Annotated in this window: 44 protein-coding genes (2 of these 44 cut by a window edge); 23 read left to right on the forward strand and 21 right to left on the reverse strand. The window is 64.1% G+C overall.

Annotated elements, in window-relative coordinates; translation table 11 throughout:
* Positions 1-1,537 carry the 3' portion of a tetratricopeptide repeat-containing sulfotransferase family protein gene (locus HDE78_RS13810; protein ID WP_179480466.1) on the forward strand. 494 nt of this gene lie to the left of the window's left edge, so the window shows 1,537 of its 2,031 coding nt (coding positions 495-2,031); its start codon lies off the left edge, out of view; its stop codon occupies positions 1,535-1,537.
* 123 nt (positions 1,538-1,660) lie between these two features.
* On the opposite strand, the gene HDE78_RS13815 is transcribed toward HDE78_RS13810, so the two are convergent.
* Complete coding sequence (locus HDE78_RS13815; protein WP_179480468.1) at positions 1,661-4,096, reverse strand: protease pro-enzyme activation domain-containing protein; 2,436 nt, start codon at positions 4,094-4,096, stop codon at positions 1,661-1,663.
* Positions 4,097-4,952: 856 nt separating this feature from the next.
* On the opposite strand from HDE78_RS13815, the gene HDE78_RS13820 reads away from it, so the two are divergent.
* Complete coding sequence (locus tag HDE78_RS13820; protein WP_179480470.1) at positions 4,953-6,230, forward strand: TIGR03862 family flavoprotein; 1,278 nt, start codon at positions 4,953-4,955, stop codon at positions 6,228-6,230.
* 117 nt (positions 6,231-6,347) lie between these two features.
* On the opposite strand, the gene HDE78_RS13825 is transcribed toward HDE78_RS13820, so the two are convergent.
* Both HDE78_RS13825 and dbpA read right to left on the reverse strand, forming a co-directional pair.
* Positions 6,348-7,124 (reverse strand): glutaminyl-peptide cyclotransferase, encoded by a 777-nt coding sequence (locus tag HDE78_RS13825; protein WP_179480472.1) that lies wholly within the window; start codon positions 7,122-7,124, stop codon positions 6,348-6,350.
* 43 nt (positions 7,125-7,167) lie between these two features.
* On the reverse strand, positions 7,168-8,562 hold the full coding sequence (gene dbpA, locus HDE78_RS13830; protein WP_179480474.1) for an ATP-dependent RNA helicase DbpA: 1,395 nt from the start codon (positions 8,560-8,562) through the stop codon (positions 7,168-7,170).
* A 99-nt stretch (positions 8,563-8,661) separates the two neighbouring features.
* Between dbpA and folB the strand changes: the two genes are divergently transcribed.
* The 3 genes from folB to HDE78_RS13845 all read left to right on the forward strand — a co-directional run bounded on the left by folB (position 8,662) and on the right by HDE78_RS13845 (position 10,747).
* A complete protein-coding gene (gene folB, locus HDE78_RS13835; protein WP_179480476.1) occupies positions 8,662-9,021 on the forward strand; it encodes a dihydroneopterin aldolase in 360 nt (119 codons plus the stop codon).
* Positions 9,021-9,521 carry a 2-amino-4-hydroxy-6-hydroxymethyldihydropteridine diphosphokinase gene (gene folK / locus HDE78_RS13840; protein ID WP_179480478.1) on the forward strand — a complete coding sequence of 167 codons (501 nt, stop codon included), beginning with the start codon at positions 9,021-9,023 and terminating at the stop codon, positions 9,519-9,521. The genes folB and folK overlap by 1 nt, the downstream gene beginning before the upstream one ends.
* Before the next feature lie 368 nt (positions 9,522-9,889).
* On the forward strand, positions 9,890-10,747 hold the full coding sequence (locus tag HDE78_RS13845) for a DUF6159 family protein (protein WP_179480480.1): 858 nt from the start codon (positions 9,890-9,892) through the stop codon (positions 10,745-10,747).
* Between the two features lie 68 nt (positions 10,748-10,815).
* Here the strand turns inward: HDE78_RS13845 and HDE78_RS13850 are convergent, their stop codons facing one another.
* Both HDE78_RS13850 and HDE78_RS13855 read right to left on the reverse strand, forming a co-directional pair.
* Positions 10,816-11,562, reverse strand: a complete 747-nt coding sequence (locus HDE78_RS13850; RefSeq protein WP_179480482.1) for a pteridine reductase — start codon at positions 11,560-11,562, stop codon at positions 10,816-10,818.
* Between the two features lie 37 nt (positions 11,563-11,599).
* Positions 11,600-12,451 carry an EcsC family protein gene (locus tag HDE78_RS13855; RefSeq protein WP_255457813.1) on the reverse strand — a complete coding sequence of 284 codons (852 nt, stop codon included), beginning with the start codon at positions 12,449-12,451 and terminating at the stop codon, positions 11,600-11,602.
* Positions 12,452-12,854: 403 nt separating this feature from the next.
* On the opposite strand from HDE78_RS13855, the gene HDE78_RS13860 reads away from it, so the two are divergent.
* Both HDE78_RS13860 and HDE78_RS13865 read left to right on the forward strand, forming a co-directional pair.
* On the forward strand, positions 12,855-15,065 hold the full coding sequence (locus tag HDE78_RS13860) for a TonB-dependent receptor (protein ID WP_179480484.1): 2,211 nt from the start codon (positions 12,855-12,857) through the stop codon (positions 15,063-15,065).
* Positions 15,066-15,192: 127 nt separating this feature from the next.
* Positions 15,193-16,386 carry an SAM-dependent methyltransferase gene (locus tag HDE78_RS13865; protein ID WP_179480485.1) on the forward strand — a complete coding sequence of 398 codons (1,194 nt, stop codon included), beginning with the start codon at positions 15,193-15,195 and terminating at the stop codon, positions 16,384-16,386.
* A 16-nt stretch (positions 16,387-16,402) separates the two neighbouring features.
* Here the strand turns inward: HDE78_RS13865 and HDE78_RS13870 are convergent, their stop codons facing one another.
* From HDE78_RS13870 to HDE78_RS13890, 5 genes are all read right to left on the reverse strand, one after another.
* The gene (locus HDE78_RS13870) at positions 16,403-18,649 is read right to left on the reverse strand and encodes a YfhO family protein (RefSeq protein WP_179480487.1); all 2,247 of its coding nucleotides are present in this window, start codon (positions 18,647-18,649) and stop codon (positions 16,403-16,405) included.
* A gap of 128 nt (positions 18,650-18,777) precedes the next feature.
* Positions 18,778-20,955 (reverse strand): LTA synthase family protein, encoded by a 2,178-nt coding sequence (locus HDE78_RS13875; protein WP_179480489.1) that lies wholly within the window; start codon positions 20,953-20,955, stop codon positions 18,778-18,780.
* A 112-nt stretch (positions 20,956-21,067) separates the two neighbouring features.
* Positions 21,068-22,297, reverse strand: coding sequence for a multifunctional CCA addition/repair protein (locus HDE78_RS13880; protein WP_179480491.1), 1,230 nt, complete (start codon positions 22,295-22,297; stop codon positions 21,068-21,070).
* A 139-nt stretch (positions 22,298-22,436) separates the two neighbouring features.
* Positions 22,437-23,375 (reverse strand): complex I NDUFA9 subunit family protein, encoded by a 939-nt coding sequence (locus tag HDE78_RS13885; protein ID WP_179480493.1) that lies wholly within the window; start codon positions 23,373-23,375, stop codon positions 22,437-22,439.
* Positions 23,376-23,432: 57 nt separating this feature from the next.
* Positions 23,433-25,529, reverse strand: coding sequence for a transglycosylase SLT domain-containing protein (locus HDE78_RS13890; protein WP_179480495.1), 2,097 nt, complete (start codon positions 25,527-25,529; stop codon positions 23,433-23,435).
* A gap of 153 nt (positions 25,530-25,682) precedes the next feature.
* Between HDE78_RS13890 and HDE78_RS13895 the strand changes: the two genes are divergently transcribed.
* Positions 25,683-27,290: a glycoside hydrolase family 17 gene (locus tag HDE78_RS13895; RefSeq protein ID WP_179480497.1), complete on the forward strand. Its 1,608-nt coding sequence runs from the start codon at positions 25,683-25,685 to the stop codon at positions 27,288-27,290.
* Here the strand turns inward: HDE78_RS13895 and HDE78_RS13900 are convergent.
* The 5 genes from HDE78_RS13900 to HDE78_RS13920 form a co-directional block, all read right to left on the reverse strand.
* On the reverse strand, positions 27,234-27,635 hold the full coding sequence (locus HDE78_RS13900; RefSeq protein WP_179480499.1) for a hypothetical protein: 402 nt from the start codon (positions 27,633-27,635) through the stop codon (positions 27,234-27,236). The genes HDE78_RS13895 and HDE78_RS13900 overlap by 57 nt on opposite strands.
* A gap of 52 nt (positions 27,636-27,687) precedes the next feature.
* Complete coding sequence (locus tag HDE78_RS13905; protein ID WP_179480501.1) at positions 27,688-28,497, reverse strand: endonuclease/exonuclease/phosphatase family protein; 810 nt, start codon at positions 28,495-28,497, stop codon at positions 27,688-27,690.
* Positions 28,498-28,646: 149 nt separating this feature from the next.
* Complete coding sequence (locus HDE78_RS13910; protein WP_179480503.1) at positions 28,647-29,309, reverse strand: thiol:disulfide interchange protein DsbA/DsbL; 663 nt, start codon at positions 29,307-29,309, stop codon at positions 28,647-28,649.
* 70 nt (positions 29,310-29,379) lie between these two features.
* Complete coding sequence (locus tag HDE78_RS13915; RefSeq protein WP_179480505.1) at positions 29,380-30,252, reverse strand: thiol:disulfide interchange protein DsbA/DsbL; 873 nt, start codon at positions 30,250-30,252, stop codon at positions 29,380-29,382.
* A 128-nt stretch (positions 30,253-30,380) separates the two neighbouring features.
* Positions 30,381-31,223: a c-type cytochrome gene (locus HDE78_RS13920; RefSeq protein ID WP_179480507.1), complete on the reverse strand. Its 843-nt coding sequence runs from the start codon at positions 31,221-31,223 to the stop codon at positions 30,381-30,383.
* Between the two features lie 116 nt (positions 31,224-31,339).
* Between HDE78_RS13920 and yihA the strand changes: the two genes are divergently transcribed.
* Entirely contained in the window at positions 31,340-32,062 is a 723-nt protein-coding gene (gene yihA, locus HDE78_RS13925; protein ID WP_179480509.1) for a ribosome biogenesis GTP-binding protein YihA/YsxC, read from the forward strand.
* Between the two features lie 25 nt (positions 32,063-32,087).
* Here the strand turns inward: yihA and HDE78_RS13930 are convergent, their stop codons facing one another.
* Entirely contained in the window at positions 32,088-32,579 is a 492-nt protein-coding gene (locus tag HDE78_RS13930) for a GAF domain-containing protein (protein ID WP_179480751.1), read from the reverse strand.
* Positions 32,580-32,768: 189 nt separating this feature from the next.
* On the opposite strand from HDE78_RS13930, the gene bioD reads away from it, so the two are divergent.
* The 5 genes from bioD to HDE78_RS13955 all read left to right on the forward strand — a co-directional run bounded on the left by bioD (position 32,769) and on the right by HDE78_RS13955 (position 39,614).
* Positions 32,769-33,449 carry a dethiobiotin synthase gene (bioD, locus tag HDE78_RS13935; RefSeq protein WP_179480511.1) on the forward strand — a complete coding sequence of 227 codons (681 nt, stop codon included), beginning with the start codon at positions 32,769-32,771 and terminating at the stop codon, positions 33,447-33,449.
* Between the two features lie 78 nt (positions 33,450-33,527).
* Positions 33,528-33,875 (forward strand): hypothetical protein, encoded by a 348-nt coding sequence (locus HDE78_RS13940; RefSeq protein WP_179480513.1) that lies wholly within the window; start codon positions 33,528-33,530, stop codon positions 33,873-33,875.
* Between the two features lie 229 nt (positions 33,876-34,104).
* Positions 34,105-36,303 carry a peptidyl-dipeptidase Dcp gene (gene dcp / locus HDE78_RS13945; RefSeq protein ID WP_179480515.1) on the forward strand — a complete coding sequence of 733 codons (2,199 nt, stop codon included), beginning with the start codon at positions 34,105-34,107 and terminating at the stop codon, positions 36,301-36,303.
* A 172-nt stretch (positions 36,304-36,475) separates the two neighbouring features.
* Positions 36,476-38,308, forward strand: a complete 1,833-nt coding sequence (locus HDE78_RS13950) for a monovalent cation:proton antiporter-2 (CPA2) family protein (RefSeq protein ID WP_179480517.1) — start codon at positions 36,476-36,478, stop codon at positions 38,306-38,308.
* 157 nt (positions 38,309-38,465) lie between these two features.
* The gene (locus HDE78_RS13955; protein WP_179480519.1) at positions 38,466-39,614 is read left to right on the forward strand and encodes a glycosyltransferase family 9 protein; all 1,149 of its coding nucleotides are present in this window, start codon (positions 38,466-38,468) and stop codon (positions 39,612-39,614) included.
* An 11-nt stretch (positions 39,615-39,625) separates the two neighbouring features.
* Here the strand turns inward: HDE78_RS13955 and HDE78_RS13960 are convergent, their stop codons facing one another.
* The 3 genes from HDE78_RS13960 to HDE78_RS13970 form a co-directional block, all read right to left on the reverse strand.
* A complete protein-coding gene (locus HDE78_RS13960; RefSeq protein ID WP_179480521.1) occupies positions 39,626-43,087 on the reverse strand; it encodes an ankyrin repeat domain-containing protein in 3,462 nt (1,153 codons plus the stop codon).
* 111 nt (positions 43,088-43,198) lie between these two features.
* Entirely contained in the window at positions 43,199-43,495 is a 297-nt protein-coding gene (locus tag HDE78_RS13965) for a YcgL domain-containing protein (protein ID WP_179480523.1), read from the reverse strand.
* Between the two features lie 160 nt (positions 43,496-43,655).
* Positions 43,656-45,071 (reverse strand): coniferyl aldehyde dehydrogenase, encoded by a 1,416-nt coding sequence (locus HDE78_RS13970; RefSeq protein WP_179480525.1) that lies wholly within the window; start codon positions 45,069-45,071, stop codon positions 43,656-43,658.
* A 525-nt stretch (positions 45,072-45,596) separates the two neighbouring features.
* On the opposite strand from HDE78_RS13970, the gene HDE78_RS13975 reads away from it, so the two are divergent.
* From HDE78_RS13975 to HDE78_RS13985, 3 genes are read left to right on the forward strand one after another with little or no spacing between them, the layout of a single operon-like run.
* Positions 45,597-46,187 carry a DUF2975 domain-containing protein gene (locus tag HDE78_RS13975; protein WP_179480527.1) on the forward strand — a complete coding sequence of 197 codons (591 nt, stop codon included), beginning with the start codon at positions 45,597-45,599 and terminating at the stop codon, positions 46,185-46,187.
* The gene (locus tag HDE78_RS13980; RefSeq protein ID WP_179480529.1) at positions 46,187-46,411 is read left to right on the forward strand and encodes a helix-turn-helix transcriptional regulator; all 225 of its coding nucleotides are present in this window, start codon (positions 46,187-46,189) and stop codon (positions 46,409-46,411) included. Before HDE78_RS13975 ends, HDE78_RS13980 begins: the two co-directional genes overlap by 1 nt.
* A 42-nt stretch (positions 46,412-46,453) precedes the next feature.
* Positions 46,454-47,386, forward strand: a complete 933-nt coding sequence (locus HDE78_RS13985; protein WP_179480531.1) for a retroviral-like aspartic protease family protein — start codon at positions 46,454-46,456, stop codon at positions 47,384-47,386.
* Positions 47,387-47,532: 146 nt separating this feature from the next.
* Here the strand turns inward: HDE78_RS13985 and putA are convergent, their stop codons facing one another.
* Entirely contained in the window at positions 47,533-50,721 is a 3,189-nt protein-coding gene (putA, locus tag HDE78_RS13990) for a bifunctional proline dehydrogenase/L-glutamate gamma-semialdehyde dehydrogenase PutA (RefSeq protein ID WP_179480533.1), read from the reverse strand.
* A gap of 293 nt (positions 50,722-51,014) precedes the next feature.
* On the opposite strand from putA, the gene HDE78_RS13995 reads away from it, so the two are divergent.
* The 3 genes from HDE78_RS13995 to ctaD all read left to right on the forward strand — a co-directional run bounded on the left by HDE78_RS13995 (position 51,015) and on the right by ctaD (position 54,123).
* Positions 51,015-51,455, forward strand: a complete 441-nt coding sequence (locus HDE78_RS13995) for a DUF2244 domain-containing protein (RefSeq protein WP_179480753.1) — start codon at positions 51,015-51,017, stop codon at positions 51,453-51,455.
* Positions 51,456-51,475: 20 nt separating this feature from the next.
* Entirely contained in the window at positions 51,476-52,432 is a 957-nt protein-coding gene (coxB, locus tag HDE78_RS14000) for a cytochrome c oxidase subunit II (protein ID WP_179480535.1), read from the forward strand.
* Between the two features lie 74 nt (positions 52,433-52,506).
* Positions 52,507-54,123 carry a cytochrome c oxidase subunit I gene (gene ctaD / locus HDE78_RS14005; protein ID WP_179480537.1) on the forward strand — a complete coding sequence of 539 codons (1,617 nt, stop codon included), beginning with the start codon at positions 52,507-52,509 and terminating at the stop codon, positions 54,121-54,123.
* Here ctaD and HDE78_RS20845 read toward each other — a convergent pair.
* Positions 54,113-54,364, reverse strand: coding sequence for a hypothetical protein (locus HDE78_RS20845; RefSeq protein ID WP_184508048.1), 252 nt, complete (start codon positions 54,362-54,364; stop codon positions 54,113-54,115). The two genes, ctaD and HDE78_RS20845, sit on opposite strands and share 11 nt — an antisense overlap.
* 26 nt (positions 54,365-54,390) lie before the next feature.
* On the opposite strand from HDE78_RS20845, the gene HDE78_RS14010 reads away from it, so the two are divergent.
* The 3 genes from HDE78_RS14010 to HDE78_RS14020 form a co-directional block, all read left to right on the forward strand.
* Positions 54,391-55,278, forward strand: coding sequence for a cytochrome c oxidase subunit 3 (locus HDE78_RS14010; RefSeq protein WP_179480539.1), 888 nt, complete (start codon positions 54,391-54,393; stop codon positions 55,276-55,278).
* A 147-nt stretch (positions 55,279-55,425) separates the two neighbouring features.
* A complete protein-coding gene (gene tviB / locus HDE78_RS14015) occupies positions 55,426-56,703 on the forward strand; it encodes a Vi polysaccharide biosynthesis UDP-N-acetylglucosamine C-6 dehydrogenase TviB (RefSeq protein WP_179480541.1) in 1,278 nt (425 codons plus the stop codon).
* Positions 56,704-56,803: 100 nt separating this feature from the next.
* Positions 56,804-57,671: the 5' portion of an NAD-dependent epimerase gene (locus HDE78_RS14020; RefSeq protein WP_179480543.1), read on the forward strand. It continues 143 nt past the right edge of the window; the window shows 868 of its 1,011 coding nt (coding positions 1-868); it begins with the start codon at positions 56,804-56,806; the stop codon falls past the right edge of the window.

Raw genomic sequence — 57,671 nt, forward strand, 5'->3', positions numbered from 1 at the left:
GTTGATCGCAGCGGGAAGGCACGTCGATGCCATCGCGCATTTTCAGCAGGTTTTAGCGGCGCGTCCGGACGATGCCCTGTCGCACCATAGCCTAGGCATCGTCTATCGCAGTGAAGGCCGACTGTCCGAGGCGGAGGCCCGCTATCGACGCGCGCTGGCGATCGATCCGAACTACGTCGAGGCGCTCATAAATCTGGGCAACGTCTTAGGTGCCCAGGGCCGTCTGGCCGATGCGGAATCGAGCTATCGCCAGGCGCTGGTGCTCGACGACGGGTATGCCGAGACGCACTTCAATCTTGGCAACATTCTGCGCGATCAGAACAGGCAGCTCGACGCGGAGCAGAGCTATCGGCGTGCGTTGAAGATCGCGCCCCGTCATGTGAAGGCGCTCAACAATCTGGGCCTGTGTCTCAAGCGGCAGGGGCGTCTGGACGAGGCTCGCGAATGTTTCGAGGCGGCGATCGAGACTCGGCCGGATTTCGTGCAGTCGCATTGCAACCTCTCGCCGCTCAAAACCTACGCCATCGACGATCCTCATCTCGCTTTATTCGAAGGCCAGCTGCACCAAGTCCCGTCGCTGCCGAAAACGGGGCAGAGCAGCTACTGGTTTGCGCTGGGCAAGATGCGCGAGGACGTCGGCCGGTACGACGATGCGTTTGCCGCCTATGCGCAGGGAAATCGCTGTCAGCATGAGCTGTTTCCGCACGACGAGGCGCGTGAGGTGGCGTTGGTGCAGCGGCTGCAATCGGTCTTTAGCGAGGCGTTCTTTGCTAACCGCGCAAAACCGACTCACGCAGACAAGGCGCCGATCTTTATCGTGGGCATGCCGCGTTCGGGTACATCGCTGATCGAACAGATTCTTTCCACGTATCCTGGCGTGTATGGTGCCGGTGAGTTGACCGATCTGGACAACGTGGTCCATTTGGTTGAAAAAAGTTTGGGTGAGCGCAAGGCCTCCTATCCGGACATCATCGTCAACCTTTCCGCCGACGAACTGCGTCGCCTGGGTGAGATCTACATCGATCGCGTTTGGCGACATACGCCGCAGGCCGAGCGCATCACCGACAAGATGCCGGCGAATTTTCTGCACATCGGCATGATTCATCTGATGCTGCCGCAGGCCCGAATCATCCACGCCATGCGCGATCCGATGGATTCGTGCTTCTCGTGCTACTCGCGCCTGTTCGCGGGCAACAATCTGGATTTTGCCTACCGTCTGGAGACGGTAGGCCGCTATTACGTACGCTACATCCAGATGATGCGGCACTGGCAGCGGGTGCTGCCGCTGGGCACGGTGCTGGATGTTCGCTACGAAGACATGGTTACGGATACCGAGGGGCAGGCGCGGCGCCTGCTTGCTTATCTGGGCCTGCCCTGGGACGAGCGATGCCTGGCCTTCCATCAGAACCAGCGGGTCGTACGAACGGCCAGCGTCGCCCAGGTACGCAAGCCGATCTATCGATCGTCCGTGGCGCGATGGAAGCATTTCGAGGCCCATCTGGCGCCTCTGTTGGAAATCGTGAAGGACTATCGCTGACTCGGCGCTTGCCGCTGTCCACTGCACGTCGCGCAACAAAAAAGAGCCCGGCCTTGCGGTCGGGCTCTTTCGTTGGTTCGCCGAGACAGCGGCCAATGAAGGCAACTGTCCGGTTTACTTCGCTTACTGCACCGTCAAGGTCACGTCATCGAGCGTGAAGTCGGTATTGCCGGAGGACGAAGTCTCCTTGCCGGTGAACTTGATGGTGACCGTCTGGCCGATATATGCGGACAGATTGGCCGTCTCCACCGCATAACCGGTGTTGGTGTTGAGGCTGGTGAAGGTCGACAGGGTTTTCAGCACCGTACCGGACGAGTTCAGCACCTGCACGGTGAATGTATCGGCCGCCGTGGTCTTGGTCGAGTCGATATGCAGGTAATACTGCAGCGTCGCCGTGGTCTTGCCGCTCGGAATCGCTACCGACTGCGAGGCCGTATCGGTATGCGACGCGCCGTAGCCGTCAAACCACGCGAAGTAGGTCCCGGCGTGCGGGCTTTCGCTGCTGCCGCAGCTGCTGCTGGAGCAGAGCACGCCAGAGGACAACGTCCACGGTGTCGCCTTTCCAGTTTCGAAACCGGTGTTGACGAGCAACTGCGTCGGCGTGCCGCCGCCGCTGCTGCTGACCGTGACCGATGCCGTCTTCGCGCTGGTCTTGCCGCTGACGCTGTCCGTCACCGTCTCGGTCACGCTGTACGTGCCCGCAGCGGCATAGGTGTGGCTCGGGCTAGTGGCGGTCGAGGTGCTGCCGTCGCCGAAGGTCCATGCGTGCGTGCTGATGGTGCCGCCGGAGTCGGTAGACGAATCGGTGAACGTCGCGGTCAGACCGCTGGTGGTGTCGCTGAAGTTGGCTGTCGGGGTACCGCCGGTGCCGCCACCGCCGCCCGTGCTGCTGATGTTGCCAGCCAGTGCGCTGACGATCAGGCTGCCGAAGCCGGTGGTGTAATCCCAGCCCACGGCCGCCGTCTCACCGCTGTTGTTGCCGGAGGTGATGTCGTGGAAGTCGGTCGCATAGTTGGCCGCGGCCGCCTTGTAGATCAATGGAGCGGCGAAGCCCAGTGCGCCACCGTTGGCGGCCTGGATACGCGCCCATGCGCCGACGAACAGCGGCGAGGCCAGGCTGGTGCCGCCAATCTGCTGGTTGGCCTGGCCGTCCACGATAACCAGCGCGCCGGAGACCGGGCTGGCGTCGAACGCGATATCGGGCACACCACGGTATTTGGACGTACCGTTCTGACCCACGCCGACCTGCCAGCTGGGAATCGGCTCGAAGGTGCTGGGGCTGCCGCCGGTTGCACCTTCACTGGAGCTGAGGTTGTTCCAGACGGTCTCGCTGCCCCACGTGGTGGTGCCCGAGGTATACAGCTCGGTGCCGCCCGCGGATATGACATATTGCGAGCTGGCGGGCCAGCTCGGCGTTACGCCGCCCGTGCCGCATTCGTCGGCGCCGGAATCGCCGGCGGACACCGAGAAGGTCTGGCCCTGCGCCACGGCCTGTTCGAAGATCGTGTCTTCCGTTGTGGTGGTACCCGCCGACTTGGCATCGGTTTCGCATTCGCCCAGCGAGACGTTGATCACCACCGCCTTGTTGTCGGTGACGGCCAGGTTGTAGTCGGTGGTGAGCGCCGCGTCGGAAAGGCTGGCTGCGTCGTACAGGATCAGGCTCTTCACGCCGCCGGTCATCGCGAGGATGTCCTGGGTATCCAGATCCCACTCCCCGTCGCCGCTGGCCGAGACGCTGCCGGTGTTGCCGGTACCCTCAATGGACGGAACCAAAGAAGGCAGGCCGTTGGTGCTCTCGAACGACTTGATGTCGCTCAGCACGTCGCTCATCTGACCCGACACGACGTTGCCCACCGTCACGGTCGACGCCGTAGCGAGGCTGCTGGCGCCGTAGATTTTCGGGAAGTCGAGCGGGTTATGGCCCACCGCAGTTCCCGTGGCGAGCGGATGCGCCGTATCCGCATGCGCCCTGACCGCGAATATGTGCGAGAGATGCACGTTGTCCAGACCGAGAACGGCTTGCACGGTGTCCTGCAGGGCGGCGGGAATCATGACGGGGCTGGTGTTGTGATAGGCGTTGCGGCCGTCGTGGGTATGCACGCTCTCGAAGTTGGTATTGAAGGTTGCGCGCACCGTGTCGGAGGTGGCATCACCTTCCACCAGCAGGCGGTTCGGCGCGATGGTGACGTTTGTGTAGCCGGCCTTGGTCAGGTAGTCGGCGACAGCCTGTGCCTGCGCCTGGGTCGGCGAATACTGTGCGGCAAACTGCTCCGGGGTCATGGTGCGCTGGGCCACCGGTGTACCCGGCTGTTCGGCTTTGGCCACGAAGCTATCCAGGTCTGCCTTGTTGCGCAGCTTGAGCGAGACCACGACATGCAGCGGCTGCGAGAAAGCCAGCGGGCCGGTGGATACGTCGCCGTTACGCAATGTATTGACGTTCTGCGTGGGCAGCGCAACGAAAGCGCTACTGACATTGCTTGCGGGGGTGGCATACACAGACGCAGTGGCCGCCAGGGCGATGGACGCAACGAGCAGTTTGAGACGGAAATGGCTTTGCATTGGAACTCCCGAAGTTTTTGAGGCAAAACGAACCCGCACGGGGCGCGAAGACCTCATGTAATGGAGCGCCGCGGACAGACGCGGCACCGGTGACTTTCTTGGATTGCCCTGCGATCTCGTCGGCGTTGCGTAAGCTTTTTATATATCCCTAATAAGATTCAGTACGAACGTTTTGACAGGGCGACGCCAAAATGCACGATGACGTCGTGACAAGACCGTTTGCCAAAATCCCCATTGGCGAACTACTCGACGTTAGGGTGAATGCTCAAGTACCGTCAATAGGATTTTTTGAAGTATCCAGTGATTGCAATCACAAAATCTCCGGGGCGTTTGAAATGGCTATAGGATGTAATCGTTTTCGCTGCAAAGGAGCGGTTCGAACGCTGATTGTTACGCACGAGGGAGAGACCAGGCATCCGCTATTTTCAGAAAATTTATTGAATAAAAACAGTAAATTAAATGATGTCCGTGCCGCGGCCGGCGACGGATATTTCAAGCAGGCGCGCTCACCTATTGCGCCGCCTCCAGCAATAACTTGCCGATTCGCAATTTAATACGTTTAGATCGATATAAAATCCTCACCAGGCTGGAGCCCGAATGGCGCCTAGTGAATGGCAGGCTGCATTCTCGGCCATATAAAATAGAATAATCATATAAATAAATTTTCTAAATAATATGGAGAGAGTGATATTAAAAATATTCCTGATAATTAATTTTTAGGGATTCGATGGCGCGGTATGAAGTGCGAACCAAAGGGCTTGATCGGACCGTCGAAAAATATGGGCCTAGCCTAGGAAGTAGCGCTCGCGCGCCGACGCTGCTTTGGCCGGTCGAGCCGACGTGCCACCATGGATGGATGACTGAAGCCGACACTCCCCGACTTGCGATCATTGGCGGTGGCCCTGCGGGGCTGATGGCCGCCGAAGCGGCGCGTGCTATCGGCATGGAGGTCGATCTATACGACGCGATGGGTTCGGTCGGCCGAAAATTTCTTCTGGCGGGCAAGGGTGGCCTCAACCTCACGCACGCCGAGCCGATGGCCGACTTCGTCAGTCGTTTCGGCGCGCGCCAGACAGCAATCAGCCGCTGGCTCGAGACCTTCGACGCGCAGGCCCTGCGAAAGTGGGCGAGCGGCCTCGGTGTGGAGACCTTTGTCGGCAGCTCCGGCCGCGTGTTTCCTGCCGATATGAAGGCCGCGCCGCTGCTGCGCGGATGGCTGCATCGGCTGCGCGAATCGGGCGTCGGTTTCCACATGCATCACCGCTGGCTCGGCTGGCAGCGTGATGGCGTGCTGCGCTTCGGCACGCCGCATGGCGAGTGCACGGCGAAAGCCGATGCGGTGATATTCGCCCTGGGCGGCGCCAGCTGGCCGCAGCTCGGCTCCGACGGCGCGTGGGTGGATGCCATGCAGCAGCTAGGCGCCGAGGTTTCCCAGCTGCAGTCCGCCAACTGCGGCTTTGAAATCCCCTGGAGCGAGTACCTGATCGGCCGCTTCGCCGGCGCACCTTTGAAGCCTGTGATCGCGCACTGGACCGATCGTCAGGGCATCGCGCATGCGCGGCAGGGTGAGTTCGTGCTGACCGAATACGGCATCGAGGGCAGTCTGATCTACGCGATCGGCGCCGAGCTGCGCGAGCAGATCGCCGCAAACGGCGAAGCCGTGTTGACCTTGGACCTGGTGCCGGGCTACACGCAGGCCGCACTCGCCGAACGGCTGGCCGCGCCGCGCGGCAAGCACAGCATCGGCGACTGGTTGCGTCGTCGTGCAGGGCTGGATGCGTACAAGAGCGCGCTGGTATTCGAGCGGGTCGACAAGCCCACGCTGGCCGATCCCGTTGCTCTGGCGGCGCAGCTCAAGGCACTGCGGCTGCATTTGCGCCGGCCGCGACCGATGGCGGAGGCGATCAGCACTGCCGGCGGCGTGCAGCTGGAATCGCTCGACGATGCCCTGATGCTGCGTGCCAAGCCCGGCGTGTTCTTCGCCGGGGAAATGCTGGATTGGGAAGCGCCGACCGGTGGCTATCTGCTGACCGCGTGTTTCGCCAGCGGTTTGATAGCCGGTCGCGGCGCGGCGCGGTGGCTGGAGCAGGGCGGGAGAATCATTTCCGATACCGACACATCCGGCACGGACTGACGTACGTTCGAACTCCTGCGCTCCTGGTCGCTTAGCCAGGACAACGACCAGTACCCAGCGACCGGCGCGCCGTGGCGTCGGGAGTATCGACATGGCGAACCGGAGAGTCCTGAGCGCTTATGTCGCCGGCTGTTTCACCAGCTTGATCTCGAACAGCTTGGGCCAGCGCTTGCCGGTGACGAAAAGCCGATCGTGCTTGGCGTCGTAGGCAATGCCGTTGAGGCAATCGTTGACCGGCTCCGGTAGCTGACTCACGTCGAACAGGCTGGCGAGATCGAGGATGCCGGTCACGTGTCCCGTGGCCGGATCGATCAGGACGATCTTGCTGGTGAGCCACACGTTCGCGTAGAGGGTGCCCTTCACCCACTCCAGCTCGTTGAGGTTCTTCACCGGCTCGCCGTCGGCGGTGACGTCGATGCTGCCGATCTGCTGCAGCGTATCCGGGTTGAGCACGCGCAGCGTCGGCGTGCCGTCGCTCATGTAGAGCTTCTTGCTGTCGCGCGTCAGCGCCCAGCCTTCGCCGGGATAGGTGAAGCTGCGCTCCAGTTTGAACGTGCTGAGATCGTGCACGAAGCCGATCTGACTTTTCCAGGTGAGCTGCAGCAGCTTGCCCTTCCAGTCCACGATGCCCTCGCCGAAATACTGCGGCGGCACGTCGTAGCGCTGCAGCACCTTGCCGGTTTCGAGCTCGACCTTGCGCACGGTCGATTCGCCCTCTTCGCCCGTGGCTTCGTAGAGAAAGCCGTCCTTGTAGAACAGACCTTCGGTATAGGCGGTAATGTCGTGCGGATAGACGTGCACAACCTTGTAGCTATACGTGGGTATCGCCGCGCCGGCGGGCGCGCAGCAGGTCAGCAGGGCAAGCGCGAAGAGATAAGTCAGCCGTCGAATCATCGGAGTCATTCCGTCGTCTGTTTAGATAATAGATAGTCCGCAATCAACCCAGCGGGCGAACGCGAAAGCTGCGGCCCTTGATCTTGCCGGCGCGCAGGCGCTCCAGCGCCTTGGCGGCGAGCGAGCAGCTGATGGCCACGTAGGCGCGCGTCGCATAGACGTCGATCTTGCCAATGTCCTTGGCGGCGAGCCCGGCGTCGCCGGTCAGCGCGCCGAGAATGTCGCCGGGGCGCAGCTTGTCCTGTCGTCCTGCGTCGATCACCAGGGTTTTCATCGGCGCCAAATGCAGGGTCTTGCTGCGCTGGGGCGCTACTTTCAGCGGCCGCCAGGCGAGCGGCGTACCGTTGAGCTCTTCGATGTTGAGTGCCTTGGGCCGTTCGCGCGGCGCGCACAGTGTGATCGCCAGGCCCGATTGACCGGCGCGGCCGGTGCGTCCGATGCGATGCGTATGGGCTTCCGGATCGTGCGCGATGTCGTAGCTGATGACCAGCGGCAGCGAGACGATGTCCAGCCCGCGCGCGGCGACGTCAGTGGCCACCAGCACGCTGCAACTGTGATTGACGAAGCGCACCAGCACCTCGTCGCGGTCGCGCTGGTCCATGTCGCCGTGCAGGGCCAGCGCCGAAAAGCCGCGGCGGTCGAGTTCCAGTGCGACTGCATCCACCTCGCGGCGCATATTGCAGAACACCAGCGCCTGCTGGCCGGATACGTCGGCGCCGCGCTCGCCGCTGAGCAGCTGCGCCAGCGCATCGATCTTCTGCGCCGGCTCCACTTCGTGGAAGCGCTGCTCGATCGCCGGCACCTCGTTGGCCGGCGCGTCCACCGTGACCTCGACCGGATTCTTTTGCAGGCGCTGGCTGACGGCGCGAATCTCCTGCGGATACGTGGCGGAAAACAGCAGGGTTTGATGATGCTTGGCGATGCGTCCGACGATGTCGTCGATCGCGTCGCTGAAGCCCATGTCGAGCATGCGGTCGGCTTCATCCAGCACCAGCACCTTGATGCCGCCGCCGTGCAGGCTGCCGCGCTTGAGATGCTCCTGCACGCGGCCCGGCGTGCCGACCACGATATGCGGATCGTGGGTCAGCGAGGCCAGCTGGGGGCCGAGCGGCATGCCGCCGCACAGCGTCAGCAGCTTCACGTTGGGAATATTGATCGCCAGCCGGCGGATCGCCTTGCTCACCTGATCGGCCAGCTCGCGCGTGGGGCAAAGCACCAGCACCTGCAGGCGAATGGTGTCGGCGTCCAGCGTCTGCAGCAGGCTGAGGCCGAAAGCGGCAGTCTTGCCGCTGCCGGTCTGCGCCTGCGCGATCACGTCGCGACCTTCGAGCATGGGCGGCAGGCTCTGCGCCTGCACCGGCGTCATATCGGCATAGCCCAGCGTTTCGACGCTGTCGAGCAGGGCGGGTTTGAGGGCAAGCGTATTGAACGTGGTCATGCGCCTATGATCGCATGACCGCCGCTGCGGCAATCGGCGGCTTGCATCTGCGGGCCGGCTCGCCGACCCTGTGCCCCTGATCAACGGGCAATGCTTTCCATGGATATCGTTTTCATCGAAGACCTGCGTATCGATACCGTCATCGGTATTTACGACTGGGAGCGTCGGGTGCGCCAGACGCTGTCGTTCGACATCGAGATGGCCTTCGACAACACGCGCCCGGCCGCCAGCGACAACATTGCCGATACGCTCAATTACAAGGACGTATCCAAGCGCCTGATCGGCTACGTCGGCGAATCCAGCTTCGGGCTGGTCGAGACGTTGGCCGAGCGCTGCGCGCTGATCATCCGTGAGGAATTCGGCGTCAGCTGGGTGCGCCTGAAGCTGTCCAAGCCCGGCGCGGTGCGCGGCGCCAAGTCGGTCGGCGTGCGCATCGAACGCGGCACGCGGCCGGACTGATGGCGCGCGTGTATCTCAGCCTGGGCTCCAACGTGGAGCCTCAGCGTTATCTGCGAGCTGCTGTCGACGAACTGCGCCAACGCTTCGGCGCGCTCGCCGTGTCGCCCGCTTATCGCAGCAAGGCAGTCGGTTTCGAGGGTGCGGAGTTCGTCAATCTGGCCGTGGGTCTGGACACCGATCTTTCGCCGACGGCGTTGAACGAGTGGCTGCATGCGCTGGAAGATCGCCACGGCCGCCGCCGCGACGTGCCGCGCTACGCGGACCGCACGCTGGATCTGGATATCGTCTTCTACGACGATTTAATCATCGATGGCCCGGGCCATCTGCAGATACCGCGCAACGAGCTGCAGTTCGCCTTCGTGCTGCGCCCCGTCGCCGATATCGCGCCGGATTTCCGGCATCCGCTCAGCGGCGAAAGCATGGCCGAGTTGTGGCGGAAGTTTCCGGCTGAGAGCGAACCGATGAGCGTTGATACGTCGATGGATTTGTCGGCGGGCTAGGCAAAGGCTTTCCTATTTCCATGCCAGCTGCATGGACTGGTTGTCGGTCTCAAGCGAAGTCACGCAGTGTTTTGCCGTTTTCCATTGCCTGCCAAGTCAACTCGTTTGCTTGCCCGCCCGTTCGCACTGAGCGTCGCTTGCGTAGCAAGCAGAGTCAAAGTGGCTCCAACAACTTACCCTTCCACTGCGCCACTGCGCCACTGCGTCGCTACGCTCAGGGTAGACGGAGTTGAGCGCTTCCGGGCGAGTCTGGTCTTTTGGCTGCTAGCGCCCTGCGCAATCGCCATTTCCCTTCCCCGCCATTCGTCACTGTTGCAGCATTTCAATCGGTGCTAAAACAGCAGCGTCATCCACGGGGGAGAAACGTCATGGCGGGGAAGTTTTCGCGAAGCTGGGCTTTGATGAAGGCCAGCGCGGCCGTACTGCAGTCGGACAAGTCGCTGTTGATTTTTCCGCTGCTGTCGGGAGCGTGCACGCTGCTGGTGGCGGCGAGTTTTCTGCTGCCGGTGATACTGATGATGGTCGGCAACGAACACGCCGGGCAGGATTTTCATCAGCGCATGTCGGCCGGCTCGTATCTGCTGATGTTTGCGTTTTATCTGGTGCAATACTTCGTCATCATCTTTTTCCAGACGGCGTTGACCGGCGTGGCGCTGATGCATTTGCGCGGTGAGCCGACCAGCGTATCGGCGGGCTTCGCACTGGCGCGTTCCAGGATCACGCACATTCTGGGCTATGCGCTGATCGCGGCGACGGTCGGGCTGGTGCTGCGCATGGTGCAGGAGCGGCTGGGTCTGATCGGTCGTTTTGTCGTCGGCTTTCTGGGCCTGGCCTGGACGGTGGCGACGTTTCTCGTGGTGCCGATTCTCGCCAGCCAGGAAGTGGGGCCGGTCGATGCCGTCAAGCACAGCGTGGAATTGCTCAAGCGCAGCTGGGGCGAAAACTTGATCGGTAACGGCGGTATTGGCGTAGTGTTCGGCGTCTTTATGGTGCTTTCCGTCGTGGTGGCCGCGGTGCTGATCGGCGGCGCGATGGCGCTGCAGTCTGTTGCGGCGCTGGTCGTCGCTATTGTCGTGGTGGTGCTCGGCCTGACCCTGCTCGGGCTGATTCAGGCATCCTTGCACGGCATCTATGCGGCGGCCCTGTATCGCTATGCGGAGTCCGGCGAAACGAGCGTGGGCTTCGATTCGGTGCTGCTGGATCAGGCGTTTCGCAGCAAGAAATAATCGCTGCAGCTGGCGTTACATTTTGAACAAAAAGGCCTCCGTATCGGGAGGCCTTTTGTTGGCAGGTTTCAGATGGACAGGATGCGTCCGCCGTCCACGTGGATGACCTGGCCGGTTGTGTAGTGCGCATCGCGCAGCAGCCAGAGAATGGCGCTGGCGACATCCTCCGGTGTGCCGGCGCGCTTCAGCGGCGTGCGCGAAAGCAGTTCGTTCTGTTCTTCCTCACTCTTGCCTTCGGACGGCCACAGCACCGCGCCCGGCGCGATGCCGTTGACGCGAATGTCCGGGCCGAGCTCCAGCGCCAGCGAGCGCGTCATGGCGGCGAGCGAAGCCTTGGCCATGCAGTACAGCGTGTAGCCGGCCAGCGGCCGCTCGGCGTAGATATCCAGCATGTTGACGATGCCGCCGCCGCTTTTACGCAGCGCCGGTATGGCTGCTTGTGTCAGAAAAAACGGTGCCTGCGCGTTGGAAGCGAACAGTTCGTTCCACTGCGTGGATGTGGCGCTGTCCAGCGGCGTGGCATAGAACGCGGAGGCGTTGTTGATCAGCGCATCGAGCCGGCCAAAGTGCGCGAGCAGCGTGTTGATCAGGGCAGGCAGTGCAGACAGATCGGCCAGATCGGCCTGCATCAGCAGCGTGCTGTTCGGACGCTGCGCTTCCAGATCGTTCGCCAAGGCTTGTGCCTCATCGCTGGAGTGGCGATAGTGCAATGCCAGATCGTAGCCAGCCGTGTGCAACGTGCGCGCGACGACCGCGCCGACGCGGCGGCTGGCGCCGGTGATCAGAGCAACGGGTCTAGGATGTGCCGTGGTCATGCGTGGGCCACGCCGCCGAGTGCCGGAGCTTGCGGGTTCATTCGGACTTCGGCTTGCGGGGTTTGGCGGCCGCTCGTTTGCTGGCGGCTTTGCTCACGCTATCGGCCTTCTTGGCAATCTTGCGCGCAGTGCTCGCCAGCGCCTTGTTGGCGGCCTTTTTCGCGACTTTCTTCACCGCTTTTTTCACCGCCGTCTTGGCGGCGCTGACAGTTTTTGGCTTGGGTTTCAGCACGGCCGCAGTGGCTGCGGCGGCGCCCGAGGCGGCGACTGCATCATCGGCGTCGTCCATCATTTCCATATTGCCGCTGAAGAGCGCAATGGCCGTGCTGGCGACGTGACCGGTGTCGTAATAAGCGTAGGCGCCCACGCCGATCGCGCCGACAACCGGCAGCCAGCGTGAGATGCCTTCGCCGACGGTGCGCTGGGTCAGCTTGATGCCAACCTGCTTGGCCACGCGTTGTGCGATGCCGTGCGACATGCGACGAAACACCAGCCGGTCGCCCATCTGCACCACCAGATCGCGGAACGCTTGGGCGGCGGTATGTCGAAACAGGCACCACAGCATCTGTTCGCGGCCGAGCGACGCGTGATGGCCATACGCCGCGGCGATATCGCTGACCATCTGCGCCTGGATTTTCCAGATCAGCGTCAGCTCCGGAAGAATGGTCAGCCAGCCCAGAGGGCCGGGCGGCAGCGCCAGCGAACCGGCGGTCAGGGCCGCGCGTCGGGCGGCCGCGTTGGCGATGCGGTGCGCCTCCGCGTCGGGATTCGCACTGCTGTCGATCTTGCTCGCCGGCACCTTGCTGACGAAATCGAGGATGGCCTGGGTCACCTTGTTGTGCTCTACCGGCTCGATAACGGCCGGTACGTTCTTGCTGGTCTTGCTCATGCGTGGCTCCCGAATGCCTGATTCAGCGACGGATGCGCTTGGCGCGCAGGCCGGTTTTCCAGAGGGTAGGACGCAGTCTAGGCGAACGGCGTGAAGCTCGGCTCAAAGAGCGGCATTTTGCCGGGTCGACGCGTACCGTTCTTGTCGGCGCGTTGTGTGGCTGCATCGGTAAGCTCAGGACTTCGCGTGGCCCCGGTCCGGAGGGTTGCCATCGCGCCGCCGCCTGACGACCGCTCCGATGACAATGCGATATGCGGGCAGGTCATGAACAGGCTCCAGGGGCCAAATGATCATCGATACCCCCGCAAGCATGACTTCTGGCGCATACGCGCTACACGCTAGTTAAGTAATGTTATAACATTACATACACACCTCCTTTTTACTGCCCCTGATGGAACCCCCGATGAAGCCCTCCCTGCTTGCCCTGAGCCTTGCCCTTGCCCTGGGCACACTATCCGCTCAGGCCGCCGACACCACGCCACCGACCAATCCATCCGCACCCGTCACGAGCGACAGTGCTGCCAGCGACAGTGCAACGACGGATGGCACGGTCGATCATGGTTCGCGCAACAAGCAGCCGTCGAAAGATGCCAAGAACCTGAGCGCGGTGGACGTGACGGCAGCGCTCGATCAGGCGCGCAACTCGCTCTCGCCGGACACCGGCAGCAGCCAGTACGTGATCGACCAGAAGGCGATCGAGCAGCTGCCGCTGGGTGCATCCACACCGCTCAACCAGGTGCTGCTGCAGGCACCGGGCGTGGTGCAGGATTCGTATGGAGGCATCCACGTACGCGGCGATCACGCCAACCTGCAGTACCGCATCAACGGCGTGCTCATTCCCGAGTCGATCTCCGGCTTTGGTCAGGCGCTGGACGCGCGCACGATCCAGAATGTGAAGCTGCTCGACGGTGCACTTCCGGCGCAGTACGGCGACCGCACCGCGGCGGTGGTCGATATCACGACCAAGAGCGGCCACGACCTCGGCAACGGCGGCAGCGTCGGCGTGACCACCGGTTCGTTCGGCACGTTCAATCCCAATGCGTCGATCTGGGGCAGCAACGACCGCTGGAGCTACTTCCTCACCGCCAATTACATGGAAAGCGACGTCGGCATCGAGAATCCGACGGCAAGCCGCACGCCGATCCATGACCATACCAACCAGGTGAAGGCCTTCGGCGACGTGTCGTACCTGATCAACAACGACACGCGCCTGAGCTTCCTTTTCGGCGTTTCGAACAACCGCTTCCAGATTCCCAACAACCCCGGCCAGACGCCGACCTACGGCTATCTCGATACGGTCGATTTCAACTCGGCCAATCTCAACGAGCAACAGAACGAAAAAACCCGCTTCGGCGTACTGGCATTGCAGGGTAAGCTCGGCGACACCGCCTATCAGGTGTCCCTGGGACGGCGTTATACCAGCGTAGGCTTTTTGCCGGATGACGTGGGCGACCTGATGTTCAACGGTGTTGCTGCCACCATCAATCGCAGCAACGTGGCCAGCACGCTGCAGGCCGATTTCTCCACGCCGCTGGGCGACAGCAACACGCTGCGCTACGGCGTTTACGGCAACTTCGAGCGCGCGGTGAGCGGCAATAACTCGCTGGTGTTCCCGGCCGACGCCGACGGCAACCAGACCAGCACCGTGCCGTTCAATATCTTCGATGAGAGCCGCATCGTCGCCAAGACCTATGCGGCCTATCTGCAGGACGAGTGGAGCATCAGCGACAAGCTGACCATGAACTACGGCCTGCGCGCCGATGAATATCAGGCCTTCCGCACCGAAAGCCAGCTGAGCCCGCGCTTGGGCCTGGTCTACCAGGCCACCGACAGCACCACGTTGCACGCCGGCTACTCACGTTACTTCACGCCGCCGGCGACCGAGGCGATCACCACCACCGACATCATCAAGTTCCAGGGCACCACCAACGCGCTGCCCAGCAACGGTAACAACACCCCGTTGACCGAGCGATCCAACTACTACGACGCCGGCATCTCGCAGAACTTCGGTTCGGCCTGGACCATCGGCTTCGACAGCTACTACCGCAAAGTCGACCGTCTGCAGGACGAAGGCCAGTTCGGCGCGGCGCTGATCTTCTCCACCTTCAACTACAACTCGGGCCGCATCCGCGGCAACGAGTTCACCCTGAACTACGATCAGGGCCCGCTGAGTTTCTATACCAACATCGCCTTCAACCGCGCGATGGGCGAGCGCGTGATCACCGGCCAGTACAACTTCTCGCCGGTGGATCTGGCCTACATCTACGACAACTACATCCACCTCGATCACGACCAGAAGATTACGTCTTCCGGCGGCATCACCTACGCGCTGACCGATACCACCAAGGTGGGCGCGGATTACCTGTTCGGCACCGGTCTGCGGCGGGACGGCGACACGCCGAACGGCCTGTCGCTACCGGATTATTTCCAGCTCAATCTCAACGTGTCGCACGATTTCAATTTCGCCAGCATCGGCAAGCTGCACACGCAGCTGGCGGTGATCAACGCGCTCGATCGCACCTATGAGCTACGTGACGGTACCGGTATTGGCGTGGGCGCGCCGCAGTACGGTCCTCGTCGCGGTCTGTACGTCACGCTGCAGAAGGATTTCTGAGGCGGCAACGAAGCGACGAGCTTTTGTGGGACGGCAGCTAGACTGACAGACGGCACGGCATGAGAACGGTAGGCCACGCGTTCATCCGCTATGCTTGCCGCGCTTTTGGTCAATGGCAACGCCGCCCATGCAGTCCCGACTTCCCGAACCCGGCACCGACGAGCGCGCCCATTCCGATCGTCTGGTGCAGCTGCTGCACCAGACGATCGCTGCGCAGGGTCCACTCCCGTTCGCACAGTACATGGAGCGCTGCCTTTATGCGCCCGGCCTGGGCTATTACAGCGCCGGCCGCACGAAGTTTGGCGCTGCCGGCGATTTCGTCACGGCGCCCGAGCTCGGCGAAATGTTCGCCGGTTGCGTCGTCAACGCGGTGCAGCCCACGCTGGCGTCGCTGGGTAAGGAGGCGGACTTTCTGGAGCTCGGCGGTGGCAGCGGCGCCTTTGCCGAAACGGCGCTCAAGGCGCTGGCGGCGAGCAACACCCTGCCGCGTCATTATCTGATTCTGGAACCGAGTGCCGACCTTCGCGAGCGTCAGCGCGAGCGGCTGCTGGCCAATCTTGCGCCGGAGATAAACGCCCGCGTGCGCTGGCTCGACCGCCCGCCCGAGGCGGATTGGTGCGGGGTTCTGTTCGCCAACGAAGTCATCGATGCGCTGCCGGCCACACGCTTCACCGTGCGCGATGGCGAAATCTTCGAAGAGCATGTCAGTTTCGACAGCAACGGTCGACTGCAGCGCATCGATTGTCCGGCCGATGCGCTGGTATCCGGCGCGGTACGCCATATCGAGCGCGATCTGGGCACCCGATTCGTCGACGGCTATCGCTCCGAAGTGCTGCCGCAGTTGCCGCTCTGGATTCAGGCGATTGCCGGCGCACTGACCGCCGGCATCATGTTGTTTGTCGACTATGGTTACGTGCGCCGCGAGTTTTACCTGCCAGAACGCGACGACGGTACGCTGATGGCGCATTACCGCCATCGCGCGCATAACGATCCGCTGTATCTGCCCGGCCTCAACGACCTCACCGCCTCCGTCGATTTCACCGCCGTGGCCGAAGCCGGCAAGAGCGCGGGCTTCGATTTGGCCGTCTATCTGCCGCAGGCGTCCTTCCTGATCGGTGCAGGCCTGCAGGATATCTTTCAAAGCATGCAGGGCGAGGCCGGCGACGATCGCGCCGCCTACCAGCTCGCCCAGCAGGTCAAACGCCTGATGCTGCCCGACCAGATGGGCGAGCGCTTCCAAGCCATGCTGTTCACTCGCGGACTCGATACGCCGCCCTTGCCGGTCGACCTGTTCGCCGCCGATCAGTCGGCTCGTCTGTAGGTCTCGATCGAATGGATCAGCGCGAGCGCTGCCGCCAGACATCGGCAACCATCGTCCACGGGTGAAACACAAAACGGATGACGTGAAGACCGGCCGGCACGCACACCGCGCGGAACATGCCGTTGGCGCGATGAATCGTCAGGCTTGCACCGTCCACATCGGCGACCCAGCCGGGGAAGTCCAGCTCGCTCAGCACCAGCCAGCCGGCGCCGGATGACTGCGTACGCATGGACAGCTGCGTCGGCGTGGCCTGCACGTCGGCGATCGCCAGCTGGGCAGTGCATGCGGTTGCCACGTTCTCACCCGTGCGCTGATCTTCCGTGTCGCGTGGGGTCAGCCAGACCGTAGTGCGAAAATCCGTTGCGTCGAAAGCCGATGGCGAAGGGAGCTGCCATGGGGACAAGGCGATCGCATGCGTCGGGTTGAGCCACCGCGGGTACGCCTTGTCGTTTTGCCAGACTTCGTTATGGGTTTGGCTGTCGGCGAAGATTTTTTCGTAACCCGACGGGGCCGGCCACGGAGTTGTTTCGGTCTTGTGCACATCGATTACATAGCGTACGCCGAGAAGATCGCTCAGCTTGCTGTCTGGCGCCGTGTTGAACAGCGTGTTGACCCGCGATGGTGCACCGTCGAAACCGCTGCCGTTGCCGCGTGCGCCGTACCAGCGATCGTAGAGCCCGTACCGCAGTGGGTTATAACCCTGGGTCGATTGCAGGTCGCGCAGCACCACAAGGTTGTCCCACTGGCTGCCCGCATCGACGGGCTCCAGCCTTGCCGGCAACGTGCCTGGAGCCGGCTGCATGCGCGCGGACAGAAAGTCGGCGGTGGCGTCGTGCAGGAAGATCTTCGCCTTGTCGGGACCTTCGTTGAACGTGCCGTCGAGGTTGAAACAGCGGTAATCCACCACCAGGAGTACCAGCAACCACGTCGCTGTGCGAAGCGTCGTGCCCGTACGCCGCAGCCGCCAAAACGCCAGTACGGCGACGACGGCGGCAATCAGGCTTTCGCCGTGCCAGCGCGCGTAGGTGTGATGCATGGGCAGGCTGGAGAGCGTCAGCCACAGCGCCGCGACGGCGAGCAAAGTGGCGACATGGCGTCGTGAATCCAGCCGAAAATGACTGGCCGCCAGCCCGCTGAACATGGCCAGAGAAAAATTCAGCAGGTAGGCTGCATCTGATGGCCGACGGAACTGCTGCACGCCAGGCAGCCACGCATAAAGCCACGCATAGAAAGGCGTGTTCACGCCCAGCATGTAGAAAAAGGCGATCACGGCTACGGCGGCAAAAAAGATCAGCTGCCGCCGCTGCGGCGGTTCACGCCAGGCCATGCCGATACCCGCGAGCATCAAGGTCGGCATGGCGCCGATGTATAGATACGCTTCGACGCGGTCCGCCGGGCCGCTGTAGCTGCCGCGCAAGGCATGCAGCGCGTTGGGGTCGAAGAACGTGAGCAGCGCACGCCAATCCAGTGAGGCGCTCGCCGAGGTAGCAAGCGGTAGCGTGGCGCGGTTCGACAGCGTCGTATAAGCCCAGGTGAAAAGCAGCTGCGGCAAACCGATAGCCGACGCAAAGAGGATCGCGAGCAGCATGCCGACGAACCAGCGCCATCGTGCTGCCGCGCCGTAGTCGCGCCAATGCGTAACGCTGGCACCGGCCGCATAGGCGACCATCATCAGCGTCAGTACATAGGTGAGTTGCACCAGCTGCGTGACCATGGCGCCAGCGACCAGACCCAGCAGCAGTCCGCGGCGCCAGTCCGGCGCCTGGAGGAAGTGCCGCAGTACCAGCAGCACCAACGGCGCATACGCGTAGGCCAGTAGGATCGGCGTATGTTCCATGCGCGAGGCGGCGACGCCACCGGCCATGAACACCGTGGCGCCAACGAGCGCGCCAAAAGCATTCGCACCAGAGCGCTTCAACAGGGCGAGCATGGCGGTGCCGCCCATGAGCAAGTGCAGCAGCACGCCCCATGCAAACCAGCTGGCGCCCGGCGCCCTGCGCAGCAGCATCCATGCCATGAGCAGCGGCGAAAACAGCATGCCCTGGGGATCGGCGATCTGCGGGTAGCCTGAATAGATATACGGATTCCACCAGGGCCACAGGCCCATACGCAGGCTATGCGCGTTGAAATAGACGGTCGGATAGGACGAAATCATCGCGTCCCAGGGCAGCACGCGGATGTTCAGCAGCAGCGGCAGATTCAGCGTCAACCAGATCAGGCACAGGCCGGCGAAGAGCCGCACAAAGGGACGATGCTGCAACATCTGAAGAGGCCCCTGGTCAGACAGACATGAAGACGTTGAGACGTCTGATGGCATTGGACGGATGACGTCGCACTTGCCTTGCCGATCATCCTGCGGCTCGAACTTGCCGCAGGATGATGCCATGACGCTTACGTGCCGGTGGGAACTTTGCTGGCGCTGGTAGCCGGGGCTGGCGCCATGTCCGGTTTCGCCGGTAACGTTGGGGGGGCCGGCAAGGGCGTTACCGGCGTCGAATCGCTGGCACGATGCGCCAGCTGGCCGCGCCGGAACTGTTCGCTGGCGACCTGGTAATACGCCACCGCCTGATCGATCAGGGTCTGGTTCTGTGGATTGATCGGCGTGGCGTCACCGGTGGCGTAGTCCGGCGTGAACTGCTCCAGCTTACGCTGGGGCTCCAGCACGGTGAGCGCGTTGTCGCGCAGATAGCCGAGCTTTTCGTAGGTACCCGGCAGCGCATGTCCCTCGTTCGGCGGCATCGCGAACACGTCCTGGCCGAAGAAGCGCGTACGGTAGCTGAAGTTGAGCATGCCCAGCACGGTCGGCGGAATATCCAGCTGGCCCATCAACTGATGCACGCGCTGCGGTGGAAAATTCTTCGGCGAATAGATCCACAGCGGGATGTGGTAATGGTTGATCGGAAGCGTGGTCTTGCCGGCGCTGGAGGCGCAGTGATCGGCGGTGATGACGAACACGGTGTTGTCGAAGTAGGGCTTGCTGCGCGCTCGCTCGATGAAGTCCTTGATCGACCAGTCGGTGTATGCCACCGAACCGGGCCGCGACGGGCTGACCTGCGATACGCGGCCAGCCGGGTAGGTATACGGCCGGTGGTTGGAGGTGGTCATGATGTGCAGGAAGAACGGCTTGCCATCGTTGTGGATGTCGTCCATCTGTTGCAGCGCCAGCGTATACAGATCCTCGTCCGACACGCCCCACACGTTCTGGCTGTGGATCGGCGCATCCTTGGGAATGTCGCCGCGGTCGACCGTGCGATAGCCGTTGTGGCTGAAGAAATAATTCATGTTGTCGAAGTAGCCGTAGCCACCGTAGACAAAGTCCGACTGGTACCCGCGATCGTTGAAGATGTCGGCCAGCGAAAACAGATTTTCGTTGCGGTGTTCGCGGATCAGCGAGTCGCCCGGCGTAGGCGGTACCGATAGCGACAGCGCTTCCAGCCCGCGTACGGTGCGCGTGCCGTTGGCATAGAGGTTGTCGAAGAACACGCTCTGGCCGACCAGCGAATCCAGATATGGCGTGAGATTTTCCTTGTTGCCGAACGTCCCCAGGTAATCGCCCGAAAGGCTCTCCACGCTGATCAGCACCACGTTGAGATGCTTCTCGTTGCCGCTGTGCCGGATCTCGCGTGTGAGGTCCTGTGGATCGCGGCTGACGAACGTGGCGTCGGGCGTCTTCAGCTGCTCGCGCAGAATGCCGAAGGCCTTGTCGTCGGGCAGGGTGCGATAGAACTTGGCGTAGTCCAGATGCGAGCTGCGGAACGCGGCGAAAAACTGGTAGATGCCGTTGCCGGCCAGCTCGTTGACGTAGCTGTTGCGGGTTTGATCCTTCATGCCGCCGTTGACGGCAAACAGGGATGCCACCGTCAGCACCAGCCACAGCAGCGCCACGCTGCCGCGCTGCCAGAAACGACTGCCGTCGTCGCGCGTGCGCAGGCCGCGCCTGCTCAGCGCGAACAACACCAGGGTCGCGATCACCAGCAGGCCGAGCCAGGTGAAGATGGGATACGACTCGCGGATATTGCCGATGACCTCGGTGGTGTAGACCAGATAATCCACCGCGATAAAGTTGAAGCGCACACTGAATTCGTTCCAGAACACCAGCTCGCACGCCGCCACGAACAGCAGTCCGTAGAGCAGCGCCAGCCCCATCAGGTACATCGCCCACTGGCCGCTGCGCCCTGAATACGCCAGCGCGGGCATGGGCAGGAAAAACAGAAACAGGATCACCAGCGGCCACGACTCGTGCACGTGCACGTGCCAGCGCAAAAACACCAGACCCAGGCAGGCCGCGTACAAAAGCGCCATGCCCAGCAGGTAAAGCAGCCACTGTCCGACACCGGAAATCCGCGCTCGTCGCGCCGGCACCAGCCACAGAAACAGCACCATCGGCCACGCCACGTAGATAAACGTGATCAGGTCGTAGCCCAGGCCCACGCCGAAGCTGTAAAGCAAGTTCAGCGGACTATGCGATACGTCGGCACCGGACATCACCAGCAGTGCCACGCGGGTCACCAGCGCGATCGCAATAAAGGTGATGGCCAGCCACAGCAGCGGACGGAAACGCTGACGCATGGGTGAGACCGTGGTGAAAGCTCGCGGCACCGGTAACTCCAGAAAATGAAAACCAATCGGTCAGCGCGCGTTCCGGGCGCCATTTATCCAGACTTTATACAACGCGCAGCTTTTACGAATGTTCAGTTTTCACTAGCGCGATCGCCTCGATGCGGGCCGCGTTCATCGCCGCGCCGATCGCCGGGCCGACCAGTCCCTGCGCGATGAAGCCGCTGGCGTCGATCGCCGCCGCGGCGGCGCGGGCAGTGCGCAGGTAGTCGGCCTGCGGATAGGCATCGTCTTCGTGGCCCAGCCGGCCGCGCTTGTCGGCCTCGCAGGCCGCAAGAAAAAGCTCAAGCCTTGCCGGCCTGCGCAACGCATCCAGTGCGCTCAGCAGCTTCAGTACCGTGGCCGGCTTCAGCTCGAAGGCGCGATGGGCGTTGAGATGTTCGCGGCATACCTGTTCGGCCAGCGCCGCGTGCTCGGTCGGCACCTTCAGTCGCTCGGCCAGCACGCGCAGCGGCGCCACGCCGCGATGCTCGTGGCCGACATGGCGCGGCAGTTCACCTGCCGGCGTCAGCGCCTTGCCCAAGTCGTGCGTGAGCGCGCAGAAGCCGACAATGTCGTTGCCTGGCGCGATACGCGCCGCGGCATCGAGCACCATTTCCAGATGCACGCCGGTGTCGATCTCGGGATGAAACTCCGCCCGCTGCGGCACGCCGTAGAGCGCGTCGACTTCGGGAAACAGCACGGCGAGCGCGCCGCATGCACGCAGTACGCGCAAAAACGCGGAGGGCTGCGGCTCGGCCAGCGCCTTGCGCGTTTCCGCCCATACGCGTTCGGGTACGAGGTGATCGACCTCGCCGTCGCGCACCATCTGCCGCATCAGCGCCAACGTTTCATCGGCCACGGCGAAACCCAGCGATGCGAAGCGCGCGGCGAAACGCGCCACCCGCAGCACGCGCACCGGGTCTTCGACGAACGCCTCGGACACGTGGCGAAGCACGCGCGCCTCGATATCGCGCACGCCGTGATACGGATCGGTCAGCGCGCCGTGCTCGTCCTGCGCGATCGCATTGATGGTGAGGTCGCGTCGTGCAAGATCCTGTTCCAGCGTCACCGTCGCGTCGGCCTGAAACACGAAACCGTGATAGCCGCGGCCGGTTTTGCGCTCAGTCCGCGCCAGCGCGTACTCCTCGCCGCTGCGCGGGTGCAGAAATACCGGGAAATCCTTGCCGACCGGCCGGTAGCCCTGCGCAAGCAATTCGTCGGGCGTCGCGCCGACCACCACGTGATCGCGATCGACCACCGGTCGCCCGAGCAGGGCATCGCGAACCGCGCCGCCGACTAGATAGGTTTGCATGATGAAGGGTTTGCCATGCGCATAGGTTTCATCCGAAAAAGCGCCGTAGGTTGGAGTGAGCGGAAGCGAACTCCAACACCTTCGCCCGCACCGCGTTGGGATTCGCTGGCGCTCATCCCAACCTACGATCCTCGCGGGTCTATCGCCGGGCGGCGCGTGCCTGGTTCAACCGGTTTTGCAGCGGCGAACCGTGGATCAGCCGCGGCAGCCAGGGGGTGAAGGGTTGCGGCACGATGCCGAGCGTGGCGTAGCCGTCGGTCTTGCCGACGGAGTCGGTGCGCAGCGACAGAAAGTTGTCGAGTGAGAAGGGTTTGCCGGGCAGCAGGCCGGCGACCTGCGCCTGCAGGCGGCCCAGGCTGTCGGGCAGCGCGATGATGGTGCGCTTGAGGCCGGCAGTGTCGCTGATCTTGCGCACGATCTCGCCGAGGGTGAGCACTTCGGGGCCATAGAGTTCGAAGCTGCTGCGTTTGCCGAGCTTGTCGCTGGCGACGCAGCGGGCGATGGCTTCGCCGACGTCGCCGACGTAGGTCGGCGCCATTCGCGACTTGGCGCGAGCCAGCGGAAACACCGGCAGTTTTTTCAGCAACGAGGCGAATCGGCTTACCAGGCCATCGCCCGGGCCGAAGATCACGCTGGGCTGGTAGATGGTCCATTCGAGCGAGGATGCCTTGACCAGCGATTCGGCTTCGCCGCGCGTTTTCAAGTATTGCGACAGCCCCTGGCCGGCCTTCAGCGAACTCATCTGGTGCAGGCGCGCGACGCCGCTGGCATGACAGGCGGCGATCACGCGTTTGGTCAGTTCCACGTGCGCGCGCTGGAAGCTGTGCGGGCCGCCGGCGTTGAGAATGCCGACGAGGTTGATCACCGCATCGGCACCGGTGAATTCCTTGCGCAGCACCTCGTCGTTATAGACGTCCGCGGTGCGAACGACGACGGTGGGCAGTACGCCCAGCGCGCGATGCTGCTCGCGGTTGCGGCTAAGCATCACGACGTGGTGGCCATCGGCGGCGAGTCGGGGGACGAGATGGCTACCGACGAAACCGGTGCCGCCGAGGATGACGATTTTCTGTGCGGCCATGGGGCTGGATCCTGCTATGTCTCGAAAGGGATGGACGACGTCATCAAGTATGGCGCTTCACGGTGACGCGCCGGGTGTGGATGACGCCCCTACGGGCGTGACGGCCGGCGCTGGGGCGGGAATGGGCGCCGGCGTGCTCTCCGGTTTGTCGATGACCGCGCTGGCCGGGCAGTCGATGGAGCGCTTCACCGTCATCGCGTTGGGCAGCTCGTACGTCTGTCCAATCGGGCTCATGCGGGTAGCCAGCGGTACGGCGTTACCGTTGAGGCGCCAGTCGTAGATCACGCTGAAGGCCATCACGCGCGCCACGTACTCGCGGGTTTCCTTGTACGGCATGGTGGCGACGAACACGTCCGGCGTCAGCGTGCCGCGTGCAGCCAGCCACTGGTCAAGTTTGTTCGGGCCGGCGTTGTAGGCGGCGCTGCCCAGCCACGGCGCGCCGTTGTAGCGGCCGGCCAGCTGGGCGAGATAGCGCGTGCCCAGGGTGATGTTGACCGTCGGGTCGTACAGCGAATCGCCGCCGTTCCAGTTGAGTCCATTGCTGCGCGCCACCATGGCAGCGGTGCCCGGCACCAGCTGCATCAGTCCGCGTGCATCGGCGCCGGAGCGCGCATCGGTCATCCACGCGCTTTCCGCGCGCAAAATGCCGTAGGCCCAGGCCGGCTCGATGCCGGCCTGTTCGGCCTGCGGTACCACGCCGTCCTGGCTGGCCAGCGGAAAGCGCAGGTCGTAGAGTCGCAGCGCGTCGCCGCTGCTGAGGCTGAACACCGCGCGGTCGTACCAGCCGCGCTGGTTGGCCAGATCGGCGGCCAGTCGAAGCGTGCTCTGGTCGTCGCCCTGCAGCGCGCGTGACCACTCGCGCCGGGCCAGCTTGGGCAGGCCGACGACGTAAAGCTCGAAGGCACGCAGCAGCCCCGGCCGGGCCAGCAGCGCCTGCTCGCGCTGCGGATCGCCGGCCAGCTGCAGCGGGCAGATGGCGTAGGGCTGGTTGAGTTTGTCGGCTGCCATGAAGCCGAAGAAGGTGGGCTCCTTCGCCAACGCGCCGAACACGGCTTGCGCTTCGCTGCTGCGGTTCAGCGCGGCCAGCGCACGGGCGCGAAAGTAGCGCCACTCGCCGTCGGCTTTCTGGGCGTCGCTCATTGCCGCGATCGCGTCCAGCACGGCGTTCCAGTCCTGCTGCGCCAGCGCGATGCGCGCGCGCCACTCGCGCGTGCTGTCGCTCTGCGCGGCGGCGGGCAGGTCGATCAGGCGGGTCAGCGCGTTTTCGTCGAAGTCGGTGGCATGAAACAGCGCCAGCGTGCGCAGGATCTGATCGCGCTGCGACGGGCTGAAACTGAAATGCGTCTGCAGGTTTTGCCAGCCCGTGTCGGCGCTGGCGGACTGCCGTCGCGCCAGCCGCGTCAGCGCCAGGGTGGCCGCTTCGCGCGTGCGCAGCGTGTCCGGCCAGCTGGCTGCCGCGGCAACCGCTGAGGCGGGATCGCGCAAGGCCTGCGCAAGCTGCTGGGCGGTCGCGCGATCGCCTTGCGGCAGCCAGCCGGCCAGCTTGCTTATGGTGCCGGGCTGTCCCGCGTCGGCAGCGCGATCGATACGCGACCACAGTCGGGTGCTGGTCAACAGGCCTTGATCGTTTGCCGCGCTCAATACCGGATCGCAGGCGTCGGGCAGGCTGGGCTTGCTCCACAGGTCGGCCAGGTCGCGATCGAAATCCAGTGTGGCGCCGCGCGACAGTTTCGCCTGCAGCGCATCGCAGGTCAGCGTGTCGCCGAGATTGGGCTGATAGAGGGCCAGGAAATCGTTCCAGTCCTGCCGTCGCGCCAGTTCCAGCAGAAAATCGCGGCGCAGGTCGGCGGCGGGAATCCAGTCCGGGTATTGCTTGATGTAGGCCTGCACCGTGGCAAGGTCGTCCTGCTTGAGATCGTGCTCCAGCGCGGCAGCTTGCAGGTAGGGATACAGCGGGTAATCGCGCAGGCCGCTGGCCAGCTGGCGCCAGTCGTCGCCGCCCTGCTGCTGGGCGCTGGCATAAGCCTGCTTGAACGCGGCGCGCTGCGCGTCCGATGGCTCGACCGCATGCGCGGACGAAGCGCCCAAAAGCATGGTGAGGCTCAGCAATAAACCGGCAATCGAAATGCGCCTAGGCACAGTAGCGACGAACATGGGAACTCCTGCAATCGTTCGACCGCCAGTGTAGTGGATGCCCCGACGGCGCATGACAGCGCGGTTCACGATGGCGGGCATCGCAAGATTAGTGAGCCCGCACGGGCCTGCTAAACTCGCACGCTTATACCGTTTATACGAGATGGATTCGGCATGCCTCCAGAGCCCTCGCCCACGCATCGCCGGCACGGACTCACTTGGCTATTGCTCTTGCTTGCCGCTGCGGCGGGCGCCTGGTGGTGGTGGTCGATCGGCAGGCCGGTCGAGCTGCCCGATGCGCCGTCATCGCGCATCGCCTGCGTGTCCTACGGTCCCTTCCGCCGTGCCGGCGAGTCGCCACTCGATCCCAAAGCCTTCATCAGCCCTGAGCGGGTCGACGCGGACATGCGCATGCTGTCGCAGCGTTTCGACTGCGTGCGCACCTATTCGCAGGGGCAGGGCCTGAGCGCGGTGCCGGAGATCGCGGCGCGGCATGGCATGAAAGTGCTGATGGGCATCTGGCTCAGCCGCAATCCCACGTTGAACGATGAGCAGATACGGCTCGGCATCGCGGCGGCGAAGGCGAATCCGCAGGCCATCCGCGGCATTATCGTCGGCAACGAAGTGCTGCTGCGCGGTGAGCTTTCCTCGGCGCAGATAGCCGGCTATCTGCGCGAGGTGAAAGCGGCCGTCAGCGTGCCGGTGACCTACGCGGACGTGTGGGAATTCTGGCTGCGCCATCCCGAGCTGGCCTCGTCGGTCGACTACATCACTATCCACATTTTGCCTTACTGGGAAGACAAGCCGGTGCCGTCGCCGCTGGCTGTGCAGCACGTGGAGGAGGTTTCAGCGCGAGTCGAGCGCGCCTTTCCCGGGCGTCAAATAATGATCGGAGAGACCGGCTGGCCCAGCGAAGGACGTCCGCGACAGGGCGTGCAGGCGAGCGTGGTCGACGAGGCGCGTTACCTGCGCGAGTTCATGCGTTACGCGACGACCGCCCGCATGCCTTACAACGTATTCGCGGCATTCGACCAGCCGTGGCAACGGGTTCTCGAAGGTACGGTGGGCGGCTACTGGGGCATCTTCGACGTCAATGCCAAACCGAAATTTCCGATGCAGGGCCCGGTGACCGAAGAGCCGCATTGGGCCTACGGCTGGTTGGCCGGCGCGGTCGGTGCGATCGTTTTCTTGCTGGCAGGCAGTTGGCGCCGACGCTGGAACCGCAAACGCGGTTGGCTTGCGCTGATGCTGCTGGGATCTGCCAGCGGCTGCGCGCTGGCCTGGCAAGCGCGGCAGATGTGGTTTGCCTGCAGCAACACGGTGGAGTGGGCGCTGTCGATCGCCGCCTGCGTGGCGGCTCTGGCAACCGCGCTGCAGCTGGCGCGTTGGATCGCGGCGCGTCTGGCAGGCTTCACGCCGCCGATGAGGCCGTCGGCGTGGCTGCGGTTTGGATGGCTATTCCTGTTGACGTACTTCGACTTGCTGCAGGTGTTCGACGGGCGCTATCGCGATTTTCCGCTAGGCCTGTTCGCGCTGCCGTGTATTGGCTACGCCCTGATGGCGCTGCTGTCGGATCGGCATGAGGCGAGGATGCCGATGGTCGAGGAGCGCTTTTTGGCGGCATGCCTGCCGATACTTGCCGCTGTGGTGGTGCTGCAGGAGGCTGGCGTGATGCCGGTGGCCTGGCTCTGGCTGCTCTTGAACTCGGCGATTGCCGCGCCGGTGCTAGTCGGCTGGCGACAGGCGCGGCAGCAGCTGCGCCTGAATCCGCAGCAGGCGTAGGCACCCGATCAGCAGCGCCAGCGCGCCTGCCTCGAAGCAGTACATTTCCAGCGCAAAAGCACCGAACGCTGCGGCCAGCCATGCCGCCCACGGCTGCTTCCACAGCAGTGACAGCGCCGCGGCAATCAGGGCAGCGATACCGAAGCCATTGCTCAGAAAGCCGACCACGATGGCCTGACGCGTGCTGCACCACCACGGGGCATGTCCGTTTTCGCACAGCTGCACGACGGCGCTGGGTTCGACCATGCCGTAGCGCAGCGCAGCGGCGAGTACGCCGACGATGATCAGCAGCAGCCAAGGCAGCGTCTTGCGCGACCAGCCGGCGGGATTCGATGAGGACGTCATGCACTCGTGCTCGTGCGGGTTATTGTGCGAAGGTTTCGAATGGGCAGGCGGTTCATCGGTGGCGTCCTTGCGTCGCGGTGCCGACGTGCGCAGGCAGCCTAATCTCCGCCGCGATGGGCAGATGATCGGAGAAAGCCTGCGGCAGCGTCCAGGTCTTGTCCAACTGGATCGCCGCCGTTGTAAGGATGTGATCCAGCGCCCGCCGCGGCTTCCAGCTGGGAAAGGTTGGGGTGGACTGCGCTGGCGGCTGCAGGCCGCACTTGGAAAACAGGTAATGCATCTCCGCGCTGTGCGGCTCGGTATTGAGATCGCCCATCAGCACCGCGTGCGGAAAATCCTGCAGCAACTCGGCGATAAACCCAAGTTGTTTTGCCCGCGCCGGCGCACTCAACGAGAGGTGCGCCACCATCACCGCCAGCGCGCCGTCGCCTTCGCCGAACCGCGCCAGCAGTGCGCCGCGGCCGGGGATGCGGCTGGGCAGCGGATAGTCCAGCACCGAGCTCGGTTCCATCCGACTGATCAGCCCGTTGGCCGAATGCGCCAGTCGCGCCATCGGGCGATTCGGCTGGTGGCTCCAGAACGGCATGCCGGAGGTTTCGGCGAGGTAGCGGGTCTGGTTGAGAAAGCCCGAGCGCAGGCTGCCGGCGTCGGCTTCCTGCAATCCGATCACGTCGAACTGCGGCAGCACCTCGGCCAGCCGGTCGAGGTTGTCCATCTTGCTGCGCCCAGGCAGCACGGCGGTGAGGCTGCGCGTGACGTATTCGCTGTAACGCTGCACGCTGGCGCCAGCCAAAATATTGCAGCTCAACAGGCGCAGGCGGCGCTCGGCAGGTGCAGCAGGGGGACTGGCGGCGCGATTCATTGCAGCACACTACACGGGGAAGGAAGGCGGTGGTTCGGCGAGCAAACAGCGCAGAGTCCTGCTGGCCAGCCACCGCGCGAAGCATGACGTACCCGACGTGAACACCATGCCAGCCGCTCCGTCGGCTTCGACGCTTCAGGCATCGGAGATTACTTCTTGTTGCTTCCCAACTCGCGCTTGGCCAGCCAAAGCGCGACCGCCGCAAGTTCATCCATATCCTTGGCGCCGGTCACGCGGTACTTGCCGTCGACGACCAGCGTCGGCGTGCCGTCGACCTGCCATTTCTGGATAAGCGCCAGATCGCTCTTCATCTTGTCGGTGACTTCGTCGGAGGTCGCGATGCGCATAAATTCATCGCGGTTGACGCCTTGCTTGGCATAGAAATCGGCCAGCTCGTCCATCGAGTTGATCGGATAATTCTGCCCAAACTTCTCCGCAAAAAGCTCCTGATGCGTGCGGTCGACCACGCCTAGCTGCTTGGCGGCGTAATAGGCGCGCGCAAACGGCAGCCACTCGGCGCTGAACGGGGCCGGCATCAGCTTGAACACCACGCCGGGCGGAAGCTCTTTGCGCAGCTTTTCGGCGATCGGCGCAAAATGCGCGCAGTGGATGCAGCCGTAGGAAAACACCTCGACCACCTCGACCTTGCCCTCGGCGCTGTAGCGCTGGTTCGGCGCAGGCAGCGTCACGTACTGGGCGCCTTCGGTATACGGCGCCGCGGCCGTCGAGTTGGATTGTGCGCCGCAGGCGCTGGTCAGCAGCAGGCCGCCGAGCAGGGCGAGCAGGCGCAGATGGGAAAATCGCTTCAGCATGGGCTTCTCTCTTGCGTGGTGGCCGCAGCCAGCGTCGTTCGGATTGGGGCGATCAAAGTTGCGCGAGTGATTACTTGCCGGCCGTTTCCTTGGCGACCAGCCACTGCACCAGCTCGATGGTCTGCGGCAGGCCGCCGGCGTCTTTCGGGGTCAGCCGGTATTTGCCGTTGACCACGAGGGTCGGCGTGCTGTCGACACCCAGCGCCTTGAGCTCGTCGTCGGCGCGCTTCATTTGCGTGTTAATGCTGAACGAGTTGGCGACGCCGACGAACTGCTTCGGGTCGACGCCGTACTTGGCATAGAACTTGGCCACGTCGTCCAGGGTGGGCCACGCCTCGTGCGGCTTGGGCTTGCCGGCCTGCAGGTCGTAGGTGGCCAGTTCGCCGGTCTTCCAGGCGGCATCGAACATCGCGTCATAGGTCTTGTCGGCGACGCCCAGCGCCTGGGCGGCATAGAAAGCGCGCTGGAACAGCGGCCAGTTTTCGTCCGGACGGAACGAGGCCGGCAGGTAAACGACCACGGCATTCGACGGCAGGCTCTTGACCAGCTGGTCCATCGTAGTGTGGAACGAATTGCAGGCTGGGCAGGCGTAGGAAAAGACCTCGGTCACCTCGACCTTGCCCGGATGGCTGGTCGGTTGCGCCGGATCGACCAGGTAATAGTTCTTGCCCTCGACCCATTTGCCGTCATCGACGAACGGTGCGGCCGGCTTCGCCGGTTTTTCGTCGGCGGTCGCGGGCGTCGAGGCGCTGGCGGCCGGTGCAGCGCTGGCCGAAGGTGCGGGCGCGGTGCTGGCCGGCGTCGGAGCGGTACTTGCAGTGGCCGCGCTGGCTGCGGTGGTCGATGCAGCGGGCGCCGATGTGGCCGCGCTGTTGTCGCCGTCGTGGCTGCAGGCGGCAAGTGCGAGCAGGGCGGCGCACAGGAACGGTAAACGCTTCAGCATGAGAACCTCGGAACGGAAGGGGAGCGACGCCGGGGGCGGCCGTGAATTGAGTGAATCGCAAAAACCGAATGGAACTCAGACCGCCAGCGTCGACGCGAGTTCGGCCCGTTCCGCGCCAGCATCGACAATCAGGGGGTCGCAGGCGCCGCGGTGGGCTGGGCGCTGTGCAGCCCCTCGACATAGCTGGCCAGCGCGGCGATGTCGTTGGAGTCGAGCTTCTGCGCGATCGCCGGCATGATCTGCGAGTGCGCGTCGTCGCCCCAGCTGGTGCCGTCGTGCCACGCCTTCAGCTTGGCCTGGATGTACTGCGCGTGTTGGGCGGTGAGCTGCGGATACATGGCGCCCGGGTTGCCGCGGCCGTCGATGCTGTGACAGGCCATGCAGGCGGGAATGCCGCGCGTGGCGTCGCCTTCGCGGAACAGCGTCTGGCCGTGATCGACCAGCGCTTGGTCGGCCACGCCGGGCAGCGAAGTCTTGCTGGCGAAGTAGGCGCCGATGTCCTGCATGTCCTGTGGCGACAGCGGCGTGGCCATGCCGAGCATGATCGGGTTCTGGCGCTTGCCGGATTTGAAGTTCGCCAGCTGATGGGCGATGTAGGCCTCGCTCTGGCCGGCCAGCTTCGGATATTGCGGATCGCTGGAGTTGCCATCGAGTCCATGGCAGGCGCCGCAGACGGCGGCCTTGCCCTGGCCGACGGTCGCGTCGCCGGGTTTGACAGCCACGACGGCGGCGGGCGCCGCTGCCGTGCTGGCCGACGGTGGCGTGGTGGCGGCTGTGGCTGCGTTATCGGCGCTCGCTGCGGCAGCGGGTTTCACTGCGGTGCCGGCGACGGCAGGCTTGGCCGCCGTGGTGGAAGCAGCTGGCTTCGGCGCATCGGCCTGGGCCATCACCACGCCGGCAGACAGGGCAAATGCGAGAGCGGTGGCGGAGCCGAGAACAGCGCTGCGAAAACCGGCGGACCGAAAACTCATACACTGGACTCCCGAGAAACTTGCGAACACCGCCGCGGATCGCCGCCATTCGGCTTGCATCAGGCAGTAACTCAAGAATTATCCCTGTGCCACCGTCCCTTGGTCAAACCATTCCCATGTCCAATCCCTTACAAGGCGCGCAGTTCATGCTCGCTGCCCATCGCATCAGTCAATTGCCCGCCGATCAGGGCGCCGAAGTGGCGTTCGCCGGACGCTCCAACGCGGGCAAGTCCAGCGCGCTCAATGCGCTGACCAATCACAAGGGGCTGGCGCGCACCTCCAAAACGCCCGGCCGCACGCAGCAGATGGTGGCTTTCAGCTTGCCGCCGCACAAGGATGTGCCAGTGCTGCGAGCGCAGGAAGCGCAGGAGCGACCGCCGCCGAAGGAGGTATCGGGGTCGCGAGCGGATCCGGCCAACGGCCAGCCGCCGCTGGATCTGCGTCTGATCGATCTGCCCGGCTACGGCTATGCCAAGGTGCCGCTGGAGATGCGCGAGCACTGGAAGCTGGAGATCGATGCCTACCTGCATCAGCGCCAAAGCCTGCGCGGGCTGGTGCTGATCGTCGACATTCGCCACCCGCTGAAGGAGTTCGACCGGCAGATGCTCGAGTTCTGTCTGGGTACCCAGCTGCCGTGCCATCTGCTGCTGACCAAGGCCGACAAGCTCTCGCGCAATCAGGCCATGCAGGCGCTGGCGACGCTGCGCAAGCAATTCGCGGCTGAGGGGCTGCATGCCACGGCGCAGATTTTCTCGTCCTCGGCCGGCACCGGCGTGGACGAGGCGCGCGAGGCGGTGATGACGCTGCTGCGCCAGCCGCGGGTTCTCGGCGCGCGCTGATCGAGCGGCGCCGCATGGTGCGGTATCAGCGCGGTAGGGTTTCCATGAACGCCGCGCACAGCGCTTCCATGCCGGCGCGGTCGTCGTCGTCGAAGCGCTCGATCACCGGGCTGTCGACGTCCCATACGCCGAGCAGGGTGCCGTCCGCTTTGACCAGCGGTACGACGATTTCCGACTGCGAGGCGGCATCGCAGGCGATATGGCCCTCGAACGCGTGCACGTCGCGCACCAGCTGGGTTTGTCGATCCTGCGCGGCCGTTCCGCATACGCCCCGTCCCAGCGCAATGCGTATGCAGGCCGGCTTGCCCTGGAACGGGCCCACGACCAGCTCGCTGCCGTCGAAGAGATAAAACCCGGCCCAGTTCACCTCGGGCAGGCTGTTGAAGACCAGCGCGCTGAAGTTGGCGGCGTTGGCGATCATGTTGCTTTCCCCCAGCATCAGGCCGCGCGCCTGCTGTACCAGATCGTCGTACTGTTCGCGCTTGCTGGCATAGGTGGTCGTGGTGGTTTCGAACATGGCGGGTGTCTGCACGCTAAAGAACCGTATTATGCCCGGCGCTGGCGATGGCGTAGCCACTGATCGAACGGATATCCGTTTTCGCCGCAAGCCTGGCCCGGCTGTCGACGTCGCCGGGTGTTTTTTACCGATGCCGACCGTGCCGCGGCTGCGTGCCGCCCGGCGGTATTACCTCCATGGAGTCATCGCGTGAGTCATTCCGCTGTTTTCATCGCCGGCACCGATACCGGCATCGGCAAAACGCACGCCGCCTGTGCCCTGATACACGCCCTGCGCGAGGCCGGTCACACCACCTGCGGCATGAAGCCGGTGGCCAGCGGCTGCGAATCGACGCCGCAAGGTTTGCGCAACGAGGATGCGCTGGCGCTGCAGGCGGCGAGCAGCATGGCTGTCGATTACGACCTGATCAATCCGATGGCGTTGAGCGAGCCGATGGCGCCGCATCTGGCCGCGGCGCACGAGGGTGTGGCGATATCCCTGTCGCCGCTGCGTTTCGCCTTCGATCAACTGCGTGAAAACCATCGACGCGTCGTGGTCGAGGGCGTCGGTGGCTGGCTGGTGCCGCTGGCGCCGGAGTTGTCGGCGGCGGATATCGCCAAGGAGTGGCAGCTGCCGGTGATCTTGGTGGTCGGTCTGCGCCTGGGCTGCCTCAATCACGCCCTGCTCAGCGCGCGCGTCATCCAGACCGATGGCTGCCAGCTGCTGGGCTGGATCGGCAACACGATCGATCCCCACATGCTGGCGCTGGACGAAAATCTGGCTACGCTGCGCGAGCTGATGCCGGTGCCCTGCCTCGGTGTATTGCCGCACAACCTGGCGCCCGAGCAGGCGGCGACGCATTTGCAGGCCGCGGTGGTTGCCTTGGGCTGAACTTCACATGCCGCGTGCTTCGATGACGGAGCGCAACCTAAGCTTTGTTCAACTCAAAAGTACCTCGCCGGAGATACCATGGCCCGCAGCCACTACTACCTGTCCATCGCCGATCTCGCCAAGGCGCGCGGCAACGATCCTCGGTTTTCCTACAGCGGCGCCGGCCCGGACGACTTCGCTACGGCATTGCAGCAGGCATTGCGCGATGCGGATCTGTTCAACCGCTGGCGTGCGGCGCAGCCCGATCCCGACGCGGTCGACGGCAATCTGGCAGAAACCGATCCGCAGGCCCAAGTGAATGCCAAGGTCAGCGATCTGCACATCGACGTGGAGCTGCTCACCACGCTGCCGATGAGCGTGGTGCGGCAGCGGCTGAACCTGCTGATCGGCAGCGCGTGGCAGCTGCGCGACATGCGCTCGGCCTGAGCGCCGACGAGTCTTTCATCGAGTCGACGATCCAGCGTTGCGCCGGCGGTGACCCATCGGGGGAGTTGGCGCGCCTAGCGTCGGCCGCGAGGACATTCGGCGTCGCGCCATCAAGGCCCCTGACTTTCGGCCCTTGGAAGAACCGGGCCGAAATCGTTAGAGTCGATAGCCGACTATCGTCCACCTGTTCTTTGGACGCGTTATCCTGCACAACACTTGGGGAAACTCGATGCTTCGTCTTCGCATGATCGTTATCGCTACATCAATGGCCCTGACCGCCTGCTCGCCGTCGTCCGACGACAGTGGCAAGCAGCCCGCGGCCAGCGCCACGGTGGCGCACGCCAGCACTGCCGCCGCGCCGGCGCCCGCCGCGACCGCGAGCAATCCGTTTTTCGCCGCCAGCACGCTGCCGTTCCAGGCCCCGCCGTTCGACAAGATCACCGAGGCCGATTACCAGCCGGCGATCGAAGAGGGCATGAAGCAGCACCTGGCCGAGATCGAGAAGATCGCCGACAACCCCGATGCGCCGACCTTCGAAAACACCTACGTGGCGATGGAGAAATCCGGCGCGCTGCTGACTCGCGCCATGATGGCGTTCGAAGGCGTGGCCCAGGCCAATACCAGCGACACGCTGCAGAAGGTCGAGGAAGAAGAAGCGCCTAAGCTGGCCGCCCATCGCGACGCGATCACCCTCAACAGCAAGCTGTTCGCCCGCGTGCAGGCGGTATACGACCAGCGCGATTCGCTCAAGCTCGATCCTGAGTCGCTGCGCCTGGTCGAGGTGACCTACAAGAATTTCGTCCGCGGCGGCGCCAAGCTGTCCGATGCCGACAAGGCCAAGCTCAAGGACCTCAACAAGGAGGAGTCCACCCTCAGCACGCAGTTCAGCAACAAGCTGCTGGCGGCGACCAAGGCCGGCGCGCTGGTGGTGGACGACAAGTCCAAGCTCGATGGCATGTCCGACGCCGACATCGCCGCGGCAGCTGGTGCCGCGAAAGAGCGCAAGGTCGACGGCAAATGGGTCGTGGTGCTGCAGAACACCACTCAGCAGCCCGCGCTGCAGGACATCAACGATCGCGCCACGCGCGAAGCGCTGTTCAATGCCTCGTGGAATCGCGCCGAGAAGGGCGACGCCAACGACACCCGCGACATGATCGAACGCATCGCGCAGATCCGTGCCCAGCAAGCCAAGTTGCTCGGGTATCCGAACTACGCCGCGTGGACGCTGGACGACCAGATGGCGAAGACGCCGGATGCGGCGATCAAGTTCATGCAGAATCTGGTGCCGGCCGTCACGGCGCGCGCCGAGCGCGAGTCGAAGGACATCCAGGCGGTGATCGACCAGCAGAAGGGCGGCTTCAAGGTCGCTGCCTGGGACTGGGAGCATTACTCCGAGCAGGTGCGCAAGGCCAAGTACGATCTGGACGAGTCGCAGATCAAGCCGTACTTCGAACTGGACAACGTGCTGCAGAACGGTGTGTTCTACGCGGCCAACCAGCTGTACGGGCTGACCTTCAAGGAGCGCAAGGACATCCCGGTGTATCAGCCGGACGTGCGCGTGTTCGAGGTGTTCGACAAGGACGGCACCTCGATGGCGCTGTTCTATTGCGATTACTTCAAGCGCGACAACAAGAACGGCGGCGCCTGGATGAGCAACTTCGTCACCCAGTCCAAGCTGTTGGGCACCAAGCCGGTAATCTACAACGTCGCCAACTTCACCAAGCCGGCGGCGGGCCAGCCGGCGCTGCTGTCGTTCGATGACGTGGTCACCATGTTCCACGAGTTCGGCCACGGTCTGCACGGCATCTTTGCCGACTCACAGTACCCGAGCCTCTCGGGTGCCAACACGGCGCGCGACTTCGTCGAGTTTCCGTCGCAGTTCAACGAGCATTGGGCATCCGATCCGAAGGTGTTCGCCAACTACGCCAAGAACTACAAGACCGGCGAGCCGATGCCGCAGGTGTTGGTGGACAAGATCAAGAAGGCCGCCACCTTCAACAAGGGCTACGACATGACCGAGCTGGTCTCGGCCGCGCTGCTCGACATGGGCTGGCACACGCTCGGTGCGGATGCGCCCAAGCAGGATGCCGACGCCTTCGAGGCAAAGACACTGAAGGACGACAAGATCGATCTGAGCTATGTGCCGCCGCGCTATCGCTCCAGCTATTTCGCACACATCTGGGGCGGCGGTTATGCGGCCGGTTACTACGCCTACCTGTGGACCGAGATGCTGGCCGACGACGGCTTCGAATGGTTCAAGGAGCACGGCGGCCTGACCCGCGAGAACGGCGATCGCTTCCGCGCGATGGTGCTCTCGCGAGGCAATACCGAAGATCTCGACACGATGTACAAGGACTGGCGCGGCAAGGCACCGAGCATCGAACCGATGCTGATCGACCGCGGATTGAAGGATGCGCCGAAAAAATAATTCGCGCACTTTGAATGTCACGCCGTCCGATCAGGCCCGCCATGTGCGGGCCTGATTTTTTGAAGCTCCGATCGCACCGTTCGTGGCTGCGTACAAAATTGCGACAGAAACGGCACGGTCGCTACCCGCGTGGAATAATCGAACGCCATCGATCCAACGGAGTTACCCACGCGTGGACAGCTCGCAATTTCTGAAGACTGCCGTGGTGTTTCTGCTGGCGACGGTCATCGCCGTGCCGCTGACCAAGCGCTTCCGGCTGGGTTCGGTGCTGGGTTACATGATCGCCGGCGTGGCGATCGGTCCACAGTTGCTCGGGTTGATCAGCGATACCGAAGGCGTGGCCTCGATTTCCGAGTTCGGTGTGGTCCTGATGCTGTTTGTGATCGGCCTGGAGCTGTCGCCGCAGCGGTTATGGGTGATGCGCCGCTCGGTCTTCGGCACTGGCCTGCTGCAGGTGCTGAGTGCGGCGCTGGCGATCGGCGCGGTCGGCTATTTCCTGTTCGGTCTCACCGAGCGGGCCGCGGCGATCGTCGGCGGCAGCCTGGCGCTGTCGTCCACCGCGTTCGGCCTGCAGATACTCGCCGAGCGCAAGGAGGCCGGCTCCGCGTATGGCCGGCAGGTCTTCTCGATTCTGCTGTTTCAGGATCTGGCGGCGATTCCGCTGATCGCCGCGGTGCCGCTATTGGCGACGACCTCGGCCTCGCACGGTATCGATCCGCACAGTGTGCTAAGCACCGTCGGGGTCATCGTGGCGGTGGTCGTAGGCGGACGCTATCTGTTGCGTCCGGTGTTCCGCTTCGTGGCCAAGGCCGACTCGGTGGAAGTGTCCACGGCCACGGCGCTGCTGGTGGTGATGGGCACCGCGCTGATCATGGAGCTGGCGCATGTTTCGGCCACGCTGGGCGCGTTCCTCGCCGGCGTGCTGCTGGCCGATTCGGAATATCGGCACGAGATGGAATCGCATATCGAGCCGTTCAAAGGGTTGTTGCTGGGTTTGTTCTTCATCAGCGTCGGCATGTCGATGGATCTGTCGCTGCTGCTGTCGCAGCCGCTGCTGATAGTGGAGCTGGTGCTGGGCCTGCTGCTGCTGAAAAGCGTCCTGCTGTGGCCGCTGGCGCGGCTGCCGGCCGGCCTCAATCGCTCGGACAGCTTGCGCCTGATCGTGCTGCTGGCCAGCGGCGGCGAGTTCGCTTTCGTGGTGCTGAAGCTGGCGGCCGAAAAGCAGCTGATCGACGGCGGCCAGCGCGATGCGCTGGTGCTGGCGATCACCCTGTCGATGGCACTGACGCCGTTGCTGGTGGTGATCGCGGCCCGGATGCTCGACGTCAAGCCGAAAAAGCCCACGCGCGAATACGACACCATCGATGCCGATACGCCGCGCGTCATCATCGCGGGCTTTGGCCGCATGGGCCAGATCGTCGCCCGCGTGCTGCGCGCGCAGGGCATTCCCTTCGTGGCGCTGGAGCATTCGGTCGAACAGGTGGAGGCGTCGCGCCGCTTCGGCAGCATCAATATTTTCTACGGCGATCCGACCCGTCCGGAGCTGCTGCGCGCCGCGCAGGCGGACAAGGCCGAAGTGTTCGTGCTGGCCACGGACGACCCGGAAACCAGCCTGCGCACCGCGCGTTTGGTCAAGCGGCAGTATCCGCATCTGAAGATCGTCGCCCGCGCACGCAATCGCCAGCACGTGTTCCGGCTGATGGACATGGGCGTCGACGAGCCGGTGCGCGAGACCTTTCACTCCAGCCTCAAAATGACGCGCAAGACGCTGGAGGCGCTCGGCCTGTCGCACGAGCTGGCGGTCGATCGGGTGGAGCGCTTCCGCCTGTACGACGAAGACCTGCTGAAAAAGCAGGCGCTGGTCTACGACGACGAGACCAAGCTGATCCAGAGCGGTCGCGACGCCATGGCCGATCTGCAGCAGTTGTTCGAAGCCGACGCCGAGCCCGGCGCGGAGCGCGAGCGCCAGCGCGACAGGGACAAGCGGCTCAGCGCCGAGGATTGAACCGAGCGAACCAACCGGCGCCATGCGCGCCGGCCGTGGATATAGCGTAGAAAGGAATGGCTCGGGGAGCATTGCCTGGATCTGGCAGGCTCCGGATGGAATTCACGCGCCTGCCGTCAACCGCAAACCCCGCCCAGCGTTGCTTGGAGTCATGCCTATGACCGCAAGACATTCCGCGCCGCTCGATCCTCCGTCGGCCGATGGATCATCGTTGTCGCCGGCTGCTGTCACGCCGGTGGTCATCCGGTTTGGCCGTCTGGGCGACACGATTTTGCTGCAGCCCTTGCTGCGCAAGCTGCAGCAGCGTTACGGCAAACCCTGCCACGTGCTGGCCCTGGGCGACTGGCCGCAGGTGCTGTTTTCCGCGCAGCCCGAGGTGGACGGATTCATTCCGCTGCGCAGCCAGTACGGCTCGCTGCTGTTCAGTCCGCCGCGCTGGCGCGTGGCGATGGCGCTGCGAAAATTCCGCGACTCGCCGATCTACGTCTGCGAGCCGGAGCCCCGCGCGAGTACCAAGGTGCGCCCGCTGCTGGCGCTCGCCGGCATACCGAAAGAGCACTGTGAGTTCATCCAGCCGATGACCATGCGCGAGAACGAGCACTGGATCGACTGGCTGCTGCGCTTCGGCAGCCAGACGCCGGCGGCCTTTCGCGCCAGTCACCCGGAGACGGTGCCCGAAGAGCGCACCGAGATCGCGCCACAACTCAAGGTTACCGCGGCGGAACGAAACGATCGCGATGCATGGCTGCGCATGCAGGGCATGCTGGGGCGTCCGCTGGTGCTGCTGCAGCCGGCGAACAAGCGCACCATGCGCTGGAACGGTGTACGGCATGCCGACGATGACGAAAAATCCTGGCCAGCGCAGCGCTGGGGCGAACTGGCGCGGGCGATCAGCTATCGCCTGCCGCAGGCGCAGATCCTGTTCTGCGGATCGGCCGCCGAGGCCGGTTATATCGAATCGCTGCTTGCCGCGACCAAAACCCATTCATTGCGCATCGATACCGCCGTGCTGCCGCTGGGTCGACTCAAAGCGTTGCTCGAGATAGCCCACAGCATGGTTTCGGTGGATACCGGGCCGGCACATCTGGCGGCGGCCGTGGGCTGTCCGCTAGTGGTGCTGTTCGGCGGACGATTCCCGTCGATGTGGGCACCGCGCAGCGGGCATGGTAGTGCCGTTACCGTGATCGGCGGCCTGCCGGAAACCAGTCGTGTCGACGAGATCGATGCCACGTCGGTGATTTCTGCCTGGCGTACGCTACCGCTACGTGCGGGTTCGCCAGCCGCCGCAGAGTTATCCGCCGATTGAATAGTGGCCGATCAGTCCGCCGGCGCCGCCGGCTGGCGCAGTGTCTGCCGCACGCTGGGAATCGCACCGACACGCGGCGCCAGCTCGTGCGCGATGTCGATGTAGCCCACCTGGCGCGCCACATCCGCCGCGGTACGGCCGAATGCATCGGCGGCCAGGCGATCGGCGCCGCGCGACAGCAGAACGCGCGCCGGCGGTAACAAGGCATGCATGGCGCAGGCGTGCAGCGCGGTTACACCGCGCTGATCGGCATGCCCGACCAGCGCGCCAGCATCGAGCAGCACGGGCAACAGCGCGCCGATATGCGTGGCGTCGCAGTCGCTGCCAGGCCGCAGCTGCGCGCCGAGCAGCAGCAGCAGGGGCGTCTTGCCCTCGCGGTCGGCCTGGTTGATATCGGCGCCGCGCTTCAGCAGCGCGTCGAACAGCCGGCGCGCGCGCAGGCTGTCGTTATGCTCAAAGCCAAACTGCGCTGCGGCGTGCAGGGCGCTGCGGCCGCTGGCGTCCAGCGCGTTGACGTCGGCGCCGCCATCGAGCAAGGCCTCGACGATTTCCGGATGCCCCAGCGCGGCGGCCACCATCAGTGCGGTCGTTTCGTTGGGCAGTCGCTGATCGATCGCGACCTGATGTTCCAGCAGCAGCGCAACCAGCGCATCGCGCCGTGCGGCGACCGCCGCGGTCAGCGGGGTGACGCCGCTGCTGGCCGCGAGCGACGAATCGGCGCCGGCATCGAGCACACAGGCGGCAATCTCGCGATGGCCGGCGCCGCAGGCGCGCAGCAAGGCGGTGGCGCCCTGGTCGTCGCGTGTGTCGACCGCAAAACCCAGTTCCAGCAACCGCTGTACGGTCGGCAGCGCGCCGGCGGCTGCGGCAGCCGGCAGATCGGTGGCACGCAGCGGCCGAGCCGGCCGTGTCCAGTCGTGCCAGTCGAGCCAGCGCTCGACAGTCGGGTGTTCCAGCGCCAGCCCCAGCGGGGTTTCGCCGTTGCTGTCGGCGGCCTCGGGATTGGCGCCGTAGACGATCAGCGCGCGCACCAGCGGCAGCGCGTCGGCGCCGTGTTCCAGCGCAGCGAACAGCGGCGTGCGGCCTTCGCGATCGCGCGTGTTCGGATCGCAGCCGCGCGCCAGCAGCGCCTGCAGCAGGCTCAGCTGGCCGTTGACCACGGCCAGATGCAGCGGCGTGCGGTCGCGTGCATCGACGCCGAACGGATCGGCGCCGCGTTCGAGCAAATTCAGCGGCAGCGCGGCACACGCGGCCGAGCCGTTGAGGCGCGAGAGCGCCTGTGCCAGCAAACCGGTGCCGGCCGGGCTGGCGCCGGCCTGCAGCAGATCGTCCAGCGCCTCGGTCGAGGCGGGCAGCTGCGGCAGCAGTGCGTCGAACAGGCGCCGGCCCAGCGGCGGCAGGGTTGGCGCATTTGCCTGCGCGGTATCGACGTCGTCGGAAAGCTGGGGCGGCAGTCGCGCCTCGGCATCGAGGCCGTGCTCCAGCAGCCAGCGTCGGGCCGGGCTCAGACCGGGCGTGGCCAGGTCCAGGTAAAGCTGCGCCAGTTGCGCTTGCGGCCACTCGCGCACGCGTTCGGCAAAACTCGACACGATCGCCCAGTGCGCAAAGCGCAGCGCGTCGAGCAAGTGCGCCGGCGTGTCCGCGCCTTCCGTCAGCACGTCGCGTCGATGCGTGGCCGGCAGTGGCGTATCCGGATCGAGCAGCGCGACCAGATCCCAGCGTCCCGCGGCAGCGGCATGGTCGAGCGCGCTGCGGCCATCGCCACCTACCGCCTTCGGCTCGGCGCCGAGCGCCAGCAGGGCGCTGATGGTTTCGCCGCGGGCGTGCGGCGACTGGCAGGCGAGCGTCAGCGCATCGCGGCCGTGGTGATCGCGCGCGCGCGCGTCAGGCTGGGATTCGGCCAGCAGTTGCACGATGCCGCCGGCGCCGGCGCGCGCCGCTTCCATCAGCGCAGTGCTGCCGCGGTGATCGGCCAGCGTGACGTCGGCTCCGGCCGCACACAGCGTGCGTGCGATCTGTTCGTGGCCTTCGGCCGCAGCGGTGAGCAGCGCGCTGCGGTGGCGCGCGTCCACCGCATTCACCGCTGCGCGATGCTTCAGCAGCAGCTTGACGCCGGTGACGTCATCGTCGGCGATGCCGGCGGCGGCGACCAGCGCGGGCTCGCCGTTCGCGGGTGCGGGTTTGGCCCCGCGCTCCAGCAGAAATTTGACCAGCGGCCAGTTGGCAGCGCGGCAGGCGACCGCTAGCGGGCTGACGCCCGAGCGGGTCAACGCGTTGATCGGTGCGGAGGCATCCAGCAGCATCGCGGCGACACCCGCTTCGGCGCTGAGCACGGCACCATGCAGCGGCGTGCTGCCTTCGGCATCGGCGGCCAGCGGGTTGGCGCCGTTGGCGAGCAGAGTCATCACCGCTTCGGCGCGACCGTGCCAGCTGTCGCGGGTAGCAGCGAGCAGGGGCGTGATGCCGCCGCTTGCGCGATTCACGTCCGCGCCCTTGGCGATCAGCGCACGCAGCAGGCGCGTATCCGGCAACAGCGCGGCCAGCATCAACACCGGGCGCTGGTCGCGATCGTCGGCAGCCGGTGTCGTGTTGGGGTCCGCGCCGGCTTCGACCAGGGCGAGCGCGCGATCGATATCGCCCTCGCGCGTGGCCTGCAGCAGCGCCTGGGCTTGCTCGGGCGTGCCGGCCGTGCGCTCCTGCTCGTTCAACACCACGACCGCCGGCTGCCTGGCAGGAATGGACTTGATCGCCTCGGGCGCCGCTGCCGCCGCGGGCTTGACGTGTTTCGCGCAGAGCAGCGCGCGCAGCGTGCGGTTGGCAATGATCAGACAACCCAGCGGCAGCAGCACGACGCCATAGATCGCCAGTGCCGCAATGCGGGGCTCGGCCGGCAGCACGCCATACAAGCCGGTCAAGGCGACGGCACCAAAGGCCAGCACCAGCAGCGCCAGCGCGGCCGGCAAGTAGTGGCTGAAGAAGCGCTCCTCGTGCGACAGATGCCGACCGAACGCCAGGCTGCGCAGGGTCGCCGTGAAGATCCACGAGCTGTCGCGCTGCGCCGGGTAGGCGTCATCCCAGACAAACACCAATCCAAACGCGGGCCACAGTCGCCACAGCGCCGCCAGCGCAAGCACCAGGGCCGCGGCGAGAATCAGCGCCGCGCCCAAGCTCGGCGTATGGCTGAGTTGCAGCATCGGCCACGCCACCAGCAAGAACACCAGTACGGTATAGCCGGTGAACATCACCAGATGCGCCGCGCCGCGGCGCAAGACCGTACGACCGAAACGCGGTTCGGGATCGAAACCGATCGCGTGGCAGATCGCGGCCATGGTCAACGCGTTGGCCAACAGCAGCGGAATCAGCGTCAGCGGATGGTTGACGAAACCGGCCGCCGCGATCGCCAGCAACCCAGGAATGAACCACGCGATAGATTGCGCGAAAGGAGGGCGTCGTCGTGATTTGGGCTGGGTCATGCCGACAGTATAGAAATCGCGGCGACTTCAGACGGTAACCTGGTGTTAACACCCGCACTATTTTTCGGCGTTTTATTCCGCGCGTGCGGCGAGGCGTTCATTCGCCCAGCCTCAGTCGTCACGATCGTCGCGCGTGGCGGATTCGCGATACGAGGGATGATTGGCGACGGCCAGCGTCTGCTGTGGCGGCAGCTGCAGATGCCAGCCCTGCGTGCGCAGATGGTCGAGCACTTGTTCGGTGTCCTCCACCGGCAGCTTGCGCTGCTCGTCCAGGTGCACTTCGACCACGAAACGCAGCTCGCCCAACAGCAGCAGCAGCGATTCGGACAGCACATCGAAACCATCGCGACGGGCCAGCCATACGTAGCTGTCGGTTTTGCGCTGGCTGGCGTAGACGAAACACTGCATGGCCGTACTCCCGTGGTGATGCCAACACCGGTCGTGCTGCTCAAGACGACCACGAGGGTAACAGCGACGGCCGCCGTGTGCTCGGCTCGATCCGAAAAGCTCGATGCGCCATTCGGCATGACCGCGCCCGCAAGCGCAGCCTGCGCTGCCCTGACGTCGATCAGCCGCGCTTGATCAGCATGTCCACCATGCGATGGAAAAACGCGCCGTACGGCGGCCCGAGCATGCCGGCGCCGTTGAGCCGTGCCTGCCGGAACACCGGCTTCATGTGCGAGAACGTGCGGAAGCCCGCTTCACCGTGATAGCCGCCCATGCCCGACGGACCCACTCCGCCGAACGGCAGGCCGTGCTGGGCGATGTGGTACAGCGTGTCGTTGACGCTGACGCCGCCGGCCACGGTGCGCGCCAGGACCGAGTCGATCAGCGCGCCGTCTTCCTCGAACAGGTACAGCGCCAGCGGGTGCGGATGGGCGGCGACATACGCGACCGCTTCGTCGATCGAGTCGTACGGCAGCAGCGGCAGCAGCGGGCCGAAGATCTCGTCGCGCATGATGTCCATGCTGTCGTTGACGTCGCTGACCAGTTGCGGTGACAGGCGTCGATGCGAGGCGTCATCCGGCGCGTCGCCCAGCAGATGTACTTTCGCGCCCGCCGCCACAGCCTTGTCGCGCAGGCCGACCAGGCGCGCGTACTGGCGATCGGAAATGATGCTGGCGTACTGCTTGCTCTGCGCCAGCTGCGGATACATTTTCGCCACCGTGCGCTTGGCCGCGTCGATGAATTCGGCCATGCGCGTGCGCGGCAGCAGCACGTAGTCGGGCGCGATGCAGGTCTGTCCGGCGTTGACCAGCTTGCCGAACAGGATGCGCTCCACCGCGTTGTCGAAGCGCGCGCCGGGGCCGATGATCGCCGGCGACTTGCCGCCCAGTTCCAACGTCACGGGTGTGAGGTTGGCGGCGGCGGCGCGCATCACGTGGTGGCCCACGGCGGTGGAGCCGGTGAAAAGCAGATGGTCGAACGGCAGCGACGAGAATGCCTGCGCCACGTCGGCGTCGCCGGTGACTACGGCCACTTCATCCGGCTGGAAATATTTGCCGATCTGCGCGGCGAACAGCGCCGAAAAGCCCGGCGTGAATTCGCTCATTTTCACCATCGCGCGATTGCCCGCGACCAGCGCGTCGACCAGCGGGCCGATGGCCAGATAGAGCGGGTAGTTCCACGGCACGATGATGCCGATCACGCCCAGCGGCTGCGGGATCAGTTCGTTGCGCGCCGGCAGAAACGTCAGGCCCGGCAGCGAGCGTTGCGGGCGCATCCAGCCGCGGCCTTTCTTCAGAGCGTGGCGCACCGCGGACAGGCTGGGGAAAAACTCCAGCAGGTCGGTTTCTTCGGTCGGCCGCTGGCCAAAGTCCGCATGGATAGCCGCCCCGAACGCGTGTCGCTGCTCGTTGAGCATCGTTTCCAGCGCACGCAGCCGTCTGGCGCGCGTCGGCCAGTCTGGCGTCGGCTGGCTGGCATGCGCCAAACGCTGTTGCTGCAACAAGGCGCTGAGGTTCTGTTGGTCTTGGCCGTTCATGGGAGTGCCTCTTTGCTGGGCGCTTCACTGGTCAATCGCGGGTACTTGCCACCCCCAGCCTGACCCGAGTGCTGGAGAATATCTCTGCATAATGCCCGATAAGAGCCCGAACGTTGCGTCCGCCTGCGGAGGGCGAGCCACTTTCTCGCTGCGCGGCCAGAGAAAAGTCACCATGGCGCCGCTGGAGAAGTGCGAACAGCGCCGCTGGCATGCGTGGGGAGAGCGGAGTGAAGAAGCGATCGTCGCGACTTGGTGCTTGCCAGGCGGCTTTCGCAGGTCCATGAATCGCGGCCGGGCTTTTGGACGGCCTCCCCTGCGCTAACGAACAGAGCCCCACGGCTCCCTCCTGCGATATGGCTCACTGTCGGAAGAGGGGAAGGTCAACAGCAACGGCGGGCGCGTCGCGAGCCTGTGCGACAGCAAGGGCAGCCGCTACGGCGGCTGATAATTATTGTTTAGATAAATAAAATTATTGTTTTACGATAATTTATGCTAGGATTCTCTCATTCGCGAGAGAGTCTGACCATGCCAGCTGAATCCATTGCGTCACCCAGCCCGCGCCTGATCCGCGATGGCAAACGATTTTCCTGGTTAGCTGGCGTGTGTTGGCTGATAACGCTTGCTATAGCCTTGCTGGAAGTGGGCGCTCTGGCCTTACGGTCCGGTCACGCCGGTCTTTTGCATGGCGGCTTCGCCTTCAATGTGGATCTGTCGTGGCTCGATATGGCCGACGCTCCAGATCCGGCGTTCGTGCCGATCGACCATTTCACCATCGGGCAGTCTCTGCTGTGCACTGCACTGCTGGCGCTGCGGCTGCTGCCTGGCCAGATCATCTTGTGGAGTCTGATGCGACTGTTCGGTACCTACGGTCGTGGCGAGGTATTCACCGCACGCAACACCTATCGCATCCGCGTGGTCGCGTGGTCCTTGATGGCTTATGCGACCGTGCCGCTCATCACGCATGCAAGCTTGTTTGCCGCCGGCATGAGCGAGGTGGCCGTCAAGTTAGAGGTTCGCCAGTTGGATGCGTTCGTGACGGGACTGGTTGTTTTGGCGTTGGCACGAGTCGTCTCATTCGGTTGCGCTATCGACGAAGACCGCCAGGGTTTTGTTTGATGGCTATCGTCGTACGGCTCGACGTGATGCTGGCACTACGAAAAGTTCGCTCCACCGAGCTGGCGCGTGCCGTGGGAATCACTGAAGCCAATCTTTCGTTGCTCAAGTCCGGCAAGGTGAAAGGCGTGCGCTTTGAAACGCTGGAAGCGATCTGTCGCCATCTGGATTGCCAGCCGGGCGATCTCCTCGAAAACGTCCCCGATAGCGAAGAAAGCGAGTCGTAAAGCCGGCGGGGTCATCGCACCTTTTATCACCGGAGAATTGTCATGCGTCGCCACCGTACAACCGTCGTCCCTGTCGTGCTTGTTATCGCCATGGTATGCGCCGCTTTTGCGAAAGCTGGTCATGCCACCGTCTCATCGAAAGTGCCGCTGACATCCGCCAATGACGGCCACGATACGGTACCCGTCTACGTGAACGGACAAGGGCCTTTCCCGTTCATTCTGGATAGCGGCGCCGATGGCTCGGCGGTTTACCAATGGTTCGCCGACCAAGCCAGGCTCCCTAAGTTAAAGGGAAAAGATCAGGATCTATCCGGGCAGACCGGTTCATCCAAAGTGTCGATGTATCGTATCGACCAGTTGTCGCTGGCCGGTCTTTCCATCTCAGGCGTCGAGGCGTTTGGCCTTCCAAATCGACGTGACGCTGGAAAACAGGCAGGGGTACTCGGAAACGACTACATGGACAAGGCCGTCGTGGCTTTCGATATCCAGTGCCGCCACGTAACCATTTATCCAAAGCCGGTTGATATCACTACTGTGGTGGGCCGTAATGCCCAGCCGATCAAGGCCCGCATCGATCCTGGCACCACGCTGCTCACCGTGCCGGTCACGGTCAACGGTTTCGCTGGCGTGGCGATACTCGACACGGGGTCGAGGCGCACGCGCCTGACGCCTGGTTTTGCTAAGGGTGCGGGTATCGATGCAGCGCGCCCGCCATTCCACGACGATGAGCCCATCTACGGCACCAGCATCATCAAACAGGTGCCGCGCGTGGGCCCGATTGGTCTAGTGCGCGTCGCCAATGCCGTATTTCCCGACGCCACCGGCCAAGTGCTCGATCTTTCCGTGCTGGCGCATGATTTCGGTCGTAAGCCGGCGATGATTTTGGGTGCCGACCTGATTGGCCGCTATCGGTTCGTCTACGACCATGCAGATCAAACCGTATGGTTCCTGCCGTCGGGTTGTTCCAGGCGATAGATGTTTTCTGGCGACGCAGCGGCGACTTTTGTCTGTTATTCAGAGAAAAGCTACTCGCTCCGAAGGAGCGAAAAGCCTTTGATTCAGCAGCACCCATCTCCCAGACCGTAGCCTATCGCTTCGCTCTGGGGGATGGGGAATATCCATCACTCGCCGATAGTCAGCAGTGATGCGTTGCCGCCGGCGGCGGTGGTGTTGACGGTCAACGTGCGCTCGTTGGCGAAGCGCAGCAAATAATGCGGGCCGCCGGCCTTCGGCCCGGTGCCGGACAGGCCTTCGCCGCCGAACGGCTGCACGCCCACCACCGCGCCGATCTGGTTGCGGTTGACGTAGCAGTTGCCGACGCGGGCGTGGCTGCTGATGTAGTCGATGGTGTCGTCGATGCGGCTGTGGATGCCCAACGTGAGGCCGTAGCCGGTGGCGTTGATCTGCGCCACAACCTTCTCCAGCTCGCTGCCCTTCCAGCGGATCAAATGCAGGATCGGGCCGAACACTTCGCGCTGCAGCACGTCGAGCGAGGCGATCTCGTAGGCGCGCGGAGCGAAGAAGGTGCCGTGGTCGGTGACGGCGGCGTCCAGTTTCACTTCGCCAATCTTTTTCGCTTCGCGGTCCATTCGCGCGGCGTGGTCGACCAGCAGCTTGCGCGCGTCCTCGTCGATCACCGGGCCGACGTCGGTGCTGAGCTGGCCGGGGTCGCCGACCGTCAGCTCGCCCATCGCGCCGGCGAGCATGGCGACGACCTTGTCGGCGATGTCTTCCTGCACGAACAGGATGCGCGCGGCCGAGCAGCGCTGGCCAGCGGACTGGAAGGCCGAGGCGATGACGTCCTTGACGATCTGCTCGGGCAGGGCGGAGGAGTCGGCAATCATCGCGTTCTGCCCGCCGGTTTCGGCGATCAGGGTGGCGATGGCGGCGTTGCGCGCGGCCAGCGAACGGTTGATCGCCCAGGCCGTGTCGGTCGAGCCGGTGAAGGCGACGCCGGCGATGCGCGGGTCTTTCGTGAGTGCCGCGCCGACGGTGGCGCCGTCACCGGGCAGGTATTGCAGCACGTCGGCGGGTACGCCGGCGGCATGCAGCAGCTGCACGGCCAGGTGGCCGATCAGGGTGGTCTGTTCGGCCGGCTTGGCGATGACCGCGTTGCCGGCAGCCAGCGCAGCACTGACCTGGCCGAGGAAGATCGCCAGTGGGAAATTCCACGGACTGATGCAGACGAACACGCCGCGGCCGTGCAGGAATAGCTGGTTGCTCTCGCCGGTCGGGCCGGGCAGCTGCTCGGGCTGGCCGAACAGCCGGCGCGCCATGGTGGCGTAGTAGCGCAGAAAATCAGCCGCCTCGCGGATCTCGGCGATCGCGTCGGGCAGGCTCTTGCCGGCCTCGCGCACGCACAGCGCGACGAACTCGGCGCGGCGCGCCTCGAGCTGGTCGGCCGCGTGTTCGAGAATCGCGGCGCGGCTGGCCGCCGGCAGGCGGTCCCAGCCCGGCTGCGCGGCGGCGGCGCTGGCGATGGCCTGGTCGACCGTGGCGCTGTCGGCGCTGACGTAGCTGCCGACGGTCTGCCGGCGGTCGGCCGGATTGGTCACCGTCACGGTCGGGCCGCTGGCGTTGGCGCCGGGCACCAGCGGGCCAGCTTTCCACGGGCCGGCGTGGGCATTCACCGCGTCGGCCAGGGCTTTGAGTTCGTTGTCGTTGGCAAAGTTGACGCCCATGGAATTCTTCCTGGAAATAGCATTGGAATGCGGCGCCAGCGCGGCATTCTCAGCGTAGAGATTCACCGGCAGCGGGATGCGCGGGTGCGGGATCGAAGTGAAGGACCGAACCGTTTCGCACGGATCGGCGACCAGCTCGCGCACCGGCACGCTCTCGTCGACCACGCGGTTGACGAAGCTGGTATTGGCGCCGTTCTCGAGCAGGCGGCGCACCAGGTACGGCAACAGGTCCTCGTGCGTGCCCACGGGCGCGTAGACGCGGCAGGGCACGTTCAAGTTCTGCGGGCCGATCACTTCGGCGTAAAGGTCGGTGCCCATGCCGTGCAGGCGCTGGTTCTCGTACGGCCGCCCCTGCGCCAGGTGATGGATCGCCGCGATGGTGTGCGCGTTGTGGGTGGCGAACTGCGGGTAGATCAGGTCGCTGCCGGCGCCGAACAGGCGCCGCGCGCAGGCCAGGTAGGACACGTCGGTGTTCGGCTTGCGGGTAAACACCGGATAGCCGGGCACGCCGTTTTCCTGCGCGCGCTTGATCTCGGCGTCCCAGTAGGCGCCTTTGACAAGGCGTACGTACCAGCGGCGGTTGGTGGCGCGGGCCGTTTCGATCAGCCAGTCGATCACGAACGGCGTGCGCTTGGCGTAGGCCTGTACCACGATGCCCAGCCCGTTCCAGCCCTGCAGCGAGGGATGTGCGAAGACGTCGCCGATGATGTCCAGCGACAGCTCGAGACGATCGGCCTCTTCGGCGTCGACCGACAGCGCGATGCCGTACTTCATCGCCAGCTGCGAGAGCTCGAGCAGCTTTTCGGTCAACTCGCGGCGGGCACGCTCGCGCTTGGCGACTTCGTAGCGCGGATGCAGCGCCGACAGCTTCACCGAAATCGACGGCGCGTCGGTGTGATTGGCGAACGGGCCGCGCCGACCGATGGCGGCGATCGCGTCGCGATAATCCTGCTGATAGCGTTCGGCCGTGGCGCTGGTCAGCGCCGACTCGCCGAGCATGTCGTAGGAATAGCGGTAGACCGCATGCTCTTTCTTCGCGCTGCGATCCAGCGCCTCGTCGATGGTGCGGCCCATCACGAACTGGTGGCCCATGATGCGCATGGCCTGGCGCACCGCCAGCCGGATCGCCGGTTCGCCGGCGCGGCCGACCAAGCGGCGCAGCGCGCTGGTGACGTCGTGGCGGGTTTCTTCGGCCAGGTTGACCAGGTGTCCGGTCAGCATCAGTCCCCAGGTGGAGGCGTTGACGAAGACCGACTCGCTCTGGCCCAGATGTTTTTTCCAGTTGGCGTCGCCGAGCTTGTCGCGGATCAGCTTGTCGGCGGTGGCTTTGTCCGGGATGCGCAGCAGCGCTTCGGCCACGCACATCAGCAGCACGCCCTCCTCGCTGGACAGGTCGTACTGGCGCATGAAGGACTCAACCACGCTCTGGTCCTTGGCGCGCCGGCGCACCCGGCTGACCAGGTCGGCGGCCACGTCGATGACTTTTTCGCGTTCGGCAGGCGGCAGGCTGGCCTGGGCGAGCAGGTCGTTGACCGCTTCGGTTTCGTCGCGAAGCCAGGCGGCGGTGATGCGCGCACGCGCAGGCGACGGATCGCCGGGGAGTTCGGAGCTGAGAATAGGCTGGGTCACGGGCTTGTCGGAAGATCCGCGCAGGCGGAGGGGAGCGCGGGATTGTACGCCGGCCTTCGCATTTTGCGTGCGTCATCCGGGCGCATGCCCGGCGCGAGGTCGACGCTGTGTGGTGTGCCGGACGACCTTTCCACTGCTCGCTTCGCCGTGGCCGTGGCCTGCGCGTTTCACATTCGTCCTTTGCTGCATTGTTGCCCACTGCCGCGCCGCGGCCTATCATCCCGACGTTACTGGCACGCTGGATCCCCATGATCGTGCTTCGACCGGTTGCCGACGATGTGCTGGGCGTGACGATGTGGCTCAAGCCCAATCGATCGCTCAGCCGCCGCGGCATGCGTCGACTGATCGGGGTGCTGGCGGTACTGGCGCTGACAACGGCGGGACTGGGCGCGTGGCAGGGCAATGTGTTTGCGCCGCTGTTCGCTCTGGTGGAATCCGTAGCTGTGGCGTGTGCGTTGAGCGTGGCCTGGCGGGCCGGCGATCGCAGCGAGCGCATCACCCTCGACGCGTCGTCGCTGGAGGTGCAGCTGCTGCCGAGCCGACGCTGCATGCAATTCCAGTCGTACTGGGTGCGCGTGCTGCTGAAGCCGGGCAATGGTCGTCATCGTCTGCTGCTGGCATCGCACGGGCGCGAAATGGAGATCGGCGTTTTTCTGGGAGAGCAGGAACGCGTCGAGCTGTCAAAGAAACTCAGGGTGCTGCTGGCCACGATCAACGACCAGCCGCGCAAGTAGGTTCATCAAAGGTGCAACACATGACATCTGGCAGCATCAGGCGATCATTCACGGCAGCGGCGACCCTTGCAGCAGCGCTGTTCGGCAGCGCTGCCAGCGCGGACCCGTCGCCGTATCAGTTGAACATGCAGCCGGGCGGTTCGACCTGGTCGCACGTGCCCTACGAGCTGAACAACTGGTCCTTCGGCGTGTGCGTGGTGATCGGCGTGCTGGTGTTCGGCGCGATGTTCATCGCGATGTTCCGCTTTCGCAAATCGCGCGGTGCGGTCGCCGAAAAGTGGTCGCACAACACCAAGCTGGAAATCGTCTGGACGACGATTCCGGTGATCATTCTGATCACGCTGGCTTACTTCGCCACCGGTGGCATCACTTCCTGGGCCGATACCACCGGCTCGCAGATGACGGTCAAGGTGACCGGCTATCAGTGGAAGTGGCGCTACGATTACGTGGATTACCTGGGCAAGCCGATCAGCAAGGTCGGCTTTATGTCCAAACTCGACACGCAGAGCGACCAGACGCGCCAGCTCGGCTCAGGTATGGACCCGTATGCGGTCAAGTCGGGCAACGAAAACACCTATCTGCTCGATGTCGACAAGCCGCTGATCGTGCCGGTCGACACCAAGATTCGTTTCGTCATCACCGGTGCCGACGTGATCCATTCGTGGTGGGTGCCGGCGCTGGGCTGGAAGCTCGATGCGATCCCGGGCATCGTCAATGCGGCCTGGACCAACATCAAAGAGCCGGGCATCTACCGCGGCCAGTGCGCCGAGCTGTGCGGCCAGGATCACGGCTTCATGCCGATCGTGGTAGTCGCCAAGTCCAAGCCGGATTTCGCCAAGTGGTTGGCTGACGAGCAGGCAAAGGCCAATCCGCCGGCCGCGGCCCCTGCTCCTGCCGCTGCGTCGACGGCAGCGGCACCGAAGACCGCCCAGACTGCACCGGTTGCCGACAAACCCTCCACGGCCAAGCAGGGCTGAGCTTTGCTTTTGTAACCACGCTTTCGCACACGTCATCTACGTCGTCGCATTCCCATCAGGTTGAGGTCAAGCCCATGTCCCACGCAGCCACCCATGATCACCACGATGATCACCACGGCGCGCCGAAGAGTTTCTTCCAGCGCTGGTGCATGTCCACCAACCACAAGGACATCGGCACGCTTTATCTGGTGTTTGCGCTGACGATGTTCTTCATCGGCGGCAGCTTCGCGATGGTGATCCGCGCCGAGTTGTTCAAGCCGGGCCTGCAGCTGGTACAGCCGTACTTCTTCAACCAGATGACCACGTTGCATGCGCTGGTAATGATCTTCGGCGCGATCATGCCGGCCTTCGTCGGGCTCGGTAACTGGATGATTCCGCTGATGGTCGGTGCGCCGGACATGGCGCTGCCGCGCATGAACAACCTGTCGTTCTGGATCATGCCGTTCGCCTTTGTGCTGCTGCTGTCCACGCTGTTCCTGCCCGGCGGCGGCCCGGCCGGCGGCTGGACCATGTATCCGCCGCTCTCCCTGCAGAGCAGCTCGCTGGCCTATGTGGTGTTTGCGGTGCATCTGATGGGCATCAGCTCGATCATGGGCGCGATCAACATCATCGCGACCATCCTCAATATGCGCGCGCCGGGCATGGATTTGCTGAAGATGCCGGTGTTCGTGTGGAGCTGGCTGATCACGGCGTTCCTGCTGATCGCGGTGATGCCGGTGCTGGCCGGTGCGGTGACGATGCTGCTGACCGACAAGTACTTCGGCACCAACTTCTTCAACCCGGGCGGCGGCGGCGATCCGGTGCTGTATCAGCACATTTTCTGGTTCTTCGGGCATCCCGAGGTCTACATCATGATTCTGCCGGCCTTCGGCATTATCTCGGAGGTGATTCCGACCTTCGCACGCAAGCCGATCTTCGGCTACAAGGCGATGGTGTTCGCCATTGCGTCGATCGCGTTCCTGTCGTTCATCGTGTGGGCCCACCACATGTTTGCCGTCGGCCTGCCGATGGGCGCCGAGATCTTCTTCATGTACGCCACCATGTTGATCGCGGTGCCGACCGGCGTGAAGGTGTTCAACTGGGTCAGCACCATGTGGGGCGGCTCGATGACCTTCGAAACGCCGATGCTGTTCGCCATTGCCTTCGTCATCCTGTTCACCATCGGCGGCTTCTCGGGCCTGATGCTGGCGCTGGTGCCGGCCGACTTCCAGTATCACGACACCTACTTCGTCGTGGCGCACTTCCACTATGTGCTGGTGACCGGCGCGCTGTTCGCGATCATCTCGGCCACGTATTACTGGCTGCCGAAATGGTGCGGCCATATGTACAGCGAGTTCTGGGGCAAGATGCATTTCTGGAACAGCGTGATCTGGGTCAACGTACTGTTCTTTCCGCAGCACTTTCTGGGTCTGGCCGGCATGCCGCGCCGCATTCCCGACTACAACGTGGCGTTCGCCAACTTCAACATGATCAGCTCGATCGGCGGCTTCCTGTTCGGCGCCTCACAGCTGATTTTCCTCGGCGTGCTGATCCACGCGATCTGGTTCTCGAAGAACAAGGCCACCGATCGCGTATGGGAAGGTGCCAAGGGTCTGGAGTGGACGGTGCCGTCGCCGGCGCCTTTCCACACCTTCGACGTGCCGCCGGTGATTCGCGATGAAGATCTCGCGCACGGCCACGTCAACGATTGATCGGCAAGCCACCGCTACCCATGACGCCCGTGCTCACAAGTGACGAGATCGAAAAGCGCCGTAAAGGCGTGCGACGCACGGTGACCATTCTGGTGTCGGTCGTGGTGGCGTTTTTTTTGCTGTCCTTTATCCAGATCGTGCTGATGAAGTAGCCGTATCGTCGCAGTGGCAGGTTATGCTCGGTCGTCGACAGCGGCCGATCCGTTTGCAGTTCCCGCGTCACCACGCGGGGTAACGTCATCAAGAGAAGTCCACGGGGTTTCAACCATGGGTCAGTCGCACGACGCGTATTTCATTCCGACCAAGAGCTACTGGCCTTTCGTGGCCGCGGTGGTCATGTTCACCACCATGTTCGGTGCTGCGCACTGGCTCAATGCGCCGCCGGGCGATTCCGGCTTCGGCAAGACGGTGCTGATCGTCGGCGTGATCGGCGTGCTGGGCATGTTCTTCGGCTGGTTCCGCTCGGTGATCAACGAATCGCAGGCCGGCAGCTACAACCACCAGGTCGACACCTCGTTCCGCATGGGCATGATGTGGTTCATCTTTTCCGAGGTGATGTTCTTCGGCGCCTTTTTCGGTGCGCTGTTCTACATCCGCATGTTCTCGCTGCCCTGGCTGGGTGGCGAAGGCCATGGTGTGCTGACCCACGAATTTCTGTGGAGCGACTATGCCGCCTCGTGGGGATCCAGCGCCGGCAATGGACCGCAGCATATCGGCGGCGTGTTCCGCACCGTGCCGGCATGGGGCTTGCCGCTGCTCAATACACTGATCCTGCTGTCGTCCAGCGTCACCGTGACCATCGCCCATCACGCACTGCGTGCCGGGCATCGCGGCAAGATTCTGGTGTTCCTTGGTCTCACCGTCCTGCTGGGCGCGCTGTTTCTGAATTTCCAGGCGCACGAATACATCGAGGCCTACCGCGAACTGAATCTGACCCTGCACAGCGGCGTGTACGGCTCGACGTTCTTCCTGCTGACCGGTTTCCATGGGCTGCATGTGACGCTGGGTACGATTATGCTGGCGGTGATCTGGTTCCGCGTGTTGAAGGGTCATTTCAACAAGGAGCACCACTTCGGTTTCGAAGCGGTGGCCTGGTACTGGCATTTCGTCGACGTGGTCTGGCTTGGCCTTTTCATGTTCGTCTACATTCTCTGACGCGACTGCGCGAGTATCGAAAGCCCGTCCTGCGACGGGCTTTTTTTTGCGTGGAGTGTTGCTCCGCCTCATTTCGCTGCCTGTCGCCGTGCCATCGCCACGCTGCGGCAAGGCTGCCAAACTAGAGGGTCTTCAGGGAATCACCGCATGCAGCCTCTGGAAAACGCCAAAATCGCCGTCGTCGGCCTGGGTTACGTCGGCCTGCCGCTGGCCGTGGAGTTCGGCAAGCGCTACGAGACCGTCGGCTTCGACGTCAACGCCGCGCGGATCGACGCGCTGCGCGCAGGCATCGACGCCACGCTGGAGGTGGATGCCGCAGAGATGGCTGACGCCGCGCGGCTGCGCTTTACCGCTGCTCTGGACGAGATTCGCGGCTGCAACGTTTACATCGTCACCGTGCCGACGCCGATCGACGCGGCCAAGCGGCCCGACCTGACGCCACTGGTCCAGGCCAGCGAATCGCTGGGCAAGGTGATCGCAGCCGGCGACATCGTGGTGTACGAGTCCACCGTGTATCCGGGCTGTACCGAGGAAGTCTGCATTCCGATACTCGAGCGGGTCTCGGGCCTGGTCTATAACCGCGATTTTTTCGCCGGCTACAGCCCCGAAAGGATCAACCCGGGCGACAAGCAGCATCGGGTCACCAATATTCTGAAAGTGACATCCGGCTCGACCCCGGAGATCGCCGAGTTCGTGGACCGGCTGTATGGCTCGGTCATCACCGCCGGCACGCACAAGGCCAGCTCGCTGAAGGTGGCCGAGGCGGCCAAGGTGATCGAGAACACCCAGCGCGATCTGAATATCGCGCTGGTCAATGACCTGGCGAAATTGTTCAACAAGCTCGGCATCGATACGCTGGAGGTGCTGCAGGCGGCGGGCACCAAATGGAACTTCTTGCCGTTCCGGCCCGGCCTAGTCGGCGGTCATTGCATCAGCGTCGATCCGTATTACCTCACGCACAAGGCGCAGGAGGTCGGGCATTACTCCGACGTGATTCTCGCTGGCCGCCGCACCAACGACAGCATGGGCCAGTACATCGCGGGCGAAGTGATTCGCCTGATGGTGTGCAAGGGCATCAATCCGGTGCGGGCGCGCATCCTGATTCTCGGGCTCACCTTCAAGGAAAATTGCCCGGACCTGCGCAATACGCGCGTGGTCGATATTATCGATGCGCTGGCTACGTACAACGCCCAGATCGACGTGTTCGACCCGTGGGTGGAGGTTGCGGCCGCCAGGCACGAGTACGGTATCGATCTGATCGGCGAGCCGGCCGCGGGGCAGTATGATGCGGTGATCGTAGCGGTGGGGCACCACCAGTTTGCCGCCCTCGGCGCCGAGGGCATTCGAGATTTCGGCAAATTGTCATCGGTGCTGTACGACGTGAAGTACGTGCTGCCGCGCGATGCGGTGGACGGTCGTCTCTGATTTGGCCGTCCAAACGCCGGCCATGGTTGGATTGGCTCAAGCCGGCATCGGACAGAACTGACGCGTCAGCGCGTCGATCAATCGAATGGATGACAGCGGCATGAAAATTCTTGTCACGGGCACGGCCGGGTTCATCGGCTCGCATGTCGCGATGCGGCTGCTGGCGCGCGGCGATCACGTCGTCGGCGTCGACAACCTCAGCGACTATTACGACGTCAATCTGAAGAAGGCGCGGCTGGTGCGCTTTGCCGAGCATCCGAATTACACCCATATCACCGCTGATCTGGCCGACCGCGCCGCGATCGAGTCGGCGTTCGCCACGCACAAGCCGCAGCGTGTAATCAATCTGGCCGCGCAGGCCGGCGTGCGCTACGCAGCGCAGAATCCGCACATCTACGTGTCGACCAACGTCACCGGTTTTCTGCACGTCATCGAGGGCTGTCGTCATCACGATGTCGAGCACTTGGTGTTCGCCTCCACCAGCTCGGTGTACGGCGCCAACACCTCGATGCCGTTCTCCGAACATCAGTCGACCGAGCATCCGCTGACCCTGTACGCCGCATCGAAAAAAGCCAACGAGATGATGGCGCACAGCTATGCCCATCTCTACGGCATGGCTTGCACGGGCCTGCGCTTTTTCACCGTCTACGGCCCGTGGGGTCGGCCGGATATGGCGCTGTTTCTTTTCACCCAATCGATTCTGGCCGGTGAGCCGATCAAGGTGTTCAACCATGGCCACCACAAGCGCAGTTTCACCTACGTCGACGACATCGTCGAAGGCGTGATTCGCACGCTGGATACCGTGCCCACAGGCAATCCGCAGTGGGATGGCAACAAGCCCGATCCGGCGACGAGTCTGGCGCCGTATCGGCTCTTCAACATCGGCAACCAGCAGCCGGTCGAGCTGCTGCGCTATATCGAGGTGCTGGAGCAATGCCTGGGCCGCAAGGCCGTCATGGAACTGTTGC

It is taken from the genome of Rhodanobacter sp. K2T2 (assembly GCF_013408815.1).
In the GTDB taxonomy this organism is placed as follows: Bacteria; Pseudomonadota; Gammaproteobacteria; order Xanthomonadales; family Rhodanobacteraceae; genus Rhodanobacter.

Bases quoted from the DNA above. Each gene is read 5' to 3' on its own strand.
- HDE78_RS13815 (WP_179480468.1), bottom strand. From the start codon at position 4,096: ATGCAAAGCCATTTCCGTCTCAAACTGCTCGTTGCGTCCATCGCCCTG.
- HDE78_RS13820 (WP_179480470.1), top strand. From the start codon at position 4,953: ATGACTGAAGCCGACACTCCCCGACTTGCGATCATTGGCGGTGGCCCT.
- HDE78_RS13825 (WP_179480472.1), bottom strand. From the start codon at position 7,124: ATGATTCGACGGCTGACTTATCTCTTCGCGCTTGCCCTGCTGACCTGC.
- dbpA (WP_179480474.1), bottom strand. From the start codon at position 8,562: ATGACCACGTTCAATACGCTTGCCCTCAAACCCGCCCTGCTCGACAGC.
- folB (WP_179480476.1), top strand. From the start codon at position 8,662: ATGGATATCGTTTTCATCGAAGACCTGCGTATCGATACCGTCATCGGT.
- folK (WP_179480478.1), top strand. From the start codon at position 9,021: ATGGCGCGCGTGTATCTCAGCCTGGGCTCCAACGTGGAGCCTCAGCGT.
- HDE78_RS13845 (WP_179480480.1), top strand. From the start codon at position 9,890: ATGGCGGGGAAGTTTTCGCGAAGCTGGGCTTTGATGAAGGCCAGCGCG.
- HDE78_RS13850 (WP_179480482.1), bottom strand. From the start codon at position 11,562: ATGACCACGGCACATCCTAGACCCGTTGCTCTGATCACCGGCGCCAGC.
- HDE78_RS13855 (WP_255457813.1), bottom strand. From the start codon at position 12,451: ATGAGCAAGACCAGCAAGAACGTACCGGCCGTTATCGAGCCGGTAGAG.
- HDE78_RS13860 (WP_179480484.1), top strand. From the start codon at position 12,855: ATGAAGCCCTCCCTGCTTGCCCTGAGCCTTGCCCTTGCCCTGGGCACA.
- HDE78_RS13865 (WP_179480485.1), top strand. From the start codon at position 15,193: ATGCAGTCCCGACTTCCCGAACCCGGCACCGACGAGCGCGCCCATTCC.
- HDE78_RS13870 (WP_179480487.1), bottom strand. From the start codon at position 18,649: ATGTTGCAGCATCGTCCCTTTGTGCGGCTCTTCGCCGGCCTGTGCCTG.
- HDE78_RS13875 (WP_179480489.1), bottom strand. From the start codon at position 20,955: ATGCGTCAGCGTTTCCGTCCGCTGCTGTGGCTGGCCATCACCTTTATT.
- HDE78_RS13880 (WP_179480491.1), bottom strand. From the start codon at position 22,297: ATGCAAACCTATCTAGTCGGCGGCGCGGTTCGCGATGCCCTGCTCGGG.
- HDE78_RS13885 (WP_179480493.1), bottom strand. From the start codon at position 23,375: ATGGCCGCACAGAAAATCGTCATCCTCGGCGGCACCGGTTTCGTCGGT.
- HDE78_RS13890 (WP_179480495.1), bottom strand. From the start codon at position 25,529: ATGTTCGTCGCTACTGTGCCTAGGCGCATTTCGATTGCCGGTTTATTG.
- HDE78_RS13895 (WP_179480497.1), top strand. From the start codon at position 25,683: ATGCCTCCAGAGCCCTCGCCCACGCATCGCCGGCACGGACTCACTTGG.
- HDE78_RS13900 (WP_179480499.1), bottom strand. From the start codon at position 27,635: ATGACGTCCTCATCGAATCCCGCCGGCTGGTCGCGCAAGACGCTGCCT.
- HDE78_RS13905 (WP_179480501.1), bottom strand. From the start codon at position 28,497: ATGAATCGCGCCGCCAGTCCCCCTGCTGCACCTGCCGAGCGCCGCCTG.
- HDE78_RS13910 (WP_179480503.1), bottom strand. From the start codon at position 29,309: ATGCTGAAGCGATTTTCCCATCTGCGCCTGCTCGCCCTGCTCGGCGGC.
- HDE78_RS13915 (WP_179480505.1), bottom strand. From the start codon at position 30,252: ATGCTGAAGCGTTTACCGTTCCTGTGCGCCGCCCTGCTCGCACTTGCC.
- HDE78_RS13920 (WP_179480507.1), bottom strand. From the start codon at position 31,223: ATGAGTTTTCGGTCCGCCGGTTTTCGCAGCGCTGTTCTCGGCTCCGCC.
- yihA (WP_179480509.1), top strand. From the start codon at position 31,340: ATGTCCAATCCCTTACAAGGCGCGCAGTTCATGCTCGCTGCCCATCGC.
- HDE78_RS13930 (WP_179480751.1), bottom strand. From the start codon at position 32,579: ATGTTCGAAACCACCACGACCACCTATGCCAGCAAGCGCGAACAGTAC.
- HDE78_RS13940 (WP_179480513.1), top strand. From the start codon at position 33,528: ATGGCCCGCAGCCACTACTACCTGTCCATCGCCGATCTCGCCAAGGCG.
- dcp (WP_179480515.1), top strand. From the start codon at position 34,105: ATGCTTCGTCTTCGCATGATCGTTATCGCTACATCAATGGCCCTGACC.
- HDE78_RS13955 (WP_179480519.1), top strand. From the start codon at position 38,466: ATGACCGCAAGACATTCCGCGCCGCTCGATCCTCCGTCGGCCGATGGA.
- HDE78_RS13960 (WP_179480521.1), bottom strand. From the start codon at position 43,087: ATGACCCAGCCCAAATCACGACGACGCCCTCCTTTCGCGCAATCTATC.
- HDE78_RS13965 (WP_179480523.1), bottom strand. From the start codon at position 43,495: ATGCAGTGTTTCGTCTACGCCAGCCAGCGCAAAACCGACAGCTACGTA.
- HDE78_RS13970 (WP_179480525.1), bottom strand. From the start codon at position 45,071: ATGAACGGCCAAGACCAACAGAACCTCAGCGCCTTGTTGCAGCAACAG.
- HDE78_RS13975 (WP_179480527.1), top strand. From the start codon at position 45,597: ATGCCAGCTGAATCCATTGCGTCACCCAGCCCGCGCCTGATCCGCGAT.
- HDE78_RS13980 (WP_179480529.1), top strand. From the start codon at position 46,187: ATGGCTATCGTCGTACGGCTCGACGTGATGCTGGCACTACGAAAAGTT.
- HDE78_RS13985 (WP_179480531.1), top strand. From the start codon at position 46,454: ATGCGTCGCCACCGTACAACCGTCGTCCCTGTCGTGCTTGTTATCGCC.
- HDE78_RS13995 (WP_179480753.1), top strand. From the start codon at position 51,015: ATGTGGCTCAAGCCCAATCGATCGCTCAGCCGCCGCGGCATGCGTCGA.
- coxB (WP_179480535.1), top strand. From the start codon at position 51,476: ATGACATCTGGCAGCATCAGGCGATCATTCACGGCAGCGGCGACCCTT.
- ctaD (WP_179480537.1), top strand. From the start codon at position 52,507: ATGTCCCACGCAGCCACCCATGATCACCACGATGATCACCACGGCGCG.
- HDE78_RS20845 (WP_184508048.1), bottom strand. From the start codon at position 54,364: ATGACGTTACCCCGCGTGGTGACGCGGGAACTGCAAACGGATCGGCCG.
- HDE78_RS14010 (WP_179480539.1), top strand. From the start codon at position 54,391: ATGGGTCAGTCGCACGACGCGTATTTCATTCCGACCAAGAGCTACTGG.
- tviB (WP_179480541.1), top strand. From the start codon at position 55,426: ATGCAGCCTCTGGAAAACGCCAAAATCGCCGTCGTCGGCCTGGGTTAC.